This window comes from Flavobacterium aquicola (genome assembly GCF_003385115.1).
In the GTDB taxonomy this organism is placed as follows: Bacteria; Bacteroidota; Bacteroidia; order Flavobacteriales; family Flavobacteriaceae; genus Flavobacterium; species Flavobacterium aquicola.
In genome coordinates this window covers 1-57,671 of sequence record NZ_QUNI01000003.1, presented here as the reverse complement: position 1 = coordinate 57,671, position 57,671 = coordinate 1, and the positions used below count along the sequence as shown (strand labels likewise).

The 57,671-nt window shown below is 35.2% G+C and carries 50 protein-coding genes (1 of these 50 running past the window's edge); 19 read left to right on the top strand and 31 right to left on the bottom strand.

Going from position 1 to position 57,671, the window contains the following annotated elements; all coding sequences use genetic code 11:
* From C8P67_RS05310 to C8P67_RS05295, 4 genes are all read right to left on the bottom strand, one after another.
* Positions 1-4,655, bottom strand: the 5' portion of a protein-coding gene (locus C8P67_RS05310) for an alpha-2-macroglobulin family protein (RefSeq protein WP_115811151.1). The gene continues 1,018 nt to the left of window position 1, outside the view; 4,655 of the gene's 5,673 nt are visible here — the first part of the coding sequence; the start codon lies at positions 4,653-4,655; its stop codon lies beyond the left edge, outside the window.
* Positions 4,656-4,983: 328 nt separating this feature from the next.
* Positions 4,984-5,427 carry a nucleoside deaminase gene (locus tag C8P67_RS05305; RefSeq protein ID WP_115811149.1) on the bottom strand — a complete coding sequence of 148 codons (444 nt, stop codon included), beginning with the start codon at positions 5,425-5,427 and terminating at the stop codon, positions 4,984-4,986.
* Between the two features lie 13 nt (positions 5,428-5,440).
* Positions 5,441-5,641 (bottom strand): hypothetical protein, encoded by a 201-nt coding sequence (locus C8P67_RS05300; protein ID WP_115811147.1) that lies wholly within the window; start codon positions 5,639-5,641, stop codon positions 5,441-5,443.
* Positions 5,642-5,757: 116 nt separating this feature from the next.
* Positions 5,758-6,468: an endonuclease/exonuclease/phosphatase family protein gene (locus C8P67_RS05295; protein ID WP_115811145.1), complete on the bottom strand. Its 711-nt coding sequence runs from the start codon at positions 6,466-6,468 to the stop codon at positions 5,758-5,760.
* A gap of 499 nt (positions 6,469-6,967) precedes the next feature.
* Between C8P67_RS05295 and C8P67_RS05290 the strand changes: the two genes are divergently transcribed.
* Both C8P67_RS05290 and C8P67_RS05285 read left to right on the top strand, forming a co-directional pair.
* A complete protein-coding gene (locus C8P67_RS05290; RefSeq protein ID WP_115811143.1) occupies positions 6,968-8,755 on the top strand; it encodes a 1-deoxy-D-xylulose-5-phosphate synthase in 1,788 nt (595 codons plus the stop codon).
* 33 nt (positions 8,756-8,788) lie between these two features.
* On the top strand, positions 8,789-9,802 hold the full coding sequence (locus C8P67_RS05285; RefSeq protein WP_115811141.1) for a DUF3078 domain-containing protein: 1,014 nt from the start codon (positions 8,789-8,791) through the stop codon (positions 9,800-9,802).
* Positions 9,803-9,868: 66 nt separating this feature from the next.
* On the opposite strand, the gene C8P67_RS05280 is transcribed toward C8P67_RS05285, so the two are convergent.
* The 3 genes from C8P67_RS05280 to C8P67_RS05270 all read right to left on the bottom strand — a co-directional run bounded on the left by C8P67_RS05280 (position 9,869) and on the right by C8P67_RS05270 (position 12,494).
* Entirely contained in the window at positions 9,869-11,206 is a 1,338-nt protein-coding gene (locus C8P67_RS05280; protein WP_115811139.1) for a deoxyguanosinetriphosphate triphosphohydrolase, read from the bottom strand.
* 120 nt (positions 11,207-11,326) lie between these two features.
* On the bottom strand, positions 11,327-11,803 hold the full coding sequence (locus C8P67_RS05275) for an RDD family protein (protein WP_115811137.1): 477 nt from the start codon (positions 11,801-11,803) through the stop codon (positions 11,327-11,329).
* Positions 11,804-12,032: 229 nt separating this feature from the next.
* Positions 12,033-12,494: an Lrp/AsnC family transcriptional regulator gene (locus C8P67_RS05270; protein WP_115811135.1), complete on the bottom strand. Its 462-nt coding sequence runs from the start codon at positions 12,492-12,494 to the stop codon at positions 12,033-12,035.
* A gap of 155 nt (positions 12,495-12,649) precedes the next feature.
* Between C8P67_RS05270 and metE the strand changes: the two genes are divergently transcribed.
* Complete coding sequence (gene metE, locus C8P67_RS05265; protein WP_115811133.1) at positions 12,650-14,974, top strand: 5-methyltetrahydropteroyltriglutamate--homocysteine S-methyltransferase; 2,325 nt, start codon at positions 12,650-12,652, stop codon at positions 14,972-14,974.
* Positions 14,975-15,154: 180 nt separating this feature from the next.
* Here metE and C8P67_RS05260 read toward each other — a convergent pair whose 3' ends face one another.
* Both C8P67_RS05260 and C8P67_RS05255 read right to left on the bottom strand, forming a co-directional pair.
* Entirely contained in the window at positions 15,155-15,904 is a 750-nt protein-coding gene (locus C8P67_RS05260; RefSeq protein WP_115811131.1) for an SDR family oxidoreductase, read from the bottom strand.
* A gap of 70 nt (positions 15,905-15,974) precedes the next feature.
* The gene (locus C8P67_RS05255) at positions 15,975-16,262 is read right to left on the bottom strand and encodes an ArsR/SmtB family transcription factor (RefSeq protein WP_115811129.1); all 288 of its coding nucleotides are present in this window, start codon (positions 16,260-16,262) and stop codon (positions 15,975-15,977) included.
* Positions 16,263-16,383: 121 nt separating this feature from the next.
* Here C8P67_RS05255 and C8P67_RS05250 point away from each other — a divergent pair, with 121 nt between their 5' ends.
* Positions 16,384-18,132 carry an ABC transporter ATP-binding protein gene (locus tag C8P67_RS05250; RefSeq protein ID WP_115811127.1) on the top strand — a complete coding sequence of 583 codons (1,749 nt, stop codon included), beginning with the start codon at positions 16,384-16,386 and terminating at the stop codon, positions 18,130-18,132.
* A 14-nt stretch (positions 18,133-18,146) separates the two neighbouring features.
* Here C8P67_RS05250 and C8P67_RS05245 read toward each other — a convergent pair whose 3' ends face one another.
* The 5 genes from C8P67_RS05245 to C8P67_RS05225 form a co-directional block, all read right to left on the bottom strand.
* Positions 18,147-18,443 (bottom strand): hypothetical protein, encoded by a 297-nt coding sequence (locus tag C8P67_RS05245; RefSeq protein WP_115811125.1) that lies wholly within the window; start codon positions 18,441-18,443, stop codon positions 18,147-18,149.
* A gap of 551 nt (positions 18,444-18,994) precedes the next feature.
* Positions 18,995-19,393: a YybH family protein gene (locus tag C8P67_RS05240; protein WP_115811123.1), complete on the bottom strand. Its 399-nt coding sequence runs from the start codon at positions 19,391-19,393 to the stop codon at positions 18,995-18,997.
* Positions 19,394-19,831: 438 nt separating this feature from the next.
* Entirely contained in the window at positions 19,832-22,252 is a 2,421-nt protein-coding gene (locus C8P67_RS05235) for a ribonucleoside-diphosphate reductase subunit alpha (protein ID WP_115811121.1), read from the bottom strand.
* A gap of 280 nt (positions 22,253-22,532) precedes the next feature.
* Positions 22,533-23,513, bottom strand: coding sequence for a ribonucleotide-diphosphate reductase subunit beta (locus C8P67_RS05230; protein WP_115811119.1), 981 nt, complete (start codon positions 23,511-23,513; stop codon positions 22,533-22,535).
* Between the two features lie 258 nt (positions 23,514-23,771).
* Positions 23,772-24,344 carry a DUF3109 family protein gene (locus C8P67_RS05225; RefSeq protein ID WP_115811117.1) on the bottom strand — a complete coding sequence of 191 codons (573 nt, stop codon included), beginning with the start codon at positions 24,342-24,344 and terminating at the stop codon, positions 23,772-23,774.
* Positions 24,345-24,578: 234 nt separating this feature from the next.
* On the opposite strand from C8P67_RS05225, the gene C8P67_RS05220 reads away from it, so the two are divergent.
* The 3 genes from C8P67_RS05220 (at position 24,579) to C8P67_RS05210 (ending at position 26,090) form a co-directional block, all read left to right on the top strand.
* Positions 24,579-25,157: a MarC family protein gene (locus tag C8P67_RS05220; RefSeq protein ID WP_115811115.1), complete on the top strand. Its 579-nt coding sequence runs from the start codon at positions 24,579-24,581 to the stop codon at positions 25,155-25,157.
* 121 nt (positions 25,158-25,278) lie between these two features.
* Complete coding sequence (locus C8P67_RS05215) at positions 25,279-25,482, top strand: hypothetical protein (protein WP_115811113.1); 204 nt, start codon at positions 25,279-25,281, stop codon at positions 25,480-25,482.
* Positions 25,483-25,484: 2 nt separating this feature from the next.
* Positions 25,485-26,090, top strand: a complete 606-nt coding sequence (locus C8P67_RS05210) for an FAD-dependent oxidoreductase (RefSeq protein WP_115811111.1) — start codon at positions 25,485-25,487, stop codon at positions 26,088-26,090.
* A 9-nt stretch (positions 26,091-26,099) separates the two neighbouring features.
* Here C8P67_RS05210 and C8P67_RS05205 read toward each other — a convergent pair whose 3' ends face one another.
* From C8P67_RS05205 to C8P67_RS05185, 5 genes are read right to left on the bottom strand one after another with little or no spacing between them, the layout of a single operon-like run.
* Positions 26,100-26,411 (bottom strand): hypothetical protein, encoded by a 312-nt coding sequence (locus C8P67_RS05205; protein ID WP_115811109.1) that lies wholly within the window; start codon positions 26,409-26,411, stop codon positions 26,100-26,102.
* Between the two features lie 14 nt (positions 26,412-26,425).
* Positions 26,426-26,794, bottom strand: coding sequence for a nuclear transport factor 2 family protein (locus C8P67_RS05200; protein WP_115811107.1), 369 nt, complete (start codon positions 26,792-26,794; stop codon positions 26,426-26,428).
* A gap of 20 nt (positions 26,795-26,814) precedes the next feature.
* Positions 26,815-28,392 carry a S41 family peptidase gene (locus C8P67_RS05195; protein ID WP_115811105.1) on the bottom strand — a complete coding sequence of 526 codons (1,578 nt, stop codon included), beginning with the start codon at positions 28,390-28,392 and terminating at the stop codon, positions 26,815-26,817.
* A 4-nt stretch (positions 28,393-28,396) separates the two neighbouring features.
* Positions 28,397-28,828, bottom strand: coding sequence for a deoxycytidylate deaminase (locus C8P67_RS05190; protein WP_115811925.1), 432 nt, complete (start codon positions 28,826-28,828; stop codon positions 28,397-28,399).
* A 10-nt stretch (positions 28,829-28,838) separates the two neighbouring features.
* Positions 28,839-29,429, bottom strand: a complete 591-nt coding sequence (locus C8P67_RS05185; protein ID WP_115811103.1) for a HupE/UreJ family protein — start codon at positions 29,427-29,429, stop codon at positions 28,839-28,841.
* Positions 29,430-29,581: 152 nt separating this feature from the next.
* On the opposite strand from C8P67_RS05185, the gene C8P67_RS05180 reads away from it, so the two are divergent.
* On the top strand, positions 29,582-30,013 hold the full coding sequence (locus tag C8P67_RS05180) for a TerB family tellurite resistance protein (protein ID WP_115811101.1): 432 nt from the start codon (positions 29,582-29,584) through the stop codon (positions 30,011-30,013).
* A 65-nt stretch (positions 30,014-30,078) separates the two neighbouring features.
* On the opposite strand, the gene fbp is transcribed toward C8P67_RS05180, so the two are convergent.
* Positions 30,079-31,098, bottom strand: coding sequence for a class 1 fructose-bisphosphatase (gene fbp, locus C8P67_RS05175; RefSeq protein WP_115811099.1), 1,020 nt, complete (start codon positions 31,096-31,098; stop codon positions 30,079-30,081).
* Between the two features lie 171 nt (positions 31,099-31,269).
* On the opposite strand from fbp, the gene C8P67_RS05170 reads away from it, so the two are divergent.
* From C8P67_RS05170 to C8P67_RS05150, 6 genes are all read left to right on the top strand, one after another.
* Positions 31,270-31,749, top strand: coding sequence for a GNAT family N-acetyltransferase (locus C8P67_RS05170; RefSeq protein ID WP_115811097.1), 480 nt, complete (start codon positions 31,270-31,272; stop codon positions 31,747-31,749).
* Between the two features lie 58 nt (positions 31,750-31,807).
* The gene (locus C8P67_RS05165) at positions 31,808-33,064 is read left to right on the top strand and encodes an aspartate kinase (RefSeq protein WP_115811095.1); all 1,257 of its coding nucleotides are present in this window, start codon (positions 31,808-31,810) and stop codon (positions 33,062-33,064) included.
* Positions 33,065-33,229: 165 nt separating this feature from the next.
* Positions 33,230-36,664: a hypothetical protein gene (locus C8P67_RS05160; RefSeq protein WP_115811093.1), complete on the top strand. Its 3,435-nt coding sequence runs from the start codon at positions 33,230-33,232 to the stop codon at positions 36,662-36,664.
* A 124-nt stretch (positions 36,665-36,788) separates the two neighbouring features.
* On the top strand, positions 36,789-37,355 hold the full coding sequence (locus C8P67_RS05155; RefSeq protein WP_245980376.1) for a hypothetical protein: 567 nt from the start codon (positions 36,789-36,791) through the stop codon (positions 37,353-37,355).
* A 97-nt stretch (positions 37,356-37,452) separates the two neighbouring features.
* A complete protein-coding gene (locus C8P67_RS21940) occupies positions 37,453-37,665 on the top strand; it encodes a hypothetical protein (RefSeq protein ID WP_147298201.1) in 213 nt (70 codons plus the stop codon).
* A gap of 174 nt (positions 37,666-37,839) precedes the next feature.
* Positions 37,840-38,274, top strand: a complete 435-nt coding sequence (locus tag C8P67_RS05150) for a hypothetical protein (RefSeq protein WP_115811091.1) — start codon at positions 37,840-37,842, stop codon at positions 38,272-38,274.
* Between the two features lie 8 nt (positions 38,275-38,282).
* Here C8P67_RS05150 and C8P67_RS22065 read toward each other — a convergent pair whose 3' ends face one another.
* Entirely contained in the window at positions 38,283-38,456 is a 174-nt protein-coding gene (locus C8P67_RS22065) for a hypothetical protein (RefSeq protein WP_170141413.1), read from the bottom strand.
* A gap of 26 nt (positions 38,457-38,482) precedes the next feature.
* Here C8P67_RS22065 and C8P67_RS05145 point away from each other — a divergent pair, with 26 nt between their 5' ends.
* From C8P67_RS05145 to C8P67_RS05130, 3 genes are all read left to right on the top strand, one after another.
* On the top strand, positions 38,483-39,067 hold the full coding sequence (locus C8P67_RS05145) for an RDD family protein (RefSeq protein ID WP_115811089.1): 585 nt from the start codon (positions 38,483-38,485) through the stop codon (positions 39,065-39,067).
* A 147-nt stretch (positions 39,068-39,214) separates the two neighbouring features.
* Entirely contained in the window at positions 39,215-39,919 is a 705-nt protein-coding gene (locus C8P67_RS05140; protein ID WP_170141412.1) for a hypothetical protein, read from the top strand.
* Positions 39,920-40,772: 853 nt separating this feature from the next.
* The gene (locus C8P67_RS05130; RefSeq protein ID WP_115811083.1) at positions 40,773-41,834 is read left to right on the top strand and encodes a glycosyltransferase family protein; all 1,062 of its coding nucleotides are present in this window, start codon (positions 40,773-40,775) and stop codon (positions 41,832-41,834) included.
* A gap of 902 nt (positions 41,835-42,736) precedes the next feature.
* Here the strand turns inward: C8P67_RS05130 and C8P67_RS05125 are convergent.
* From C8P67_RS05125 to C8P67_RS05080, 10 genes are all read right to left on the bottom strand, one after another.
* Entirely contained in the window at positions 42,737-43,393 is a 657-nt protein-coding gene (locus C8P67_RS05125) for a hypothetical protein (RefSeq protein ID WP_147298199.1), read from the bottom strand.
* A 55-nt stretch (positions 43,394-43,448) separates the two neighbouring features.
* Positions 43,449-43,985 (bottom strand): hypothetical protein, encoded by a 537-nt coding sequence (locus tag C8P67_RS05120; protein WP_115811079.1) that lies wholly within the window; start codon positions 43,983-43,985, stop codon positions 43,449-43,451.
* A gap of 358 nt (positions 43,986-44,343) precedes the next feature.
* Positions 44,344-45,024 carry a phosphate signaling complex protein PhoU gene (gene phoU / locus C8P67_RS05115; protein WP_115811077.1) on the bottom strand — a complete coding sequence of 227 codons (681 nt, stop codon included), beginning with the start codon at positions 45,022-45,024 and terminating at the stop codon, positions 44,344-44,346.
* A 153-nt stretch (positions 45,025-45,177) separates the two neighbouring features.
* The gene (pstB, locus tag C8P67_RS05110; RefSeq protein WP_115811075.1) at positions 45,178-45,936 is read right to left on the bottom strand and encodes a phosphate ABC transporter ATP-binding protein PstB; all 759 of its coding nucleotides are present in this window, start codon (positions 45,934-45,936) and stop codon (positions 45,178-45,180) included.
* A gap of 40 nt (positions 45,937-45,976) precedes the next feature.
* Positions 45,977-46,921 carry a phosphate ABC transporter permease PstA gene (pstA, locus tag C8P67_RS05105; protein ID WP_115811073.1) on the bottom strand — a complete coding sequence of 315 codons (945 nt, stop codon included), beginning with the start codon at positions 46,919-46,921 and terminating at the stop codon, positions 45,977-45,979.
* Between the two features lie 2 nt (positions 46,922-46,923).
* Positions 46,924-48,135 (bottom strand): phosphate ABC transporter permease subunit PstC, encoded by a 1,212-nt coding sequence (gene pstC, locus C8P67_RS05100; RefSeq protein ID WP_115811071.1) that lies wholly within the window; start codon positions 48,133-48,135, stop codon positions 46,924-46,926.
* Positions 48,136-48,283: 148 nt separating this feature from the next.
* A complete protein-coding gene (locus tag C8P67_RS05095; RefSeq protein WP_115811069.1) occupies positions 48,284-49,117 on the bottom strand; it encodes a phosphate ABC transporter substrate-binding protein in 834 nt (277 codons plus the stop codon).
* A gap of 246 nt (positions 49,118-49,363) precedes the next feature.
* Positions 49,364-50,680: a porin gene (locus C8P67_RS05090; protein WP_115811067.1), complete on the bottom strand. Its 1,317-nt coding sequence runs from the start codon at positions 50,678-50,680 to the stop codon at positions 49,364-49,366.
* A gap of 201 nt (positions 50,681-50,881) precedes the next feature.
* Complete coding sequence (locus C8P67_RS05085) at positions 50,882-51,967, bottom strand: sensor histidine kinase (RefSeq protein WP_115811065.1); 1,086 nt, start codon at positions 51,965-51,967, stop codon at positions 50,882-50,884.
* A 223-nt stretch (positions 51,968-52,190) separates the two neighbouring features.
* Positions 52,191-52,874, bottom strand: a complete 684-nt coding sequence (locus C8P67_RS05080; protein WP_115811063.1) for a response regulator transcription factor — start codon at positions 52,872-52,874, stop codon at positions 52,191-52,193.
* A gap of 238 nt (positions 52,875-53,112) precedes the next feature.
* On the opposite strand from C8P67_RS05080, the gene C8P67_RS05075 reads away from it, so the two are divergent.
* Together C8P67_RS05075 and C8P67_RS05070 are read left to right on the top strand one after the other, a co-directional pair.
* Complete coding sequence (locus tag C8P67_RS05075; RefSeq protein ID WP_115811061.1) at positions 53,113-55,923, top strand: TonB-dependent receptor; 2,811 nt, start codon at positions 53,113-53,115, stop codon at positions 55,921-55,923.
* 227 nt (positions 55,924-56,150) lie between these two features.
* Positions 56,151-57,563, top strand: a complete 1,413-nt coding sequence (locus C8P67_RS05070; protein ID WP_211319887.1) for a hypothetical protein — start codon at positions 56,151-56,153, stop codon at positions 57,561-57,563.
* The last annotated feature ends 108 nt before the right edge of the window (positions 57,564-57,671 follow it).

The following is a 57,671-nucleotide window of genomic DNA, read 5'->3' as shown; positions in this document are numbered from 1 at the left end:
CTTGGCATAAAACGCCATTGCTTGGCTTCTTTTTGTTGGTACGAAAGCCATTTTGATTTAAAATTAATCGGCAAAAAATACCCTTTTTTCTCCGCTTCAATCATAAAATGTCCGGCATATGAAGTTCCCCAATCATCTGCGACCGTATTCCCCTGCCAATACGCCACTCCGCCATTCGACAATTGAAAACTTCCCAAACGGGTAATTCCTGCGGTTACATTTTTCTGAATCAAATCTTTGCGATAAGCATCCAAATCAACGATGTCATTCAGATACAACTGTGGGAAAACCGACGATGTAGTCTGCTCCACACAACCGTGAGGATACTGAATAAGATACTGCAAACGCCCATTCAAATTGATGGTCGGCATTGATGAAATTTCCAATTTCGCCTTATTACTTCCCGAAACACCGAATGTTTTCCACGAAATAGTTTTCGAACTGTTCGGTTCCAAAATCACATCGGTAAACGTATTAGTCACCGGATTCGGATTGGTCATATCAATTTCCACATCATAAACTGATTTCTCTTTGCCCGAAGTCGCCACAATCTGCACTTTTCCGATTCCTGTAACGGAACCAACAGCCAAATTGAAATAAGCCATTTTCTCGTCAGGCTGAGTAAATACAACATTTTGAACGGCATTGCCAATTACTTTCAGACCGTTATTCGTTTTAATCTGAACCGTAACATTTTTGATATTTTTTTCCATTGCAAAAACAGTAACCGGAATCGTCACCTTTTCTGATGGAGAAATTTTTCTTGGCAACGAAGCCAAAACCATCAACGGACTGCGGACAGGAGTTGCTTTTTCGACACTTCCGTAGGCACTTGTAGTCGCATCGCCAGCCACGATCATCGTTTTTACCGAACCAATGTATTTTGGCAATTTTATCTGATGGGTTTTGGTTTGACCTTTTTCCAGTTTAAAAGGCCCCATAAAAATCACAACTGGTTTAAATCGGTTTGCTTTTTTAGCTTTTCCGCCACCTAAATCCTGATCACCACCAATGCTGAAAACCTGATTCACTTTTCCGCCATACGCACCGATCACATCATCGTAAATATCCCAGGTTTTTACGCCCAAAGCTTCGCGAACATAAAAACTGTCCCATGCATTTGGTGCTTTAAAACGGGTCAAATCCAATAATCCTTCATCTACAATTGCAATCGTATATGTCATTTCCCTGCCGGATTGTTCGCTCACTTTTAGCGCAAATGACTGTTCGGGGCGCAATACATCCGGCATCGTTAATTTTGGCGTAAGTATCGTGTTTTTGTCCACCACTTCAATCGGTACAATTCCGTACATACGAATCGGCAAATCGTTCTTGGTTGAAGCGTGCGGTTGCAACAGCGTAATATTGAAATATACATTCGGCGCCATCGAAGCGGTAATTGGAATCGTTACTTTTGTTTCACCTTTTTTGGTTTCTGCCCAAAGAGTTTGTACTACTTTCGAACCATTTTCGATAGAAATAAAAGCACGTCCCCCTTCACTTGATGGAAACGAAATTTGAGCATTTTCGCCTACAGCATACTTTTCTTTATCAGTAGAAAAAACCAACATATTGGCCGTTGAAGCATCAGTATTTTTAGTTTTTCCAGACCACATTGGCCAATCGATATTTACCGTTAAAGCCGTTGCGTGCCCACCAACTTCATCCGAAACCCGAATCAAATAACGTCCCCATTCTTCATCCGTCAATGCAAACCGCACTGCTCCTTTTCCATTCGCATCGGTATTTATTCTAAAAGTTTTATAGGAAGTCGTGGCATTATCCGAATTATAATTGGATAAATTATCACTCGACGCATCCCACCACCAGCGCCATTCTACTTTATAGATTTTTACTTCCAGATTTTTAACCGACTTTGGGCGTCCGTTTTCATCTACCGTAACGATATCAAATTGGTTCACTTTACGGGTTTCCAGCATTCCATATTTACTGAGTTCAGGTGACTTAATCCCAACATAAGTGCTGAACGGAGAATAAGTTGTCGCAATAACATCGGTGCTGAAATCACCGCCTTCCTCATACACTTTTGTGATGAACAAAGCCTTAAGCATTCCAGGCGCCACTCCTTGTATATTTGGATCTATTGCGGTATTTGCTTTTCCGTTGGCATCCAATTTTCCTGAGAAAACAGTAATTTCCTCGGTACTGAATTGTCGCACCAAATCATCAAATGTATACTTTTCATAGTTTTTGAAAGTCGTTGTTTGTGGCGAAAATTTAGCCTGTATTTCGACATTCAAATTTTTGGCGACAGCCCCGTGAAGCCAAGTCACCTTGAGGTTGCTTGTGTTTGGATACGAAGACGAAAGCACCGCTCTTTTGAACGTATTTTTAATTTTCAAACGATTCGGTTTGATCGTTTCGATTTTGATATTTTTGTAAAATTTGGCACCTCCGACACTAACCATGGCTTCCCAACTTCCCGTAGGCGCATCCGCTTCTGTGGGAACGGTAAAAGCATAATGATTCCACTCATTGATTTTTTGAACCGTCTGATAGGTAACTTTCCCGTTAGGATCGCTCAATCTGAATTTTATCGGATGTCCCAACGGCAATTTATTCGAGGCATCGTTCAAAATAAAAGACAAATACAAATTATCGCCAGGTCGCCAAACCCCTCGTTCCCCATAAATAAAACCTTTGAGACCTTTTTGCAAAGTCTCACCCGAAACATTAAAATTACTCACCGACAATGAATTTCCATCGTCCAATCGCACGTAAGTGGATTGCATTCCATAAGTCACAATCGCAAAATAGGCAAAAGTATCCAACTGAAAGCTCGCAATTCCCTCACTACTTGTCGCCAAAGTTGCTAATTTTTGTTGCTGAAAACTGTACAAATCCACTCTGGCATTCGCAATCGGTTCGGTCGTAATAATGTTGCTTACCGCGAATAGATAGGATTTATTTTCTCCTCTTTTGGCAATTACCCCAACATCCGAAGCCAAAATATTAGTTCCGATCTTGGCATTGTAATAATAGGAATCCGTACAGGGATCCTGGCTTTCCCTCCAGTCATAATCGTCGTAATAATATTCGTCGTAGGCATTTTGACTGTAATTCACATCCTTTTCATCGACTTCTTCCTCTTCATTTTCACCGTCATCAGCTTCCGAATTTTGACATTTATATAACGAATACGCTTTTTTATAAGCGAACTCCACTCTGTAAATCGCTCCAGGTTCCGGCGTTATGATTTTGGATAAATCCAAAGCAAAAGTGTTCCATTTACTTAGATTTACTAAATTCCCCTCGTTAAGATTGAGCGTTGTTTTGGCAACAGGCTGACCTACTCTTTTTAGATTTCTTGTGCCATTCAATTCATTATCCTGTAAAAATTGAAGAATATTATTTTTATAAATTTTAAACACTTTTACATCGACAGCTCGAAGATTTACGGCTTCAAAATTGAGTTTTAAATTACTCGAACTTGGCAGAATCGTTCCGTTTTTGATGAAACGAACACTAGGTTTTATTTCGTCAAATGAAATTTTATCGGAGTAATTCTCATTCAGTTTTTTACCGTATTCACTTTCAATTCCCTGAAAGACTTCCAACAATAATTCTCCGGTGAGTTTTTGCGAAAAGACAGCAACTGGCTCAGGTTCTACAACCTCAACCACCTCCTCTTCTTCAGGTTCTGCAACCGAAGCTGAATCAACCACAACCGCTGCACTATCAACAACCACAGTAGTTTCAATAACTTCAGGTACAACTTCAACTGGTTTTTCAACCGCTTTTTCATTATTAAAATAAACTTTCAAGACATTTCCCTGTGTCGAAAACTTCAAATTATTAGTATTTTGAATCGCCACCAAACCTTTAAAATCCTGCCCTTTCTCCAAAGGTTCCGAAAAATTAATCGACAACATTTGATTATTTCCCTCCTGCAATTCGGTTTTGATAACTTTGAACTCATTCAGAGCCGTAATCGGAAAATCAATCGTCCCTTTTTGGTCCATATCATAATCGCTTCCGTCGTATTTTATCTCGAGATTACTTGCAGAATCCACTCTCTGAATACTGTCAATTCTGAATTTAAACTCTTTCCCAACAGCATTCGATTTTTCGAAAATAATTTTCAAATCATTGCCGTTATACTCGGCTTCCACCAACTTTTTGGCGGTTTCAAAATCCATATTGTCGGCAGTTTTCAGCACACAATTCAGATATTGGTATTCCTTGCTGTACGACTGAACGTCGAGCGTATTTACAATAAAGTCCTGCTTGATGGTTTTTACCGTGAAATTGAAATTGGAAAGTTCCTTGTTCTTTTCGGCTACCTTTGAATTCAGTTTATCCAAATGCAGAGTCACCTGATATTCAGTGCCCGATTCCAGCTTTTTTTCGGGAATAAAAGCAATGGTATTGTTCGAAAGTGCCACTACTTTTCCGTGGACATTAGGAGAAATATCGATCAAATCATCATCCAAAACCTGATTGACTTTCCAATTGTTATCGAAAGCCAAAACCACACGAATATCTGATTGCGCCGAGACGATTCCCCCCGTAAAACTGACTATATACTCTTTAAATAATGAAAAATCGGAATTAAAATCGGAGGCAGATTTTCGGCCACACGCCTGAAACAAAAAAAACACACAAATCACGTAAATTAATCCTTTTGTTTTCACTTTTATTTAGAGTTAATGGGTTACGAACTAAGACAATGACAAAGATTCACAGTTAAAAATCATAACTGCAAAACCGATACAATATTGTAGTAAATGTATATAATTTTAAGAAGAAAATTCTTTGGAGGGGAATTATTTTTTGGAGGTGTTTTTTTAAGATAATTTTACTGCATCATGCATAATATAAACATACTAAACCTTGGTTTTTCTCGCAAAGAAGCGAAGACGCAAAGTCATAATGGGATTTCTTTGCGTCTTCGCGTCTTTGCGAGAATTATACTTAGAAAAAGCTTAGCAAGAAAATCTATAATCTCGTTTTGCTAAAAGTTTACTTTCTTCTCTCAGCAAAAAAACGTTTCATCAATTCCGAAGCTTCATCGGCCATAACTCCGCTAACGACAACGGTTTTGGGATGTAGTTTAGTTCCCATTTTCACATAACCACGGTGTTCATCAGTAGCGCCATAAACAACTTTGGTAATTTGACTCCAATACAAAGCGCCAGCACACATTTGGCAGGGTTCCACCGTAACGTAAAGCGTGCAGTCTTTCAGGTATTTCCCCCCAAGATAATTCGCCGACGCAGTAATAGCCTGCATTTCGGCGTGGGCAGTAACATCATTGAGCAATTCGGTTAAATTATGACTTCGGGCAATCACGATATTATTGACCACCACAACGGCACCCACAGGAATTTCGCCTTTCTCAAAAGCCATTTCGGCTTCCTGCAAAGCTTTCTTCATAAAGTATTCGTCGGTGAAAATGTTTATCATGTATTTTAAAAAACTATAATTTGAAATTTTTAGGATGTAAAATCTTTTTTCTGGCTTGTTCAGTTGTATAGCCAACTTCTCCAGCATCTGAAAGCTTCATAATATCATTCAAATGATTTTTATATTCCTTAACTGTTAATGGTTTTCCTTCTGTCGAATAGATATAAATATCATTATTATGTACAATATTTCTAAGTTGTACTTCTACATTCATACTGTGCTGATTTTACTCCAAAGTTATAAATATTCTTCGGTGAAAATGTGTTCTATAATTTTTTTGTGATTCAGTCAAGAGTTATTAGTTTTTTACACAATTGCCATTTTTTGAAATCATATTTCAAATGTCACAGTTAAAGGTTTATGGTCACTATGTTTAGTCCAATTCTCGTATTTTCCAATTTCCACACTTTTCATTTTGTCGATAAGATTTTTTGATGCAAAACAAAAGTCAATATGATATGGCCTTTCTAATTTTCTATGCATAAATAAAGTCGGAGTTGTTTCTTTTCCTTGCTCTTGATTGTGGAAAGTATGGTAAGTACTAAAAATATTTTTATTTTTTAAAATGCCAACAAGATTCGTATGATTATAAATTCTGTTTGGCTTATCCCAAATTGAATTACTGTTAAAATCACCAGCGAGAATAACATTTTCATTATCTAATAAATCACTATAAAAATGGATAGCATTCCAAACTTGCTCTGTATAGCAGTCATGCTTTTCTGGCTTCTGCGCCCAAATTGCAAAAATTATTACTTTGAATTTGTTGTTGCTTACTAATAAGGGTAACACATATTTAAACTCAGCATTATGAATACTTAAAAGTTCAATTTTAAAATCTGAATAAGAGAATATTCCAAGTCCCTTATTATGATTTTGTCCAAACCACAATTGATTTGTCGGTTGAGCAATTGTATTTTTAAAAATCAATTTATCAGGGTGTTCACATTCTGGAACAATCAAAATATCAGGCTGTTCTTTTAAGATAAATTCCGCTTTTTTACGAAAAGCCATATTACAATTCCAAGTAATTAATTTCATTTTCGGAGATTATTATTTAATCCTTTTCAATAGCTTTAAATTACTGTCTGCATTTGTATGCATTCGACTTTAGAAAAATCGGAAATTTCGATTTTTTAATACTCTATTTTAAACCAATTGATTGAATGTAAATATATAAAAAACGAAAGAAAATGGAGAATACCCAAAACATACAAAAACATACATTTCATGACTATTCGCCTCAAATAATGCCCTTTTTTGAGGCGATTAGCAAAATTATTTGCCTCATTTTTTTTCAGCTACAAATTCACTAATACTTATTTTTATATAATCGAAAACAACAAGGTTATTTAACCACGGATGTAACGGATAAAACAGATTCTCGCGGATTTTTTTACTTGGCTTATAGATTAAATCTGTGTAAAATCCGTTTTATCCGTTACATCCGTGGTTAATTTTTTTAAAAGTGAAGATCTTTGGCTAAAACTTTAAAAAACAGATTTAAATTTAAAACCGTAAATTCGCTTTTTATACCATAATGAAAAGCAACTTACTCGAACAGATCCATAATCCAATAGACTTACGCCAGCTTGATGAGGCGCAACTTCCACAATTGGCTCAGGAATTACGGGATTTCATCATTAATATTGTTGCCACAAAGGAAGGTCATCTTGGTGCTAGTCTAGGTGTGGTCGAACTCACGATTGCTTTGCACTATGTCTTCAACACACCCGAAGATTTATTGGTTTGGGATGTAGGCCACCAAGCCTACGGACATAAAATTTTAACCGAAAGAAGAACCATTTTCCACACGAATCGCCAACTAAATGGCATTTCCGGTTTTCCGCGAAGAAGTGAAAGCATTTATGACACTTTTGGCGTAGGTCATTCTTCTACTTCCATTTCGGCTGTTTTGGGAATGGCGATTGCTTCGAATTTGAAAGGCGATTTCGAAAAACAGCATATAGCGGTTATCGGAGATGCTTCGATTGCCTCCGGAATGGCTTTTGAAGGGCTGAATCACGCCGGAGTTACTGATGCTAATTTGTTAGTCATCCTTAATGATAACGCCATTGGAATAGACCCAAGCGTTGGCGCGCTTAAAAAATATCTCACTTCAGTAAAAGAGGGAAAAAACCCGAAACAGAACAATATGATTCGGTCACTGAATTTCAATTATTCGGGACCAATTGACGGTAATGATATTTTTGCGGTAATTAAAGAATTGAAACGCCTAAAAAAAATAAAAGGCCCAAAATTTCTACATTTAATTACTACCAAAGGCAAAGGACTTCAGCAGGCCGAAGAAAATCAGGTAAAATATCATGCTCCAGGAAAATTTGACGCCACAACAGGCGAAATTATCCCAAAATCAGAAGAGCATTTACCTCCAAAATATCAGGATGTTTTCGGCTTGACCATTTTGGATTTAGCCAAAAAGAACGAAAAAATTGTTGGAATCACTCCTGCTATGCCTTCGGGAAGTTCGTTAAAATTTATGATGGACGCTTTTCCAAAACGTGCATTTGATGTCGGAATTGCCGAACAGCATGCTGTAACACTTTCTGCAGGAATGGCAGCTCAGGGAATGATTGTGTATTGCAATATTTATTCGACTTTCTTACAACGCGCCTACGATCAGGTGATACATGATGTGGCTTTACAGAACTTGCCTGTTATTTTTTGCCTTGACAGAGCTGGTTTGGTTGGTGAAGACGGAGCTACCCATCATGGTGTTTTCGACTTGGCTTATCTGCGTTGTATTCCCAACATGATTATTCATGCTCCTTTAAACGAAATTGAACTGCAAAACATTTTATATACTGCACAATTAGGATTGGAACATCCTATTGCCATTCGTTATCCAAGAGGAAGAGGTGTTATCAATGACTGGAAGAATTTGCATTTCGGAAAATACGAAGCCATTGAAATCGGTAAAGCAAAATGCTTAAAAAATGGTTCAAAAACAGCCATATTATCTTCAGGCGCAATTGGCAACAACGTTACTTTGGCTCTAGCCAAAATAAAGCAACCGGAAAATTTTGCTCATTATGATTTTGCCTTTATCAAACCATTGGATGAAAACGAACTGCATACAATTTTTGATCAATTCGAAAGTATCATAACCATTGAAGATGGAACCATAAAAGGCGGCTTTGGAAGTGCGGTTTTGGAATTTGCTGCTACTTATCACTATAGTTCTAAAATACAGCTGTTAGGAATTCCAGACCAATTCATTGAACAAGGATCTATTGATGAGCTGCAACAAAATTGCGGAATTTCCGTTGATAATCTGGAAATGATTTTCTCAAGTTATTCAAATTGATTATTTTGCGCTCTTAAATACCATAACTCTATTATGACTTTCGTAACCAAATATTTTGCAATCCTATTCTTCTTATTTTCTCTTTGCTGTTTCTCGCAAGTTAGGATAATCACAAGTATTGCTGACACTATTACTACCCAAAAAATTAACGATTCACAAACAAACGTTATTATAACTGTTAAGCCAGATACAATTTCCAACTGGAAACACAAAAATGTTGTAGGAGTTGATATTTCAGAAATTGCATTTGTAAATTGGAGCGCTGGGGGAACAAGCGCAATTACAGGGCTTGTTAGAGGTGATTTAAAATATGACTACAAAGACGATTATCAAGTTTGGTCAAATGAACTTTTTTTTAGATACGGCATGAACAAACAAGAAGGTATTGAACTTCGAAAAACGGATGACGCTTTCAAAGTCAACTCTACTTATGGCCTTCGAACCAGTCCCAACTCAAATTGGTATCATTCTGCTAAATTTAACTTTAATACACAATTCACTAACGGATACAACTATCCTGACACGGAGAATCCAATTTCCCGCCCGTTTGCTCCTGCGTACACCTTTCTGGGGATCGGATCAGAATATATTTATAAACCAGTAAATTTCAACCTGTATTTATCTCCATTAACCTTAAAAAGCACTTTAGTTTTAGATCAAAAATTAGCTAATACCGGAGCATATGGTGTTAAAAAAGCAGTGTACGATGCCGATGGAAATTTAATTACTGAAGGTAAAAAAGCAAAAACAGAACTTGGTATTTTAATGACTTCGTATCTTGAAAAAGAAATATTCAACAATATCATTTTAAAAAACCGTTTAACCTTATATACGGATTACCTGCATAATTTTGGCAATATTGATGTCGACTGGCAATGTTTCTCCTATTTAACAGTAAATCAATATGTGAAGGCAAATGTTGGCTTCAATTTAGTTTATGATGAAGATATTGATGTCATCAAAGAAGAAAATGGAGTCAAAATCAACGAAGGTCCTAAAGTACAATTAAAACAAGTCCTTGGAATTGGAGTTGAATATGCATTTTAAAATATAAAAGAAAAGAGAGTCAGTATTTGACTCTCTTTTCTTTTATATTAGAACTTTACAAGAAATCTAATAAGCATTAATTGTTCGGTAAAATAACAAAGCATTTCCATCGGTCAGCATTGAAACGAAATGGCAGATGTGAAGCAGTCTTTCATATAGATTTTCTTTTTCCAAATGATGTTTTTCAGGCAGCATTTTCAAAATAAGATTGTCATAATTTGACGTTTTTCCTTCGTATTTATTATTGAAAGCGGTTACGAATTTATCCAACAGCGTTTGAATAATCTGGTACCCAACAATCTCTTTTTCTACCACTTCGCGGCTTTGATAAATATTCTTTACACTGATCTTGATAATGTCATCCATCTGGGCTTTGTATTTACTTTTATCTGTCAAAGCAAAAGGAAATTCTCCTTTCATGATAGCTTCTTCATTTTCGATAAAAACTTTTACGGCATCATTAATTAAACTCCCGATTGCCAAAGCGCGCAGATAACTGATTCGGTCTTCTTTGGTTTCTAATGTTTTGTACTTTAAAGTATCGATACTGTCTTTTACCAATTTGATTAAATATTCTAAAGCAAAATCCTCAGAAACTAAACCTAAATTAATACCGTCTTCAAAATCAATTATTGTATAGCAAATATCGTCGGCAGCTTCAACAAGATAAGCAAGCGGATGTCTTTCAAAACCGATATCATCTCCTGTTTTATTGGCAATCATTCCCATTTCGGAAGCGACTTCTTGAAAGAATGACTTATCGGTTTGAAAAAAACCATATTTTTTATCAGCTATATTTTTTGTTGGTTTTTTTGGCAAGCTTTCTTTTGGGTATTTCATAAAAGCGCCAAGAGTTGCATACGAAAGTCTGATGCCGCCATCAACGCCGGGACGCGAACTGTTTAAAACAGAAAATCCATTGGCATTACCTTCAAAATCTATTAAATCCTGCCATTCCTTGGCAGACAATTGTTCTTTATATTTTAATCCTTTTCCAATCGAAAAATATTCACCAATGGCTTTTTCTCCCGAATGTCCAAAAGGCGGATTTCCTATATCGTGTGCCAAAGAGGCGGCCGCAACAATAGCCCCAAAATCATTCATCTGGTAACCGTGAACTTCTTGTAAGTATGGATATTTTTCGATGATTTTTTTCCCAACCAATCTTCCTAATGAACGCCCAACTACCGAAACTTCCAGACTGTGTGTCAATCGAGTATGCACAAAATCGGTTTTTGAGAGTGGAATCACTTGTGTTTTGTCCTGTAAACTTCTAAAAGCGGAGGAGAATATGATTCGGTCATAATCGACTTCAAAGCCCAAACGGGTTTCGTCCTGCTCGATTCTAAGTCTTTTACCTGTATCTCCTTGTCTTTTTAGTGATAATAATTGCTCCCAGTTCATTGTGATTTTTGATTTTAGATTGCTTCGCCAGTTCGCTATCGCTCGTGTAACGATTTTTGATTTGCTATGCCCATTCGCTTTCGCTCGGGTCAGATTTAAAAAACCAAAAATACATTTATTTTAAGATTTTTCTAAAGATAAGAGTGCTAGATGTTCATTCTTTTGCTGTTCCAGTTTAGATTTTATGACAACAAAAGTTCCAGAATTTTCATCGTGTAAACCTAAAGCACGTCCTCTTAAAAAAGTTAATGCTTCAAAAGGTAATATACGCAGTATCGTTCTGGTCAAGATTGTGATTGTGCTGGGTTTTGATCCATTTTCCATTACAACTATCGTTTTGGTTAAAAATTTTGCTAACGAACGAGAAAGAAAAACTTCTGTAACTCCATAATAAACAAAACTAATAATACTCCAAAACAAATATCTTTCAATCATGTCAAAAGAATTTATTTTGTTTGAAATCACAGAAGAATTCAAAGAACTGACCACTAATCTTAAAATAATTAACTTTATTAAACTGTCAATGATCCAATTTAAAACTCGTTTTTGTTTTGATGCCAGTAAAAATTTTTGAATTCTAAACTCTTCGTTTTGCATTAATTTCAGATTTTAAACAATCCAAAAATACATTTTATTTTGTTCCCGCAACTGAAGTCAATAGCTATTGTTAAAACGATGATGTTTTACTATCGCTGTTGCCCGCGTGAGGGATAGGAATAAGCTACCGAAGTAGCATGGATAGCCCGACCGCATTGAGCGAAGGGGCTGTATACGCGTCACCATAAGTAAGCCCCTTTGCTCAATGTGGTCACGCCCAAATAATTAATCAAATCGCCAATGCCGTACTGTGTTTGATTTCTCCCATTACAAAAACGCTTTGGGTATTCCCAATATTCTCGATAGTGGAAAGTTTGTTCATTACAAAATCCTGATAGCTGGACATGTCTTCGACAAGGATTTTCAGCATAAAGTCGTAATCGCCGGCAATGTTGTAGCATTCGATGATTTCGGGAAGTGCGACGATGTCTTTTACAAAATTGCTTCCTACGTTTTTGGCGTGTTCCTTGAGCCGGACATTGCAAAAAACGGTCATTCCGAGATTTAGTTTTTTCTTGTCCAATAATGCGACATATTTCATGATGTAACCATCGCGTTCGAGCCTTTTGATGCGTTCATAAACGGGCGTTACGGTGAGAAATAATTTACCGGCCAGCTCTTTTATATTGATATTGGAGTTCTCCTGCAGGTGTTTTAGGATTTGTAAATCGATACTGTCAATATTATCCATAGTTATTTTTACGGTTAAAGTTCGAATTTATAGTTGCATTTAAAAATAATTACTGAAAAATTACACTAATAGATTTCATTTCACTAAAATATATAGCTAATTTAAGTTTAATTTTCTAATACAATAACTTTGTTCAGTAATAAATACTGATAAAAATGAAAACAAATAATTTAGGTTATCCAAGAATCGGGAGCAACAGAGAACTGAAAAAAGCGAATGAATTGTACTGGGCTGGGAAAATTACTGCCGAAGAACTATTAGCAACAGGTTCTGCAATTAGAACGCAAAACTGGAAATTACAAGCCGAAAATGGCATTGATTTAATTCCGTCCAATGATTTTTCACTTTATGACCAAGTACTGGATTTGACACTTAGTCTTGGCGCAATCCCTGAGCGTTACCAAGAATTTTCCAGAACAAATAATTCACTTGATTTGTATTTTGCGATGGCTCGTGGAGCGCAAAAAAACGGACAAGATGTGGTGGCAATGGAAATGACCAAATGGTTTGATACCAATTACCATTATATTGTTCCTGAATTTACCAAAAACCAAAAATTCGAATTGTTTTCGACCAAAGTTATAGCCGAATTTATAGAAGCAAAAAATCTTGGAATTAGAACAAAACCTGTTCTGATTGGACCAGTTTCTTACTTATTGCTTGGAAAAGAAAAAGGCGACGATTTTCATAGAATTGACCTGATTTACAATTTACTTCCAGTGTATTTTGAAATTTTAAGCAAATTAGAAGCTGAAGGAGCAAGTTATATTCAACTGGACGAACCATTCCTAGCGTTAAACCTGACCGATAAAGAACGTGATGCGATTACTTATGTTTACAATGAAATCAACAAAAACTTTCCAAATCTAAAGGTTGTTTTGGCAAATTATTTTGATTGTTTTGGAGAAAATTTGGAAACAGCTTTGGCTTTGCCTGTGGATACTTTTCACTTGGATTTAGTGCGTTGTCCATTACAGCTGGATGACATTTTAGAATCGGGAAAACTGGCTGACAATGTAAATCTTTCTCTTGGAGTTGTTGATGGAAGAAATATCTGGAAAAATGATTTCAAAAAATCATTAGTTTTAATCGAAAAAGCGATTACAGCTTTGGGCGAAAACCGAATTTTGATTGCTTCTTCCTGCTCTTTGATTCACTCACCATGTGATTTGGATTTGGAAACGAATGACGAAACTTTAACTCCCGAAATCAAGCAATGGCTGGCTTTTGCCAAACAAAAAATTCAGGAGATAAGCTTATTAAAACAATTTGCAACAAATGAAACTGACCGTACTAATTCATTGAAATTTGCAGAAAATACTTTGGCAAATGAAAATCGTAAATCATCTGCATTAATTCACAATGAAGGAGTTAAAAATCGTGTAGCAAGCATTGAAAAAGGAGATGATCAAAGACAAAATACTTTTGCAGTAAGAAGAAAAAGTCAGGCTGAGGCTTTAAAACTTCCTTTGTTTCCAACGACAACTATCGGTTCTTTTCCGCAGACTGCCGAAGTAAGAAGCTGGAGAGCCAAATTCAAAAAAGGGGAATTAACACAACAGCAATACGATGATTTGCTTCAAAAAGAAACAGAAGAAACTATTCGTTTTCAGGAAGAATCAGGAATCGATGTTTTGGTTCACGGAGAATTTGAACGTAATGATATGGTGGAATATTTTGGTGAACAACTGGACGGATTTACGTTTACCAAAAATGGCTGGGTGCAGAGTTACGGAAGCCGTTGTGTAAAACCTCCAGTTATTTACGGTGATGTTTCGCGTCCAACTCCAATGACTGTAAAATGGGCAGAATTTGCACAATCGCTTACGCCAAAATGGGTAAAAGGAATGCTTACTGGTCCTGTAACTATTCTGCAATGGTCATTTGTACGTAACGATCAGCCACGTTCCGAGACCTGCACGCAGATTGCTTTGGCGATTCGTGATGAAGTGGTGGATTTGGAAAAAGCAGGAATCAAAATCATCCAAATTGACGAACCAGCGATTCGTGAGGGACTGCCTTTGCGTAAAGAAGATTGGGCAAACTATTTGGATTGGGCGATAAAAGCATTCCGAATTTCAGCCAGCGGTGTTGCTGATGACACACAGATTCACACGCACATGTGTTATAGCGAATTCAACGACATTATTCAAAACATTGCCGATATGGATGCTGATGTAATTACGATCGAATGCTCTCGTTCGCAAATGGAATTACTAGATGCTTTTGCTGATTTTAAATATCCTAACGAAATTGGCCCCGGAGTGTATGACATTCACTCACCTCGTGTTCCTTCAAATGAAGAAATGGTTCATCTGTTGAAAAAAGCATCTTCGGTTATTCCTGCGGATCAATTATGGGTAAATCCTGATTGTGGTTTAAAAACACGCCATTGGGACGAAACCAAAAAAGCTTTGATCGAAATGGTGAATGCAGCTAAGAAAATGCGTGTGGCTGTAGAAAACACTGCTCTTGTTTAAATATTTTTTTTATAAAAAAAGCCCTAGCCGATTTATTTCAGCTAGGGCTTCTTCTTTCTTTTAATTATGACTATCCGTAATTAATGCAAACAGATAGAATCAGCCACAGATTAAAAAGATTTACACAGATTTTTTTTAAAAAAGGTAATAAAATCTGTGTGATCTGTGGCGAAAAAATAATTATAGTGTCGCTGCTCCTCCATCCAACAACAACTCGCCCCCTATCATAAACTTAGAATCATCCGAAGCCAAATAAAGAAATCCTTCGGCCATTTCCTCTGATGTTCCTACACGTTTGGCAGGTATTGTAGAAGCAAAATAAGCTTTGGTCTGATTAGCCTCTTCTTCTGAAGCGCCTTCTCTTTGAAATATCGGTGTATCGATAGGCCCAGGCGAAAGTACATTCACACGAATATTTCTATCCAATAATTCAGCAGATAAAGTTCGTGCCAATGAACGAACCGCTGCTTTCGATGCAGAATAAGCTGCTGTTGTAGCAAATCCTTTGTGAGCCACAGTAGATGCCGTGATGATAATTGATGCACCATCATTTAAATGCGGTAGAGACTTCTGAATCGTGAAGAAAACCCCTTTGAAGTTAATATCACTGGTCTGGTCAAACATTTCTTCGGTATAATCTGCTAATGGCGCTGCTATAAATACGCCTGCATTAACTACCAATACATCAATTTTCCCAAAAGTATCTTTTACAGTTCCGTAAGTGGTGTCAATATTATTAATATCCGAAACATCGCTTACCAAACCAATTGAAGCATTCCCAATTTCGAAAACTGCTTCGTCAATTGTTTTTTTATTACGGCCTGTTATCGCCACTTTTGCCCCTTGTTCTGCAAATAATTTTGCTGTTGCCAAACCTATTCCGCTGTTACCGCCTGTGATTACGGCTACTTTTTTGTCTAATTTTTTCATTTTATTTATAGTTTGATTATTTTAAGTATTTAAATATCTAAATATTTCGATGTTTTTGATTAAAAAAAAGCTAAAGCACTAAACTGTTGATATAATCCGCATACGCAGTACAAACTTCTTTGTTTACAACAAATTTCAGGTTGCGCCCTTCTTTGTCAGCAATTAATAAATCGGCATCTATAAGCTGTTTTATATGATGCGACATTGTAGACTGTGCCAGATTAAACTCAGCCGAAACATCACAGCACTGCGTACAGGTCGCGTTGTTGCTCACAATCTTCATAATCTTCAAACGATAGGGATCGCCCAAAGCTTTTGAGATTTTTTCGATTTGTTTTATGTTTAATTCAGTAATCATGAAGCAAAGATAAAAATATATTTTTAATACATCGAAATATTTCGATATTTAATTTAAATTTGCATCGGCTTACATTCAGATAATCAAATATTATTTGAATTATTTCTTCAAAACATCCTCTATGAAAACATTATATACCTATCTCAAAACTCATAAAACACTTTTATACATAGCGCTGTTTTTGGCGACAATAAATCAATGTTTTTCGTTATATGATTCCATAATTATTGGTAAACTGCTTAACGAATGCGGTGTTGGTGTTGCCAATTTCAATCACAATCAGCTCAGTTTTACGAAAGCAGTTATCGGCTGGCTGGCTTTATCTTTGGGAGCTGCGATGGTTTCCAGAATTGCCAAAAATTTTCAGGATTATTTCACCAATATTATCATTCAGCGAACAGGTGCGCAAATGTACACAGACGGAATTCAAAAAGCACTGCAATTGCCTTTTCAGGATTTTGAAGACCAACGCAGCGGTGAAACTTTAGGCAAACTTCAAAAAGTAAAAATTGACTGCGAAAAGTTTATCACGCTGGCAATTTCTCTAATATTTCAATCGATAGTTGGGATAGTATTTGTTGTGGTTTATGCGATAAGTATTCATTGGCTTTTGGGTCCGATATTCTTAGTAACAGTTCCAGTAATTGCATTTATCAGCTCCTTTTTAGGCAAAAGAATCAAACTAGTTTCAAGAGAAATTTTAGGAGAAACGACTGCTTTGGCGGGAGCCACAACCGAATCCCTTCGAAATATTGAACTCGTAAAAAGTTTGGGATTAACCGAACAGGAAGTCAACCGACTGAACGCTACAACGATTAAAATCCTTGGATTGGAACTCAAAAAAGTTCGTTTCATCCGCTCGTTGAGTTTCATTCAGGGAACAACGGTTCATTTTATGAGAACCAGTTTGGTTTTTGCCCTTTATATGTTCATCTTTCACGACATCATCAAACCAGGAGATTTGATTACTTTGATGTTCTTTTCGTTCTTTTTATTCAATCCATTGCAAGAACTTGGAAATGTGATAGCAACCTATAACGAAACAAAAGCTTCGATGGATAATTTTGCCGATTTAATGAATTCCAAAAGTGAGGAAACGCCTTTAAATCCTAAAACTATTGGCGCTATCAATCACCTGCGTTTTGAGAATATTTCATTCAAACATCAAACAGCAAGTTCCTATGCTGTGAAAAACATTTCTTTTGATGCCAAAGCCGGAGAAACCATTGCTTTTGTAGGACCTTCGGGAAGCGGAAAAACAACTTTGGTAAAAATGTTAGTTGGGCTATACAATCCCGCCGAAGGTGCTATTTTTTATAATGAAAAAAATGCCAAAGACATTGATCTTACCGAATTAAGACAACAACTGGGATTTGTGACTCAGGATGCACAATTGTTTTCGGGAACCATAAAAGACAATTTACTATTTGTAAAACCAAACGCCACCGACGAAGAAATCAACGATGTCTTGCAAAAATCGGCTTGTCAGAATTTATTAAAACGCGCCGAAAATGGTATTTACACCACCATTGGCGAAGGCGGGATCAAAGTATCGGGTGGTGAAAAACAGCGTTTGTCTATTGCTAGAGCTTTGCTTAGAAATCCGCATTTACTGCTTTTTGACGAAGCGACATCAGCATTGGACTCCATTACCGAAGAAGAAATCACCAAAACCATCCGCAGTATTTCGTCAAAACAAGATCAAATAACCGTCTTGATTGCGCACCGTTTATCGACCATTATGCATGCTGATAAAATATTTGTCCTGGAACAGGGACAAATCATCGAGCAGGGAAAACATCAGGATTTATTAGATGAAAAAGGCTTGTATTATGCGATGTGGAGACAGCAGATTGGAGAGAGAAAGTAAGTATAGATTAACAACTAAATCCAATTATCAATTAATTCCAAGTAATAATAATATTTCTGATCATTTCCGTCACCATCATCCAGAAATTTTAATTGGATTTCTTCTAAAATTCTGATGATTTCATTAACTTCATTATCATTGAGATCAATAGCAAAGTAACTTGTGGTAAGATCTTTTTTCTTATTATGTCTTTCCGATTTCGGAATTTCATTGTGCTGAAGATTATCCAATAGCTTGTCAATTAGTTTAACTTTCCCTACTTCAGAAAGAGCCTTAATAGTATTAGTAAGGGTTACATAATTAATTGTCATTCTTTACTATTTTAGGATTCAGTTTATAAAGTAATAACTACAACTACTATTAAATATTGTAACTATTAACATTTACAATTATCGTTTTAGGTTCTCGAATATTGACCTAACAATTAACTGACAGATACAATTACCTCTTATTTTGTCAAAATCAGGTGTTAATCACCAATAGTATTGGTTCGAAACACCTACACTATTGGTCTTAAGTACCTGCGTTACTATGGTTAAAAACCAATAGTATTGGTGTAAACTACCTGTTATATTGGCTTTAATCACCAACACTACTAGTATTTTGTACCTATATTATTGGTGCTTAACACCAGTAATGCAGGTATTAAGCACCTGTTTTATTATGGTTAAGCACCTGTTTTTGGTAAATTATCGCGTATTTTGGCTGGATTGCTAAATGTATTTGGAGCAAAAAAAATGCCTCTTTGAATTTGAAGAGGCATTTTAATGGGTATTGCTGTAAACTTTTTTTTAGGACGAGACAAAGTAATACCTTAAACTGTTCTTGAATATTGTAAACATTAGCATACGTAATAATGGATTTAGTTTTCGAATACTTGTCCTGCAAATGGATTATCTACAAGCCATAACCAAATTCCGTTTTCATTTTTTTTCATTAAGCAGGCAGTTGCACCATTCATTTCAAGAAGATTTCCGTCGGCAGTAAATGCTTTTAAAGTAAATGCATCTACCCAAACAGCTAGGTCACCTACAATTGTTACTTTTTGTTTACTTCCTTTTATGTCTGGTTTCCAATTACAAAGGTGTTCCATTGATTTCTCAATATTGTCCAATCCTTTTATTTCTTGCCCATCACGTTCTATAAAGGTGGCATCTTTATCAAAACAACTTAATGCTCCAGCTAAGTCACCGGTAAGAATGCAATGTCTAAAATATTTTACTGCTTCTGATGGGTTTGTTCTGTCGAAAATTTTCGTCATGGATTTATTTTATAATTATTAATAAGCATAATGGGAGGTTTGACTTGCCGTAGGTAATTGGGTAAATATAAATGGAAGAACATTCTTTGTGGGCACAAGCGGGACGCTTGCACTAGCCAGAGGCAAAAAAATGCCTTTTTTGAATTTGAAGAGGCATATAGTAATGATTTTTAATGGTATTGCTGCAAACTTTTTCTTAGGATGAGCAAAATTTCAATGTGATTGCTTCATTCCGCACAATGACAAATAGCTAATTATGAAAGCTAATGCCCTAGCCCTGATAGCAGTGGAAATCCTTTTTATTTTTCCTTTAAAAATAAAAAGATTGGAACGGATAGCAGGAAATAGCTCCTAAATAAAAAAGCCATTCTCCTCAAATATAAAGGAGAACAGCTGTTTCTAATTATATGAAATGGCTTCGTTCTTTGTCGTTATGACTTATGACCCACACATTTCGCAATCCTCTGGACCAGCATTTTTAGCCAGTTCAATCATTGCTCTGTATTCTTCTGCACTCATTGGAGCATCTACCTCAACCGCTTCAAGAACTCTTGCCTGCGGTTTAGAATCTGGAACAACTTCCTGCTTTTTATCATTGTTCAATGTGAATTTAATCGCATCAACAGCCGCTTTGGTTCTTAAATAATACATTCCGGTTTTCAAACCAGACTGCCAAGCGTAAAAGTGCATTGACGTTAATTTAGAATAATTTGCATCCTGCATGAACAAGTTCAACGATTGTGACTGATCCACGAAATATCCTCTTTGACGAGACATGTCGATGATATCTTTCATAGACATTTCCCAAACTGTTTTGTACAATTCTTTCAAGTCCTGCGGAATGATATCAATGTTTTGTACCGATCCGTTGTGACGCATGATTTCTTGTTTCAGGTTCTCATTCCACAATCCAAGTCTTACTAAATCGTGCAATAAATGTTTGTTTACTACGATAAATTCACCAGACAATACGCGTCTTGTGTAGATGTTTGAAGTATATGGTTCGAATGCTTCGTTGTTACCCAAGATTTGAGAAGTCGAAGCTGTTGGCATAGGCGCAACTAATAATGAGTTACGGACACCATTTTTAACAACTTCTTTTCTAAGCGAAGCCCAATCCCAACGTCCTGATAATTCTTCGTCTTTCAATCCCCAAAGATTATGCTGGAATTCTCCGTTTGACATTGGAGATCCTTTGAAAGTTGAATATGGCCCTTCTTCTACTGCCATTTCCATAGAAGCAGTACAAGCTGCGAAGTAAAGGGTTTCAAATATTTCCTGATTTAATTCTTTGGCTTCATCACTTGTAAAAGGCATACGCAGCATGATAAAAGCATCTGCCAATCCCTGCACTCCAAGACCAATTGGTCTGTGACGCATATTGGAATTTTCAGCTTCTTTTACAGGATAATAGTTTCTGTCGATTACTCTGTTCAAGTTGCGGGTAACGCGTTTCGTTACATCGTATAACAATTGGTGATTAAATTTTCCGTTTTCAATGAACATTGGCAATGAAATAGAAGCAAGATTACAAACCGCCACCTCATCACTTGAAGTATATTCCAAAATCTCTGTACATAAATTCGAAGAACGAATCGTACCTAGATTTTTTTGATTTGATTTTCTGTTAGCTGCATCTTTGTAGAGCATGTATGGCGTTCCAGTCTCGATTTGTGATTCAAGGATTTTTTCCCATAATTCACGCGCTTTGATGGTTTTTCTTCCTTTTCCTCTAAATTCGTAATCCGTATATAAAGCTTCGAATTCTTCGCCGTACACGTCATACAAACCAGGACATTCGTTAGGACACATCAAAGTCCAAGTAGAATCTTCCTGAACGCGTTTCATGAATAAATCAGAAGTCCACATGGCGAAGAATAAATCTCTTGCGCGCATTTCTTCTTTACCTGTATTCTTTTTTAAGTCTAAGAAATCAAAAATATCAGCATGCCAAGTTTCTATATAAATGGCAAAACTTCCTTTTCTTTTTCCTCCTCCTTGATCTACGTAACGGGCAGTATCGTTGAAAACTCTCAACATTGGAACAATTCCGTTTGAAGTACCGTTTGTACCGCGGATATAAGAACCAGTCGCACGAACGTTGTGAATAGAAAGTCCTACTCCTCCTGCAGACTGAGAGATTTTTGCTGTTTGTTTTAAAGTATCATAAATACCGTCAATACTGTCATCCTGCATTGCCAAAAGGAAGCAAGAAGACATTTGAGGTTTTGGCGTTCCAGCGTTGAATAATGTTGGTGTTGCATGAGTAAAATACTTCTTAGACATCAAGTCATAAGTCTCCAAAACCGATTTTAAATCGTCAAGGTGGATTCCTACTGCAACACGCATTAACATATGCTGCGGACGCTCTACTATTTTTCCGTTTATTTTTAATAAATACGAACGTTCCAATGTTTTGAAACCAAAATAATCGTAGTTAAAATCTCTTGTGTAAATAATATGAGAATCCAAAAATGCTGCATTATCCATAATCACTTTATGAACTTCTTCTGCTAACAATGGTGATTCCTGATTGGTTCTTGGATTGATATAATGAAACATTTCATTCATCGTTTCCGAGAATGATTTTTTGGTATTAGAATGTAAATTTGATATTGCAATACGAGCAGCCAATTGTGCGTAATCTGGATGTGCAATTGTCATAGAAGCAGCAGTTTCTGCAGCAAGATTATCAAGTTCAGATGTAGAAACCCCATCATACAATCCCTCAATAACACGCATGGCAACTTTAACCGGATCTACCAATTCGTTCAATCCATAACATAACTTTTTAATTCTCTCTGTAATTTTGTCAAACATTACAGGCTCTTTGTGGCCGTCTCTTTTTACTACAAACATACTTTATCAAATTTTTAATTAATGAATTGTGACTTACGAACAGTAGGAATTCATAATTCATTTTTTACTCGGTGTCAATCCATAACTTACTTCGATACTTCGTTTCATCGCATAAAAATGAAATGAAACAAAACGCCGTTGTAGTCCCGAAAATAATCGGGCTGAATTAACTTAGTTTTTAGATTTGGGATCTTAAAAAACTACTTAATTATAATTATTCTTTTATTATTTTTTAAAACTGCATCAAATACTATAACGTATTTTATATCAAAATTGTATTTTAAAAATCAGCATCGAAGCTTATTTTTTGGGAATCACCGCCTTCGGCAACTTTCACCCCTGCTTTTTGATATTCGGCAACTTTTTTCTCAAAGAAATTGGTTTTTCCCTGAAGTGAAATCATATCCATGAAATCAAATGGATTGGCAACATTGTATTCTCTGTCACAACCCAATTCTACCAACAGTCTGTCGGCAACAAATTCTAAATATTGAGTCATTAAACCTGCATTCATTCCGATTAAACTTACCGGAAGCGATTCGGTGATAAATTCTCTTTCTATATCCAAAGCATTAACAATAATGCTTCTAATTCTTTCTTTTGGCACTTTATTTACCAAATGATGATTGTGCAAGTGTACCGCAAAATCACAGTGAACACCTTCGTCACGGGAAATCAGCTCATTTGAAAATGTCAAACCTGGCATTAATCCGCGTTTCTTTAACCAATAAATAGAACAAAATGCTCCTGAAAAGAAAATTCCTTCTACAGCCGCAAAAGCAATCAGCCTTTCGGCAAAAGAATCAGACTCAATCCACTTTAATGCCCAATCCGCTTTTTTTCTGATAGCAGGAAAAACATCCAAAGCATTAAACAATTCCGATTTTTCGTTTTCATCTTTTACATAAGTATCAATCAAAAGAGAATAGGTTTCGCTGTGAATATTTTCCATCATGATCTGGAAACCATAGAAAAATTTAGCTTCGGCATACTGCACTTCATTCACAAAATTCTCAGCCAGATTTTCATTTACAATTCCATCTGAAGCGGCAAAAAATGCCAAGATGTGTTTTATAAAATAACGTTCATCATCATTCAGCTTATTATTCCAGTCATTTAAATCCTGAGACAAATCGATTTCTTCTGCTGTCCAAAAACTAGCTTCCATCATTTTGTACCTTTCCCAAATATCATGATGCTTAATTGGAAAAATCACGAAACGATTTTTATTTTCTTGTAAAATTGGTTCTATTTTAGACATGAGATATGTTGTTTATTTTTGATTTTTTTATTGAAAATTTATGCGAAAATCGAATTACAAAGATTGTGAAATAATGCGGTTATTAAAAGTCAAACTTATTCACAATAGCTCCTAGTTTTTAACAAAAAATAAAAATGGGAATATTTTTCATACAAATTATATTTATTTGATTTCCAATAATTTACATCTAATAAAACGATGTAAACTCCCATAAAATAACGATTTTTAAAAAAACAAGAAGAAATTCCAGAGTTGGTTCTACAGACCTTTTTTCAAGTCTTCGGCCACCTTTTCAAGCTCCATATACCAGTCATTTCCAAAGCGGCGTATAAGCGCTTCTTTGACAAATTTATATACTGGAACCTCTAGTTCTTTACCCAATGAACAGGCATCATCACAAATATCCCATTTGTCATAATTAACAGCTGCAAATTCGGTAAAATCTTTTACCCGTATTGGGTATAAATGACACGAAACAGGTTTCTTCCAGTCGACTATTCCTTGATTGTAAGCTTGCTCAATTCCGCAAAGCGCAGTTTTGCCGTCAAAAATGACATAAGCACAATCTTTATTATCAATCAGCGGTGTTTCCAGATCACCATCCGTTCCGTTCAGCCAAGTTCCTTGGGCTTCAATGGCCTCAATTCCTTCTTTCCTTAAAAAAGGTTTTACTTTAGGATATATTTGTTCCAGTATCTTTGTTTCTTCCAAACTCAGAGGTGCTCCTGCATCGCCATCGACGCAGCAAGCCCCTTTGCAGGCTGATAAATTACAGACAAATTCTTTTTCGAGTATATCCTCGGAGACGATGGTTTTTCCTAGCTGAAACATTTTGCAAAGGTAACCAAAGATTCAATAAATAAAAGCCACATTTTAAACTTACATTTCCAAACGAAACAAATTAACACATTGCAGCAATTTTACTTACATAAACGATTATTACGAATCTGTCTAGAAAACAAAAAAGTGATGATTTAGCAACAAAACACTTAAAATAAAAAAACATATGTATTTTTGAATAACGAAATTATATTAGCCCTAATCATTCATTAAAAAGCAAACATTATGATGGAATTCAATATCAAAGAAATAATAACAGTGGGAATGGTTCTTTTTGCTGTAATTGACATAGTAGGTTCTATTCCAATTATTATAGGGCTGCGAGCCAAACATGGCCATATCGAATCCGAAAAAGCAGCACTTGTAGCTGGACTGATAATGATTCTCTTCTTATTTATAGGAGAAGAATTTTTGAGCTTAATAGGAATCGATGTTCATTCTTTTGCAGTAGCGGGATCTTTTGTACTTTTCTTTCTGGCATTAGAAATGATTTTGGGAATACGCATATACCGAGACGAAGAAGCAAGTTCGGCATCCATAGTTCCATTAGCTTTTCCGCTCATTGCCGGTGCCGGAACTATGACTACTTTATTATCCCTGCGCTCTCAATTTCACACACTCAACATCGTAATAGCTATTATACTCAACATTATACTGGTTTATATCGTTTTAAAATCTTCCAGAAAAATCGAAAAAATGCTAGGCAAAAATGGTCTTGGCGTTATTCGTAAGACCTTTGGCGTAGTACTTTTGGCAATTGCTGTTAAATTATTTGCAGCTAATGTTAAAGGTTTGTTTCTCTAAAAAAAAAATTTATACATTTACCCCCTAATATTTTTCATGGTAATTATTATATCATGTTCAACCGTATTTAAAAACGAATTATTGATTAAAAAATTACTCAAGAAAAACAAAAATTTAACTTATGAAAATTTTCACTAACATCTTAGTGCTCTTGGCCGTTTCACTTCTTGTTTTTAATATTACCTTAATCGATTTTCAGAATCCATTCAAAGGAGATAGTGTAATAGCACTTGTTGGTGTAGTCGCTTCATTTTGCGCAGTATTAATTCTTCTGATTTTTAGAATGTCTAAAAAAATAGTTGAAAAAATGAACGACAACGCATAACTGTGTTTGATGTATTAATTATAGGCGGAGGCGTTTCAGGAGTATCATGTGCAATGGTATTGGGCTCAGCCAAAAACAAAGCTTTTGTTACCGATAAAAAAATTGGGGTTTTTACCCACCAGAAGACTTCTGCACTACAGGAAGCGCTTTTCAACAATGCTTATGGAATTGCTGCAGGTAAATTAGGATCGGAATTATTAACCGAAAGTGTTGATCATTTATCAAATACTTACCCGCATATTGTCCAAATTCCTGAAGAAAAAATATTAAAAATTGAAGGAACATATCCAGAATTTACTGTTGTCACCAATAAAAGCTCGTATCAGACCCGTAATGTTGTAATAGGCATTGGCTCTGCCAATACTTTTGCCATAGAAGGTTTAATGCAGTTTGTGGAACCGCACAAAAAAGCACTTCCGGAAAAACAAAGAATTCAGCTTAAAAATACTGACCACAAAGTCACCGAAGGCGTTTATGTTATTGGAACTCTTGCCGGCTGGAGAAGTCAATTAGCGATTGCTGCAGGAAGCGGTGCCGCTGTTGCTACCGATTTACTTACGCTTTGGAATAATGGAATTCAGACGCATTCGCATGATAGTATTCGATAGAAACTAATTTTATTTAACCGAAACAATCTCTTTTACTTTTATATGGTTTTCGGTTTCGGTTTTCCAGATTTCTCCTTTTAATGAAACTTCATCACCTTCTTTAAGCTGTTTGTAATTTTGAGGCCCGCCAACATTTACAATGCTGATTAAAGCCAAATAAACTTCGTTTTTATCTGTATTAATTTTGGCCGTATAACCGTCTTTTCCAAACTCTACTGTAACAACTTTTCCTGAAACTGTGTTTTTGTCTTTCATACAAGCGCAGGAAACTACAAAAGTCAAAATCATCAATACTGCCAAAAATCTATTTATATTTTTCATATCTATTTTAATCTTTATTTTAAAAACGCTACACAGCTTCCGGCAATTACTTTTAAACCGTCATCAAACTGTTTCCAAACCCTAATATATCTATAATTTCCATCTAATGGTGAGTTATCATAGGTTCCTTTTAGCAAAATACTAACACAGACAACAGCCGAATCGCCTATAATATTAATAACCTGATTCGAAGCTTCGAGAAAATCTATTTTCATTTTGCCAGCACGGTAACCCGCAAGATCAGCATCTTTGGTAATAGTCTGTCCATTTGGTAAATTAAAAAGCAAATTATCATGCAATACTCTTTCCAGAACTGAAATATCAATATTTTTAATAGCTGACAAAAGCTCGTTCTCAGCATTTACAATTTCACTTTTTTCCATTTAAAACAACTATTTAGCATTTACTGTTTTGAATTCAGTACTGTCTTTATCATGGCATCTTCTTTCAGAACCATTTTATAATAAAAGATGTCACCATACAATTGTCGGGCAAATTCAGCATTTACATATCTTTTTACCAAAGATTTGTAATTACGCAAATCAATCTCTAATCCGTTTTGAGCAAGATATTTTTGAAAAGCACCAAAATATAAATCCGTAGAATTGATTTTAACCTGAAACTCTTCGAAAGTCAGTTTTGCAAAAGCATTTCTGTTTTTATCCAATTGCTCAAAAACAAAGTGACCGACAATTCCGGACTGCAATAAATAAGAAACATTTTCAGTTCCGTGTTCTGCTTCCAATGGTACAAAAACATCCGGTACAATACCGCCTCCGCCGTAAACAATCTTTCCTTTTTTAGTTTTAAACTTTAAAGAATCAACAACTTTAATACTATCTTTTTTATACAATTCTCCGTGTAAAAAACGAGATTCTGATTCTTTAAAATACTCTTCATTTCCTTTGACATACGGTTTTTGGATTGACCTTCCTGTTGGCGTATAATATCTGGCAATTGTAAGCCGAACTGCCGAGCCATCATTAAAATCCATTTCTCGCTGTACCAATCCTTTTCCGAAAGAACGCCGACCTACAATAGTGCCACGGTCATTATCCTGTATGGCTCCCGCCAAAATCTCACTAGCCGAAGCACTGTTTTCATTAATTAAAACGAACACATTACCTGTTTCAAAACTGCCTTTTTCAGTAGCATACATTTTTTCAGTTGCTTCTTTTGCGCTTTTGGTAAAAACAATCAGCGCTTTATCTTTCAAAAACTCATCGGCAATAGCAATTGCTTCCTCCATATATCCTCCGCCATTATCACGAACGTCAATTACAATAGATTTTACGCCTTGCTTTTTCAAACTAGCGAGAGCTTTTATGAATTCAGCATAAGTAGTTTCGGCAAAACGATTGATTTTGATGTAACCGGTAGTGGCATTTAACCGCATGGCAACATCAACACTTTTCAGTGGAATCACATCACGTTTGATAGTGATTTTCATTTTTTTATGTTCCGATTTGCGATAAACGGTCAATTGTATCTGAGAACCAACTTCCCCTTTTAGAGTAGCAAACAAACTGTCATTAGGCAGTTTTCGTCCAAATAATTTGGTTTTATCTGCAAAAAGAATGCGGTCGCCTGCTAAAATACCTGCTCTGGCAGAAGGCCCGTTTTTTACTGGCGCAATAACAGCAACTGAATCTTTAAACATATAAAAATTAATTCCAATACCCACAAAATCTCCTTTCATGGTTTCGGCAATTTCAGCTTGCTGCTGTGGCGGAATATAAACGGAATGTGGATCTAATTTTGCCAGAATATTATCGACAGTAAGACTCACTATCGAATCGGTATTGACATCATCAACATATTCATTATCGATGAAATCAATCAGTTTGTTAAGTTTTTCTTTGGTGTTTTTTTTAGAACTAAAAGATTTGGATGATGGAGATCCAGATAAACTGCCAATAAAAATCCCGAGGGCAAAAATCCCTCCAACCAGTATGGGCAAATACTTGTTATCAAATTTCATTTTATTAATCTTCTAAAACAGGAATATGTTCTACTTCAATACCTGCTTTTATTAAAAATTGTATTCCGGAATCATCTCGATAACCGTTATGATACACCACTCTTTTTATGCCTGACTGATGAATCAGCTTACTGCATTCTTTGCAAGGTGAAAGCGTGATATATAAAGTGGCTCCTTCGCAGGATTGTGTGGATCTTGCTACTTTCAAGATTGCATTGGCTTCGGCATGAAGGACATCCCAGCGGGTTAATCCGTCTTCATCCTCACAGCAATTTTCAAATCCTGATGGCGTTCCATTGTACCCGTCAGAAATAATCATTCGGTCTTTTACTATAATCGCCCCAACCTGCTTTCTTTTGCAGTAAGACAATAAACCCCATTCTGTTGCAATTCTAAGATACGCTTTATCGTATTTATTCAATTTAACTTTCTCCATAAAATCTTTATCATTTCCAGATTTCGCTTTCCACAATCATTGGTAAAACTACGCCAATTATAAATGCCGACATTACTAAAGCCCAATCTCTTTTTGAAAAACGGAAGACAGTTTGTACGATATATGACAAAATCAAGACCACAATCACAACCGTAATCTGCGCAGCTTCTATTCCTAATGCAAATTCGCACATTGGCAGTAATTTTGAAGCAGCACTTCCTCCCAATAATGTTTTAAAATAATTTGAAAAGCCCAATCCATGGATAATTCCAAAGAACAAAGTTATGATAAAAACCAAATTAACGCTCCCGTTTTTACTGGTTTTCCCTGCGGTAAATAAATTATAAAAAGCTGTTATCAAAATCGTAATGGGAATCAGCAGTTCTACCACATTTACTTTGACAGCAATGATGCCAAAAACCGAAAGAAACAATGCCGCGGTATGCCCTAAAGTGAATATAGTTACTAAAAGCAGAATTCTTTTCCAGTCATTAAAAGAAAACGGAACGGATAAAGCAATTAAAAACAAAACATGGTCATAAGCATGTACATCCAATACATGTTTTAAACCTATCTGAAAGTAAATTAAAAATTCTGACATTGATAAAATGAATTAAAATGATAAGGGGACGTAAACTTACGATTAATTTTGAAAATGAAATATTAGAAATCAATCATATTAAAAACGAACAAAAAGTAAAATTAGTACTAAAAAAATAACTAACTTTATATCAAACCTTAAACATTAAAACTATGCCTTTTTCAGACTTATTCAACAGCGAAAATATTCAAAAGAACAGAGGTCATTTTTCAGCTATTGTCCGCGTAGCTCATGCTGACGGCAATATTACGGAGAAAGAGCAGAATTTTTTGGATAAATTAGCAGTAGCACTTCAAATCTCTAAAGAAGAATATGAAGAGATTCTAGAAAACCCTTCAAAATACCCAATCAATGCCCCGTATTTATATATTGAACGGCTCGAAGCACTCTATAAATTAGCCAGAATCGTACACCGTGATCATCAATTGGGCGATCTGCAGGAACACTTGCTAGTCAAGTTTGCATTAGCCTTAGGTTTTACTCCCGGCAATGTAAATTATATAGTAGACAAAGCCTTAAAATTAGTAGACTTGGCAGTGGATGAAGAAACCTTTCTATACGAAATGAAAAACATGTATAAATAAAAACAGCTCCCGAAAATGGGAGCTGTTTTTTTGGTTTATTCTTTGGTTGGTTTTTGGTTTATTGTTTAATATTTGCTCAATTTTGCTTTATGCATAAAATCCTCAGCTTTTTCGACCATGTTTAAGCTTCCGCAAAAGAAAGGAACTCTTTGATGCAGTTCTGATGGCTGAATTTCCATGATACGGTCAAAACCATCCGAAGCTTTTCCGCCCGCCTGTTCCACAATAAAAGCCATCGGATTACATTCGTACAGTAAACGCAGCTTTCCTTTTGGAGCTTTAGTACTAGTTGGATATATATAAATTCCTCCTTTAATCATATTTCTGTGAATATCTGAAACTAGGCTTCCTATATATCTTGAAGTATAAGGACGGTCCTCTTCCTCCAGCTGGCAGTATTTAATATAATCTTTTACTCCTTGCGGAAAATGAACATAATTCCCTTCGTTAATCGAGTAAATATTTCCGTCTTCTGAAAATTTCATGTTGGGATGCGAAAGGTAAAAAGTTCCAATCGCTGGATTTAATGTAAATCCATTTACACCGTAACCTGTTGTATAAACCAGCATCGTCGATGTTCCATAAATCACATAACCCGCTGCTACCTGATTAACACCCGGCTGCAGAAAATCCTCTAATGTTACCGGAGTTCCAATAGGCGTGATTCTTCTGTATACTGAAAAAATAGTTCCTACAGATACGTTTACATCAATGTTTGACGAACCATCCAAAGGATCCATCAAAAGCACATATTTATTGTTATGGCTATTGTCACTCCCCTGCACAGTGATAAAATCATCGTTCTCTTCTGATGCAATGCCACAGACAATTTCACGGTTGATTAAAGTCTGAATGAAAACTTCATTGGCGTAAACATCCAGTTTCTGCTGGTCTTCACCCTGAATATTCTGTTCACCGGCAGCTCCAACAATATCTACTAATCCGGCTTTATTTACTTTATAATTGACCACTTTTGCCGCCAGCCGAATTGAGTTAATAATCCGTGATAATTCACCCGATGAATACTGAAAAGCTTTTTGATTTTCAATGATAAATTCTCCTAATGTCTTGTTTTGTTCTTTCATTTACGAAATCGATGTAGTTAATTTGAAGTCACAAATATCGTTTTTTTTGTGATAATGAAAAGAATAATACTTAGATAGTTTATCAGTATTGTATATTTGCTACATATTCTACAAAAACTTGTTCTTAAATGACTGTTTTTTAATAGAATTATAGTATAATAATACGAAATCATGAAAATACGTAAAGGTCAAAAAGAAGACATGAAAGGTGTCCTGGCACTAATTCAAGAATTGGCAGTATTCGAAAAAGAACCAGATGCTGTTTTAATTACCGCTGAAGATCTCGTTCGTGATGGATTTGGAGACAAACCTTTATTTGAAGTTTTTGTTGCCGAAGCAGAAAAAGAAATCGTTGGTATTGCCTTATACTATAACCGATATTCTACATGGAAAGGAAAAACAATCCATCTTGAAGATCTGGTTGTAAAGGAAAGCATGCGAGGAACAGGACTTGGCTATGCTTTATATTCTGAAGTTATCAAACAGGGACAAAAAGATAAAGTCCGAAGAATTGAATGGAACGTATTGGACTGGAACACTCCAGCAATTGATTTTTATGAAAAATCAGGAGCTAAAATATTAGACGAATGGCGTGTAGCACAAATGGACGAAGAAGCTATTAACTATTTTGTAGAAAATAAATTAAAATAAAAATGTTATTAATTTCGGACTAAACAACTGAAATTGGAAATTTAAAATCTGAATAAAAATGAGGGTATTCAAATTTGGCGGTGCATCAGTAAAAGATGCAGCCGGTATTAAAAACGTTTATGACGTTTTACAGCAGGTAGGTTACGAAGATGTATTGGTGATTGTTTCGGCAATGGGGAAAACGACTAATGCACTCGAAGATGTTATCAAAAATTATTTTGACAAATCACCGGAATTAAATTCATCGGTACAGGAAGTTAAAAAGTATCACAACCAAATTCTTTTGGATTTATTTGAAGATGAAAAAAATGAAGTTTTTACAGCTGTAAATACTCAATTTGCAGACTTAGAATATTTCTTGGCTCACAATAAATCACCAAATTATAACTTTGTTTACGATCAGATCGTAAGTTTCGGAGAGCTAATATCAACAACGATTTTGAGTCATTTTATGTCTTTCAAAGGAATTCAGACACAATGGCTGGATGTTAGAAACTTTGTAAAAACAGATTCTACTTACCGTGATGCTGAAGTAGACTGGGAATTGACACAGAAAAATATCGCGAATAACGTTAAACGCAAAATCCTAAATATTACTCAAGGATTCTTAGGATCTGACGAAAATAATTTCACAACTACATTAGGCCGTGAAGGATCGGATTACAGCGCTGCGATTTTTGCTTACTGCCTAAATGCCGAGAGCGTAACCATCTGGAAAGATGTTCCTGGAGTAATGAACGCTGACCCAAGATATTTTGAAAACGCAAGCCTTCTGAACCAGATTTCGTATCGTGAAGCCATCGAACTGGCGTTTTACGGAGCATCGGTAATTCACCCAAAAACATTACAGCCATTACAGAAAAAAGAAATTCCGTTATACGTAAAATCATTTATCAATCCTTTGCTGAAAGGAACTGCTGTTTCCAAAGGAGTTGATCTTGAGCCTTATCTGCCTTGTTTTATTGTAAAAAGACAACAATTACTAATTTCGCTGTCATCAATAGATTTCTCTTTCATTATGGAAGAAAACATCAGCGAAATCTTTGGTTTGTTCCACCAATTTAAACTGAAAGTAAACCTGATTCAGAATTCTGCAATTAGTTTTTCTGTTTGTGTGGAGGATAAATTTGGCAACTTTAATGACTGTAACGCAATCCTTTCGAAAAAATTCAAAGTAGATTTTACTGAAGATGTTACGTTATACACCATCAGACATTTTAATGAAAACGCTGCTCAAACCGTTGAAGAAAACAAAACTGTTTTACTGAAGCAAGTCAGCAGAGAAACAATGCAGATTGTGACTAAAGAGAATTAATTCTCTGTTATAAAATATTAGTTAATTTAAAAAATGGAAGCTGAGAAATTGGCTTCCATTTTTTTATAAAAACTTGTCTGCAATACTACATTTTGCACTGCTGACTAATTAACACATTATAAAAATAATAAACACTAATTTTGGCACTTTGGAGTTATACTGTTTATGCTAAAAAAGGTAATATTTTGGATTGTCGTTTTTTATTTTTCCGGGCTTCATGCTCAGGAAATAGATTCGGCTTACAGTACCAAAAAAATAGCTTTTACCACAGATACAATTCATCTGGAATCCTTTAGCATCAATCCCAGCTATTTTAAAATTTACGATTATAAAAACCAGGTCGTTGACAGCACTTCTTATGAGGTAAACTTCCCAAAAGGCATTCTTTTATTCAAAAATCAAAATATTGCCACTGCCGATTCTCTGACCGTTCATTATCGAAAACTACCCGATATTCTGACTAGGGAATATACCATTTACGACAGAAGTAAGATGATTGATAACGATGCCACTAATCAAAATCTCTATCGAATTGAAGATCCAGCGACACCAAAGAATATACCTTTTGACGGGCTTGTTGCAGATGGCAGTCTTTCCAGAGGTGTTACTGTAGGCAACAATCAGGATGCAGTTGTCAATTCGAAACTGGATTTCAGAATCACAGGGCAACTATCCGATAAACTCAGTATTCGCGCCTCCATTCAGGATACCAACATTCCGGTTCAGGAAGGAAGCTATTCGCAGAGGCTGAATCAGTATGACAATATTTTCATGGAACTTTTTACCGACAGCTGGAACGTTCGCGCCGGCGATGTTTTTATTGGCAACAATTATACACGCTTCCTTACTTTCACCAAAAAAATACAGGGATTATTAGCAACCGTCAACTTTGGAAACGAAGACAAAAAGACAACTGTTTTTGCCTCAGGCGGGCTTGTAACAGGAAATTATGCCAGCAGTAATTTCAAAGGACAGGAAGGCAATCAGGGACCTTATAAACTGGTCGGGAAAAACGGAGAATTATATGTATTGGTCATCATTGGTTCTGAACGGGTGTATGTCAATGGCATTTTAGTAAAAAGAGGTCAGGACAACGATTATATCATTGATTACAATTCGGGTGAAATTGTATTTACACCGCAATTTCCTATTACGTCCGAAATGCGGATTGTGGTCGAATATCAATATTCCGAAAATAATTACTCCCGATTTATCACTTATGACGGAGGAACTTTTACAGACAAAAAATGGAATTTTGGAGCGGCAGTATATTCTGAGAATGATTTAAAAAATCAGCCCGTCCAGCAGAATCTTACGCAGGAACAAGCTTTGATTTTGAAAGATGCAGGCGATAATACGAGTTTAATGACTGCACCATCGGCAGTTGCTGCTGATTATGATGAGAAAAAAATACAGTACAAAAAAACAATTCTTGGAAGCAGTACTATTTATGAATATTCGGCAGATCCAAATGACGAACTATACAATGTTACTTTTACTTTAATCGGTCAAGCCAAAGGGAATTATATTTTAACCAACCCAACAAGTGTTGACAGAATATTCGAATATGCGGCGCCTGTTAACGGAATTCCGCAGGGAAGCTACGAACCCATTATTCAACTGATGGCTCCAGTAAAATCTCAGGTTGCCACGTTCTTCGGGAAATACAATCCTTCCGAAAAAACAGCTGTAGCTTTTGAACTCGCCGTCAGTAACAACGACCAAAATCTATTTTCATCCATAGACGATGCCAATAATCAGGGAATATCTGCCGAAATCAATGCAAAGCAAAGGCTGTATTCCAAAAAATGGAACATCGATGCGCTTGCTAATTTCCAGACCCTGCAGGCCAATTTTAAACCTGTAGAACGCATCAACAGCATTGAGTTTTACCGTGACTGGAATGTTAACACTGTTGCTATTGGTAATCAAAGTTTACTGGGCACTGGAATCAATTTTAATTTAGCACCAGCAAAAAAAGATTCTGCAACAGTCGCAAATATCACATATACCTTCGAAAGACTAGCACTTTCCAACACCTATTCGGGAGTAAAAAATAACCTCAGCGCTAATTTTGAATTCAAAAAATGGAGCATAAAAAACGATGGAAGTTATTTAAAAAGTGATGACATAGAAAGTAATTCCACCTTTTTGAGAAATCTTTCGCAGCTTCGTTATCATCACAAAAAGAACTGGATCGGCGGTACGCTTCACATAGAGGACAATCAGGAAAAAAACAAAGCCACACAGCAGTTTTCATTGCTCAGCCAGCGCTTTACGGAATACGGAATTTACGCCGGCCACGGCGACAGCACCAAAGTATATGTTCAATTGGGATATGCCCGAAGATTAAATGACAGCGTGCAGAACGGATTACTGCAAAGGGTAAACACTTCAAATACTTATAATTTTCAATCCAAATTACTGCAGACAGAGACTCGTGATATTTCGATATTTGTTAATTACAGGCAATTAAACTATAACGACCCTGCTTTAAAAAACACCCCTTCTCTTAACGCCCGAATTGTTTACAGCGACCAGTATTTTGACAAACTGGTTCAAAGCAATACCCGTTATGAGACCAACTCCGGAACCATGCCTTTTCAGGATTATACCTATGTCGAAGTTCCCGCAGGCCAGGGAAAATACACATGGAATGATTACAACGGCGACGGAATCAAGGATTTAGAAGAATTTGAAATTGCTCCTTTTTCGGATTTAGCTACTTATACCCGAATTTTTCTGCCGAATCAGATTTACATTAAAACCAATCAGAACAGGTTCTCTCAGTCGTTTATAATCAATCCTATTATTTGGCAAAACGAAACTGACTACAAGAAAATTTTGTCTCATTTTTATGTACAGACTTCATATGTTATGGATCGAAAAGTTAAAAATGACGGAGAGCATCTGGAACTCAATCCATTTCAATCTTCAGATGAGGCTATGCTTGGACTCATAAAAACATTCACTAACAGCCTGTTTTACAACCGAGGAAAGAGAAACCATTCGGTTATCTATACTTTTACCCAGAGTGAAACCCAAAATCTACTGTCCATTGGAACTATTAAGAACAATAATAATTTTCATCAGCTCGAATACCAACATTTACTGCATAAAAGCTGGCTCTTTGATTTAATTGGAAAAACCATTCAAAACGAAACAGAATCCCAGACTTTTGCCGAAAAAAATTATGATATCGAAGGTTATCAGTGCATGCCCAAGATTAGCTATCTGTTCTCGCAAAAAGTGAATTTAGATCTGTTTTATGAATACATAAGTAAGGAAAACCAAATCGGCAGTCTGGATGTTTTACAGCAAAACCGATTCGGTACTGCTTTCAGTTACGTAGGCAGTTCTAAATTTAACATCAACAGTGAAATCTCCTTGTATAAAAATGACTTTACCGGCAATGAGTATTCTTCGGCAGGATATCAGATGCTGGAAGGACTGCAAAAAGGACAAAACCTTACTTGGAGAACCTTATGTCAAGTGAACCTGACGAAGTTTCTAGACCTGAATCTAATTTATCAAGGCCGAAAAAGCGAAACCAGCGATGCTGTTCACACAGGAAGTGTTGAGTTAAGAGCTTATTTTTAAAATATAAAATTTGTGAATCTGAGGTGAAAATAATTCCTGTGTTTACTCTTTTATTTTCAACAATTTAGCATAGAATTTTAAAAAATAGTAGTAAATTTAAATCTAATTTAAAATCTAAATAGCTATGAAATTGCAAATTCACGAAAACAAAAAAAACAGACTGATGAGCTTGAGTAAAAAATTATTGTTATTAAGTTTATTCTTTATTGCTTCGAATGTTTTTTATGGACAAACCGCTAAAACCAAAGAGCAGACAACTGTCGAAAAAACAACAAAATCTACTAAAAAAAAGGCAGACAAAACAGCTAAAGATTCCAAAGCAACAGCCGATAAGACCGTAAAAGAAACCAAAAAAACTACTGCCAAAGCAACTAAAGATTCTAAAGCTGCAGCGGATAAAACGGTAAAAGAAACTAAAAAAACTACCGCCAAAGTAACTAAAGATTCTAAAGCTACAGCAGATAAAACGGTAAAAGAAACCCAAAAAGCAACCACAAAAGTCACTAAAGATGCAAAAGCTACTGTAAAAGAGACCAAAACGGTTACTAAATCTACAGCCAAAACAACTCCAACCGTAAAAACAGCCGATAAAGTTACAGGCACATACAACGGCAAAAAAGTATACACCGGCCCGCAGGGAGGTAAATACTATATCAATTCTAACGGAAACAAAACGTATATCAAACAATAAATTTGTTTTCAAACGACTGTGAAGGCCTGCCAATATTGGCAGGCTTTTTTTTTACATTTCATAGCAGTTATAAAGTCTCCCAGATTCACTCAGTAGTATGAGAAACGCAATCCGAAGCAGGCAGTTAATCATCCGAAGATCGTGGGAGCCAATCCGAAGACCTTTTGATGGACTCCGAAGATCTTTTGACGCAGTCCGAAGACCTCTTGACGGACTCCGAAGCTCGTGTGATGGAGTCCGAAGCTTCTTTGACGGCACTTTTTTTTCTTCGGACACCCTATTTTACTGGGCTGAGTATAAAAACAGCTAAAATGAACAAAAATTACGTTTTGTAGGTTTGTGACTATTATTTTCTATATTTGAAGGAAGTATAAAACGAGACTAACTTTTGTCAAATTACCCGATTTTGGGTGTATATAGGAAGGTTTGTAGCATATATATGCAAGTTACCAGCAATTAACCAAAAAACTAACGGATTACCCATATGATAAGATTTTTTAATTCAATTCTAATCCTTTTACTTCTATCCTCTTGTCAAAATAAAATTGAGACGAATACAACTTTAAGTAACGAAGATTTACAAAGAATAAAGAATATTAAATTATTAGAAAAAGATGAAAAAATCATTCAATTTTACTCTGAATTTAAAAATAAGATAGCCGGTAATTTTTATACTAATAAACGAATTGCATCTTATTGGCTTGATGAAAGAGATACCTTAAAAAATAAAGTAGAATTTGCATACTTCAAAGACATTATAAAACTTGAACCTTTTTATAAAGTTGGATTAACTTATTGCCCGTACATTCTTGTAACAAAATCTAATAATGAAACATTCAAAGTTTGTGTAGATGGAACAGAAAAAGAAAAACAATCTTTTTATGTTGAGGCTGTAAAAATGTGGAAAAAAAACAAATAATTGCTAAATTAACTGCTGGTAACATCCACTACAACGGATTTAGGCAATTGGCTTAATGGAAAAATGGTTTTGTATTTGAATGATTTGGCAAATCCGAAGAATGGGTTTAATTTAGTCCCAAACCAGCTGTTGTACCAGAACGTTGTACGCAATACTACAAGAACCGAAGTCAAAAATATCATATAACCAACAACTGAATTTAATAAATATGGAGAATAATTTTGATAAAGTTATGTCTGAAAAGACAAACGAAGAATTAATTAAAATAGTAACAATTGAAAATTCAAAATATCAAAAATTAGCGCTTGATAGTGCCGAAAAAGAAATTGAGTCACGAAATATTGATATTACTGAATTTAATAAAATAAAAGATTCTGTAAATATCGAAAAACAAAAAAAAGACCAATTAGATCTAAACACGGTAAAATCAAGTACGAGATTTGTTCATTTTATCGTTGACACGTTCATATTTTTTATCTTTTATGTCATAGTTGGTTCAATCTTTCAAGCGATTTTTCAATTCGATGTGAACAAAAACTTTTTATTTACTTGGCTTTTAATGGTAATAACATTCGTTTTTTATTATTCTTTTGTAGAATATCATTTTCAAAAAACATTTGGTAAATACATCACAAAAACTAAAGTTGTCACCATAAATGGAGAAAAACCGAGTTTAAACGACATTATTGTAAGATCATTTTGCAGACTAATTCCATTTGATAGAATGTCATTTTTATTTATAAAAAATGGTTTTCATGATGGTTTATCGAATACACGTGTTGTGAAAGAATAAATACTGTCTACAACTGCTATCACAACAGATTTAGGCAATAGACTTAATGGAAAAGTGGTCTTGTATTTGGATGATTTGGCAAATCCGAAGAATGGTCTTAATTTAATCCCAAACCCGCTGCAGTACCAGAACGTTGGCAGATATATTATGAAAAAACTAAACAAAACGATATTAATCTTATTAATAATTTTCTTTGCAAGTTGCGAAAAGAAAATCCCTGAAATAGAATTTGAGAAAAATGTAATGACAGAAATTTTTCCAAGTTTAATTGATTCCACTTGCATTGATATTAGATTAATGACAAATTTTCCGCCAAAATATGGAGAATCAATATACGATAAAACAGGGCACTACATTGGAGTTGATTCTACAAAAGCAACTAAAGAAGAGAAATTAAAATTATTAGAATGGAAAAAAAGAACTTTAGAAATAAAGAACGATACTTCCAAAATTATCATTGCTTTTGACCCGATAATAAAAAATAGCCGAGAAGATTTAAAGAATGATTTTGAAAAACATTTTCCAAATACTAAACTTTTTATCCCAAAAACGGAAAATAAAACTGAATATGTTTTAGATTTTAAAAGCATCAAACTGAATAATAAATTTGAAATTAAAAATGTATCTGAATTTCCAAAAGAAAGAAAAGTATTTTGGGAAACTAAATACAACTTTTTATTTTCAGGAGTTGTTTATTTTTCAAGAATACAATTCGACAAACAAAAAACATTTGGAATTCTCGATGCTGGATTTTATTGTGGAAGACTTTGCGGACAAGGATTCAGAATCTTTATTAAGAAAAAAAATAACAAATGGGTAATTGACAAAACAGAAGGAACTTGGATTTCGTAAAAAATTACGCCTACCAACAGCTACCGCAACGAATTTAGGCAATAGCCTTAATGGAAAAGTGGTCTTGTATTTGGATGATTTGGCAAATCCGAAGAATGGGGTTAATTTAGTACCTAAGCCGCTGTATTACCAGAACGTTAGCCGTAATAATAAAAAAATGAGGAGTATTCGAAAACCACTATTCTATTTTGAAAAATTAAAATTTTGGGACGTAATTATATTTGCTTCGTATATTCTTCTCACAATCGAATTATGTTTCTTTCTGAGACTTGCGAAAGTGAAACGCAAAATTCGTGTCTTACATTTTATGCTTTAGGAACTCAATTCTTTCTTTATGCATTAGGGTATAAATCTTTAAGAAATTTAAGAGTTTATTTTTTATGGTTAATTATTAGTGTTTCACATCTCTGTCTTTATTTTTTGTTAAAAGAAAATTCTTCAATAATATTCTTTCACAGTAATAGAGTTACAGGACTTCGGAATACAATTATTTTAATAATTTTATTTCAACTTTTGCGGTATATAAGTTTAAGAACTCAAAACCAAGAATTGGTATGTATATCTAAAAACAAAACTGATATTTTTGACAAAAGAAAAACAACAAACGTTGATACTATACTATATATTATTTATATCGCTGTAACATTATCATTATTATCAATTAGTGGGTAGTGTAATTTAATACTATTACATGAACTTCTTACAATGAAGCTTTTAAAATCTGTTATGTGTATTACTCCAAAAATAAAACGCTGCCTTATCGTTTAAAATAATCTTTTAGTAATACATTGCAAACATTAAAAAGCAACACACCAAGTATCTTAGCCTTACAACTAAACCCTAAGACTTGCACATGAATTTGAACTCCGAAAATAAAACCATTTTAGTAGCGCCCTTAAACTGGGGACTAGGCCATGCTACCCGCTGTATCCCAATAATCAAAGCATTGCAGGAAAATAACTTTACACCCATAATTGCTTCCGATGGGATAGCTCTTGAGTTGCTTCGCAAAGAGTTTCCATACCTAAAAACCCTCGAATTACCTTCGTACCAAATCGAATATGCCAAAAACGGCAAAAACTTTAAATGGAAACTAATAAAAAGCTTACCCCGAATGCTCGAAGCCATCAGCGAAGAGAAAAAAATTGTAAAAAAATGGATTAAAAAACACCAAATCGGCGGAATCATATCAGACAACCGACTCGGAGTATACAGCAAAAAAATCCCGTCTGTCTTTATCACGCACCAGCTGAATGTCCTGACCGGAAACACCACTTGGCTAACCAGCAAAATACACCAGCACATCATAAAAAAATATACCGCCTGCTGGATTCCCGACGTCAATTCCGAATTAAATCTTACCGGAAAACTGGGGCATTTAAAGGACAATTCACTAACGCTAAACTATCTGGGACCATTGAGCCGAATGCACAAAATGGCATTACCCATCCAGTATGACCTAATGATTATTTTATCCGGCCCCGAACCTCAGCGCGGATTATTGGAAGCCCACCTTACCGAAGAAGTAAAACGTTACGAAGGAAAAGTCGTTTTCATAAAAGGAATAATCGAAGCCGAGCAAAAGAAAGAACAGATAGGAAATGTAACCTACTATAATTTCATGAAAACCCGACAGCTGGAACACACCTTCAACGAAAGCGAAAAAGTCCTCTGCCGATCCGGCTACACCACAATCATGGATTTGGTAAAACTGAACAAAAAAGCTTTCTTCATCCCCACTCCTGGTCAATACGAGCAAGTTTATCTCGCCGAAAAACTACAGGAAGAAGGTCTTGTTCCCTTTACCTGCCAAGAGCGCTTTAAAATCGAAGATATTTCAAAAATTGATCATTATCAAGGACTGCCAAAACTAGAAAGCACCGTCAATTGGGAAGAACTGTTCAAAGTCTTTTAAAGAACTGCAATTAAAATTTTTAGGAGCAGAAAGATTAGGCATTTTCAGGAAGCATTGGTCCCGCTTTCCGTTACAATCTTGTGGGCTGAACCCCAGCCCACAAGGATTTCCACTTCAATCGGGGCTAAAGAAAGAGATTTTGATTTTTTGCAGAGATACTAATATTTCACACAATAGCACCCAATATTATCATGCTGACGAAGGAAGCATCTCCGCATAGTATTCCGCAACGTTTGTGACTACCTTTGTCGAGTAACTTGTGGGGATGCTTCCTTCGTCAGCATGACAAGTTTGTGGAATGTTGGAATGTCAAAAAACGTCATTGCGAGGAACGAAACAAACGCATTTCAAATTATTTCACACAACAGCACCCAATATTGTCATGCTGACGAAGGAAGCATCTCCGCATAGTATTCGGCAACGTTTGCGATTATCTTTGTCGAGTAACTTGTGGCGATGCTTCCTTCGTCAGCATGACAAGTTTGCGGAATGTTAGGACGTTAAAACGTCATTACGAGGAACGAAACAAACGCATTTCAAATATTTCACACAACAACACCCAATATTGTCATGCTGACGTAGGAAGCATCTCCGCTTGATATTCCACAACGTTTGCGATTATCTTTGTCGAGTAACTTGTGGGAATGCTTCCTACGTCAGCATGACAAGTTTGCGGAATGTTGAGACGTAAAAAAGTTATTGCGAGGAATGAAGCAAATGCATTTCAAATATTTCACACAACACCACCCAATATTTGTCATGCTGATGAAGGAAGCATCTCCGCATGGTATTTCGCAACGTTTGCGATTATCTTTGTCGAGCAACTTGTGGGGATGCTTCCTTCGTCAGCATGACAAGTTTACGGAATATTGGGATGTCAAAAAATGTTAGATGCTGACGCTTTAGTATATCCAATTTAATTTTATTTCTTGACTTTCATTACAATCTTTAATTTTTGAAATTATTGATTTGCGATGTGCGTGACCAATCATGAAAATTGCTTTTTTATATTCATATCTTTTACTGAAATCATAGATATTTTGAAGCATAACATTTTCACGCTTTTCATTTACATCATTCCAGCAGTTAAATATTTCCTTAAAATTTTCATCATTTAATTCTTGAACTTCGTTTTGAATAGCACCATAGATTCCATCATTGATTCTCATACAATCATCACTATTTATAAAACTGAACCCATATGAGTAAGTATAATTTCTTTTTTGATCAATGAGGTTTCTAAAATCAAACCCATTTCTATTAAGACTTCCTTCAACCTTACTAATTAGTTTTTTATAATTTTGAAAAAAAGTTTCGCTTGGAATATCCTCAAAATCCACTGGAACATGCCTAAATTGAGCACTTTTCAAGTACATAATAATTGCGCTAGTCTCTAAATTGCTCTGCCTTTTTGCTATATAAAATTTTTCATAAAATGAAGGTGGAAGTTCTTCAAATATTACTTCTGGCTCAATCTGTTTAAAAAGTTTTAGCAATTCAGATGAACTACACATACCGTTTTCTGCATGAGTGGTACAAATTAGATGAATTGAGTGCATAAATTTTGATTTTAAACAAGAGGTTTTCGCGCTTGTAGCGTGTGTTAGCGGTAATTTATTTTTTTTTAACAGATTTGTCTTTTTCCGAATTAGAATTCTGTTTCATCATCAAAACTATATTATCTACCTTTTTGTCAATATTTTTAATTGATTCGTTATTACTTTTCAAAGTAAAATATGCAATTATTCCTGTTGTTAATGATGCAATAATTGCAGTGATAATTGGCATTAAAAAACTATTTTTCTGTAATCGTGCAATTTGCTTATCGTGAAGAGTTATAGCTTGATCAATTAGTTTTTGTGTTTGGTCAATTGACAGTGGTTCACGCTTATCATTTAAATCTGGTTTTACTAATGACCTAAATAACAAAACGACACTATCTCCGGCTACATTGAATTTGAAAAATTCTGGATGTTCTGTTGCAATTTCAAACCAGTCTTTTGCCGATTTAGGTTTGCCATTTAATGTTTTAGTCAATCCATCATTCTTTCTAAATGAATAATTATCGTCGATACCAAGAACAGAAATTAATCTTATAACATCTGAAAGTCTGTTTTGTTTCAAATATTCATATTTAGAAAATAAAGTCATTTTATATTTTTTATAATGTTAAACATAAGTGGTTACGGGTGTGTTAAATTACCGATAACTTGTATATATGTCTGATAAAAATCAGACATATAATTCCAATTTAGATAGCTTAGTCTGAAAGCTATATCTTTCTATCATTCCCAAATATAAGAAATAACAGTCACAAACCTACAAAATATAAATTTCCCTTTTATCATTCAGTACTTCGCGTCTCTGCGCCTTGGCGAGCTCAATTTTGCACCAAGACTCAAAAACACAAAGCCCACAGAATCCAAAACTCCGAAAAAACCAATAAAAAAAGTCGGAGCCACCACAGTAGCTCCGCCTTTTTAAAACCCTTTAAATTCCAAAAGAAAAATTATTCTCTAGGCAGTATATCATCTATTTTATCATGCTTGATAATTTTGGCATTGACCATAAAATAAACATACTCCGCGATGTTAGTACAATGCTCTGAAATGCGTTCCAAATGTTTTAAAACAATTATCAGATTCGTTCCAGAAACAACCGCCTTGGAATTCGTTTTCATTTCATTGATAATTTCATGAATGGTACCTTCCGATTTGTTTTTGATTTCTTTGCTCAAAACAAATATCTCTCCAATCGTGCTTTCCTGACGCGTTAAAAAATAATTGTTTGTTTTTGCAGTAATCAATTCCACCTGTTTGGTTATATCGCCAACAGAAAACTTCACAATCAAATCGTGCTTTTCTTTTATGTTTTTTGCCTTTTTTACAATGCTTAAAGATAAATCACCAATACGCTCAATCTCATTGCTAATCTGCATTGCCGACATAATAAAACGCAGATCCGAAGCTACTGGCTGTTGCAGTGCAAAGATACTCTGACAGATTTCGTCAATCTTGACATCCAGTTTATCGATTTTGCTTTCCGTTTTCTTTATGATTTTCTCTTCAGCCACACCCGGCTCCTGCAGAAGTATCTTGACAGACTCACTGACTTGGCTTTCTGCCAGCTGTCCGATTTTTTCAATAATGCCTTTTAATTTTTCTAATTCTATTTCGAAATGTGATGTCATCTTTTTTTATTTAAAAGTTTAAAAAATTTAAAATTGTTTAAATGTTTAAAAGTTTAAAAGTTTAATAATTCAAGGGAAATTATACTAAATAACGAATAAACATCACTCCCCGAGAACTAAACAATCAAACCATATTAAACTAATTTTAAACAATTATCCAAATCTTCCTGTAATATAATCTTCGGTTTGTTTTTGAACAGGATTTGTAAATATCGAATTTGTTTTCCCCATTTCTATCAGATTCCCCATATAAAAGAAAGCGGTCTGGTCGCTCGTTCTGGCGGCCTGCTGCATATTATGAGTAACAATTATGATGGTGTACTGCTCTTTTAACTGATGTATCAGTTCCTCAATTTTCGAAGTAGAAATAGGGTCTAATGCACTGGCTGGCTCATCCATCAAAATAATGTCTGGGCTTACCGCCAATGTTCTCCCTATACACAAACGTTGTTGCTGACCGCCCGAAAGCCCAAGTGCAGAGTCGTCCAATCTATCTTTCAGCTCGTCCCAGATAGCAGCCTGACGCAAAGAGGTTTCTACAATTTCATCCAACTGCGTTTTATCTTTTATACCGTTGATTCTTGGACCGTAAGCAATATTTTCATAAATAGATTTTGGAAAAGGATTGGACTTTTGAAAAACCATTCCAATCTTTTTGCGGATATTAACAACATCAACATTTTTATTGTAAATATCAATTCCTTCCACAAGCATTTCGCCTTTAATAGAAACATTCGGAATCAAATCATTCATTCTGTTGATACATCTCAAAAAAGTAGATTTCCCACAGCCCGAAGGTCCAATCAAGGCAGTCACTTTATTGGCAGGAATTTCCATTGTGATTTCGTTAAGTGCTTTTTTTTCACCGTAATACAGTGATAAATCATTAACTTTTATTTTTATGTCTTTCATATTTTATATCTAAAAGGATAATTTTTTTATGAGCAAATTATTATTTCGCTTTTCTTCTGATTCTTGCTCTGATAATTACTGCAACAACATTTAGTGATAATGTCAAAATTAACAGCACCAAAGTAGTAGCAAACTGTATCGGCATTGTTTTCTCCACATCCGAAGACTGGGTCGACATAATATAAATATGGTATCCCAAATTCATAAATTGATCGCTCAAAGAGCCTGGCAATGTAGCCAAATAGTATGCTGCTCCCGTAAACAGAATTGGTGCAACTTCGCCCGCTCCCCTGCTTACCGCAAGAATAGTTCCCGTCATAATTCCGGATACCGATTCGGGCAGAATCACTTTGCGGATTGTCTGCCATTTAGTTGCACCAAGTGCAAGACTTGCTTCTCTCATTTCTCTCGGAATCGTTTTTAGAGCTTCTTCGACAGAAACGATAATAACCGGCAGCGTTAATAAAGACATCGTTAAACTTGCCCAAAGAATATTAGGCTGTCCCCAGCGAAGCTGTCCGTCATTGAGAACGGTATCAGCACCTGCACCGATAAACTGTATGAAAAATCCAAGTCCAAAAAGACCAAATATAATAGAAGGCACAACAGCCAAAGTGCGTACTGAAAATCGAACCGCTGCCGCAAATTTAGAATTTTCACCGGCATATTCTGTCAAGTAAAGTGCTGTAATAGTACCGAAAGGAACTGCTGCAATAGACATTACTATAACCAAAATAAAAGTTCCGATTAAGGCTGGAAAAATTCCTCCTTCGGTCATTCCGTTGGTTGGAAAAGAAGAAATAAATTCCCAGGAAAATTTGGTACGGCCTTGATATACTATAATTCCCAATATAATAAAAAGGATAGCAATAATAAGGATTACAGCCAATTGGGTTATCCCAATGAAAAATTTCCCTTTTGTTTCTGAAACATTTTTTTTACTGGAAAAAAATTGATTTTCTGTTTGATTTACAACTGTATCCATAACTATTTACCTTGGAATTTTTTCAATAATTTACCTTTCACATAAAACTCCGCTACTGCATTTAATGCAAATGAGAAGATAAAAAGCAATGAGCCAATAAAAAACAATACACTGTAATGCGTTTCTCCAAAAACCGTTTCGGCCATTTCAGAACCGATGGTTGCTGCAAACGTACGCACGCTTTCAAAAGGATTCGCAGAAACTAAAGCTGCATTTCCTGTGGCCATCAGCGCAATCATGGTTTCCCCAAAAACCCTTCCTACTCCGAGCAGCAACGCTGCAAAAATACCAGGCGTTGCTGCCGGTAAAACCACAAAAAATGCAGTCTGCCATTTACTGGCTCCCAAAGCTAAACTAGCTTCTGTATAAGTTTTCGGAACAGCTGCCAGCGCATCTTCCGAAATAGTATAAATAATTGGAATTGCTGCCAAAGCCATGGCTATTCCGCCAATAAAAGCATTCAGTCTGGAATCATATCCAAAAACGTCCTGAAAGAAACTTGCCAATACCATCAAAGCAAAAAAACCAATAACAACTGATGGGAAAGCAGCCAGCATTTCGATAATAGGCTTAATGATTTCCTTAACTCTTTTGGAAGCGAAACAGGAAGTGTATAAAGCTGCCAAAACAGCCAATGGACCAGCAATAAGCATGGCGATAATAGTGACTTTCAAAGTTCCTATCAACAATCCTAACAATCCAAATCTAGGATTATCAGATACCGGCACCCATTCTGTAGTGAAGAAAGTACTCCAAGTCTTGTCTGCTCCTTCTTGATTTTGTGAAACTACTTCTGTTGTTTCCTCGGATGGGGAAACAGATAAATCTTCTTTTGGAGTATCACCGTACGATTCAGGTTTCAGCTCTTCATTGGAAACAGATTCTGTACCATAGGTTTCTGGTTTTAATTCAGCTTCTGGCTCGGTACCGTAGGATTCGGGCTTCAATTCTTCGGAAGCAGTTCCATAAGTTTCTGGCTTATTAGCAGTTATCACTGAAGCCTCGGTTTTTTCTTTGGAACCAGACTCAGAATTGAATAATGGCAATGACTCTTTAAAAACAAAAATGAAGATTAAAAAGATAAATGCTATAGATAAAAACGCTACAGATGAAATAATTTTTTCGGCAAGAAACTCAGAAATCCTGAACTGCTTCTTTAAGCTTTCTTCTGTAAAAGTGGTTGTTTTTGGAGATAATTGGGATGGAGAATTCATTTTATTTATTTAGGAATTCGTATAAAAAAATGTCTGCTTAGAGAAATTTACCGACTGTTTTTTAATATGTTGCAGTTGTATTTGTTTCATTTTTGCAAACATAAATATCCCCCGTTTCAATATAAAATGAGGGATATTTTACGTAGTATTACTTTAAAGGATAATATCCAACTTCGGCAATCAGACCCTGACCTTGAGAACTCAAAATCCAGTCGATAAAAGCTTTAGTTTCTCCTGTTGGTTTTGCTTTAAGGTACATATATAGGTACCTAGTAATTGGATAACTGTTATTTTTGATTGATGCAACTGATGGCAAAATACCTTTGCTTTTAGCATCTTTCTTCACGGCACAATCTTTCACACCTTCTGCATAAGCAGAACCTCCGTAACCAATACTGTATTTGTCTTTTTTAACCGCATTAACGATCGCTGCAGTACCTGGCAGAGTTTGGCATCTTGGCGAAAAATCAGTTTTAACTACGTGATCTTTAAAAAATTCGAAAGTTCCTGAGCTGCTTTCTCTTCCATACAATTGTATTTTGGCATCGGCACCGCCTACTTCTTTCCAATTCGTTATTTTACCGGAAAAAATATCTCCTATCTGTTTCAAAGTCAATTCGGAAACCGTATTTCCTTTATTAAGAAAAACTGATAAACCGTCTTTGGCACAAGGAATTTCAACTCCCATTGAATTGTATTTTGATTTCAATTTCTCAATTTCAGATGATTTGATCGGACGGCTGGAATTAGCAATATCTGTTGATCCGTTAATTAAAGCTGCCAATCCTACTCCAGAACCTCCGCCTGTTACCTGAATAGAAGTCCCCGGTTTTTTCTTCATATATACTTCGGCCCATTTTTGAGACAAAATAACCATAGTATCAGAACCTTTTATCGTTACTTTATTTATAGTAGTAAATGAAAATCCAATAATCATTACTGCCATTAATAGAATTGCTGTTTTAAATTTAGCTGTATTCATTTTTAAGTGTCTTTTTAATTTTGAACAAAAGTAAAACCGCAACGTTAAGCCTATGTTAAGTAAGCATTATTCAATCTTTACTATTTGGGTGTTTTTACACAAATTTTACAATAAAACAAAAAAAAGATAACCAACCTCGTTTTTCAAAAAACTGATTATAAACAATATAAACCAAAAAAAAGGCAGTTTCAATTTTATGAAACCACCTTTTCTATAAATAATTTTCCTTTATTTTAGGCTATAATTCTAAAAATTAATCTGTGCCTGTAACCGCAGTAAATTTCCCTGCTGTCTGTTATCGTGCAGTGCGCTGTCTTCAAATGTTCTGTCTGCGACAACCCATTCTGCGGTCAATTCGAATGCTTTTAATGGCTGCCATTCCAAGCCAAATTCATAATCTCTAACTACATAACTTCTGGCATCTTTTTCAAACTTTTTTCCTCCGTCATAATATTGAAACTTTGCAAAAGGATATAAAAATTGGTGTTTTGCTAAATTCAAATCCCATTTATAATTTAAGGTTACATAACCTCCGTTCAAATTAGTAACTTCCACAGCATTAGTAAGTTTGTCGTAGCGAGGTCCTTTTCCGATATTATATTCTGTCTGAATCCCGAATGGTTTTGGATACAATACAAACGTAGCTCCAACTCTTTGATCAGTCACATACTGTTTGTTGAAATTTGTTATTACGCCCGAAGATATTTCGTTAGTGAAAGCCCATTTTCCTGTATAAGCCTGCAAACCTGGTTCTATGATCTGGTTTCCAATAACAAATGGATAAGTAATTCTGGCTACAACATGCAGATCTCTATTGGCTTCGGTTTTGTTTACATTTGATCCGTTAAAAGCTCCGAATGCAAATACTCCATAATCTCCTGAACCCTTGTATCCGTCTTTTACAAGCATCGCAAAACGTTCTCTAATTTCGGCTGGAGCCCAATAAAAAATCACACCTAAATCTCTTTCGTTTGGTATTCCACTGTTTAAGGCATCATTACGATCTAAAGTCAAACGATTCTGGCTGGACTGCAGATTTTCGAAACCAAATGGCATTTTACTTTGTCCAATTCTAACTCTGTATTCCCTTTTTTTATCAAAAGAAACATCAGCGTAAGCATCTCTAAGCTGCGCAAAATTAAGAATACCTGAAGATGGCGAACTGGCAAAATCCGGCTGAATATAAATAAAAACATTTGGATGAACCTGCCCTGAAAAAACAAGTCGGGCACGTCTTATAAAGAATCCGTTATTGGATTTAGCATCTGGTTCTGTTGAAGTGGTTCCCCAAGATTTATCACATTGCTCACAAGAAACTTTATCATTAGTAGAGAATAATCCGTTGTATCTTACCTGAACATAACCGCGAAGAGAAATCTTCTTGTACCAGGCATCTTTTTCCTCTTTTTCTTTTTCGGCCTGTTTTACCTTATTGGCAGAATTTATGGAATCTAAAACACGGATTACTTCTCTTTGGATTTCAGCATTCCTCTTATCTTTATCCTGCGCATTTATTGAAAATGAAACAATTAATAAACTTGCAAATAAAATTTTTTTCATCATGACTTATGATTTATTATTTTTTTTGCAAAGGTGAAGCTGTTATGTTAAGCTAATGTTAACACAATGTTATTTAGACAACAATTTAATGTTAATCGTCTTTTTCTGAAGTAAAAATTTTATCTTTTTCTTTTAAAATTTAATTTATTTATCTTAAAATCAATGAGTTAGTACTCTTTAAATTATAATTACCAAATGTTTAATTTATTTCTTTTTTAGACCGAATTGGTCTGTAATATATGTTTTTTCAAGTGTAAAAGAGAATTCAGAACCTATTCCGAATTCACTTTCGACATATATTTTCTCTTTATGAGCCTCAATAATATGTTTTACTATCGAAAGTCCTAGTCCTGAACCTCCTTCGGTTCGCGCACCGCTTTTATCTACTCTATAAAAACGCTCAAAAACACGTGATAAATTATGAGCTTCGATCCCCTCTCCATTATCCGAAATTCGCACCAAAACTTTTTTATTGGTTAAGTTGACAATTGAAATTTCGGTTAAACCGCCTTCTTTTCCATATTTAATGGAGTTTACAATCAAATTCTCAACTACCTGCTGAATCTTGTCTTTATCTCCATTTACAAAAATGGGCTGTATGTTATCATTCTCAAATGCTAAAGTGACATTCTTTTTATCAGCTTTCATCTCTAGCAGATCAAAAACATTCTTAATCAGTTTAACAATATCAAATTTTGTAAATTCAAGATTTAAATCACCTGATTCTAATTTGGTAATCATATCCAGATCTTCAACAATATAAATTAACCGCTCGACTCCTTTTTCGGCACGTTTCAGGTATTTTTTTCTAATGGTTTTATCTTCCATTGCGCCGTCAATAAGTGTTGACAGATATCCCTGAACAGTGAATAACGGTGTCTTAAGCTCATGAGAAACATTCCCTAAAAATTCTCTGCGGTATTCCTCACGTATCTGCAGCATTTCGATTTCCAGCTTTTTATCTGTAGCAAACTTCTTTACCTCTCTGGTCAAAGTTTCCATATCAGTATTAATTGGCTTGTTGATAAATGTACTGGATTCTAACAAAGAAACATCATCGTAGATTTTTTTTACTCTTCTATATATAAAGCGCTCTACGCGATACTGCAAAACGAAAAACGAAAATAAGTAAACACAAAATAGTGTAATAAATCCCAGCAGCATCATACTGCTAAAAGACGATTTAAAAAATATTCTGCTAAGGATCATCGAAAATCCCGATACAAATAAACTGATATACAATGCTGATTTTATAGCAAACTTGTAACTTTTTTTGAAACTGATTTTCATTATTGATTTAGGCGCGCGCATTATTGTTATTGAAAAAACTTTTACAGCTGTTCTGCGATTTAAAACTAAAGCACAAAATTTCTAAGATTCTAAGTTAGAGAAAAAAGCTTTACCGCCCTTTCTAAACGCCAATAAAATACTTCCCAATAATACGAGAAGTTTCTTTATTTTTCAAAAACGTTTTTATTCTCAGTTTCTTAGACACTTAGTTTCTATAAAAAAATTAAGCTTCAAACTTATAACCTACCCCTTTTATGGTTTTGAATAGATCATCACCAATTTTTTCACGAAGTTTTCTAATATGCACATCAATAGTTCTGCCTCCAACAACAACATCATTACCCCAAACTTTGTCAAGAATCTCTTCTCTTTTAAATACTTTTCCAGGCTTAGATGCTAATAAGTAGAATAATTCAAACTCTTTTCTTGGCAATGCAATTTCCAGATTATCCTTTACAATTTTATATTCTTCGCGATTAATTTCGATTCCGCCTACATTAAGTGTTTCGCTGCTTTGATCCTGCTCTTTTAATCTTCGCAACAAAGCCTTCACTTTACTAACCAGTAATTTTGGTTTTATTGGTTTAGTAATATAGTCATCAGCGCCAGCATCAAATCCTGCCACTTGAGAGTAATCTTCATTTCGTGCAGTAAGGAAAGTTATGATAACATTATTTAACTCAGGAATTTTTCTGATATTCTCGCATGCTTCCATACCATCCATTTCCGGCATCATAACATCCATTATAATAAGGCTGGGAATTTCTTTTCTGGCTTTTTCAATAGCATCTTTACCATTAACTGCGGTAACTATTTGATAACCTTCCTGTGCTAAGTTATAGCCTACAATCTCCAAGATATCCGGTTCATCATCAACCAGAAGAATCTTTGTGTTTCTTTTCTTCATATATAGTAGCAAAAAATTAAGCTTTTTTTATCATATAACCTCTAAATAGTTAACAATAACTTTTTATTGCAGTGTAAAAGTAACAATAAACTATTATTAACAGTATTAAAAAGACTGACTTAACCTTAATTTAATATGGTAACAATTTCATAATAATTATGACATTGATTCATAACGAATGGTTAACACAAAGACTAGATTCCTGCCATTTCTTTGCCAAAAATTAAATACTACTAAAATGAAATTAAAATTTCTATTGTTTACACTTTTTATTTGTGTTATCGGTTTTTCGCAAAATAACGGAACCATAACAGGTGTTTTATTAGACAAAGATTCCAACAATCAGCCGTTACCTTTTGCAAATGTTGTGATAAAAGGAACAAAAATTGGTGCTAATACTGATATTGATGGAAAATATACAATTGCAATCGCTCCTGGAAGTTATACTATTCAATTTAGCTTCGTGGGTTACGAATCAACAGAAACTCAGGTAACCGTTAAACAGAATGAAACTGTTGAAGCAAACAGTTCATTAGGATCAGGAAGCTACAAATTAAAAGATGTAGTCGTTAAATCCAATGGAGGCGGAAGAGAAAAAGAAACTGCATTATTATTAGAACAAAAACAAGCAGTCGTTATCAAACAAAGTATTGGAGCGCAGGAAATGTCACGTAAAGGAGTCAGCGATGTAGAAGAAGGACTAACAAAAATTACTGGAATTACTAAGGTTGGTTCCCGCGGATTATTTGTACGCGGATTGGAAGACCGTTATAATAATCTATTGATTAATGAATTAGCGGCACCAACGAATAATCCATTTTCAAAAATTGTGCCTTTGGATTTGTTTCCAACGAATATTGTTGGAACAATTGATGTTTACAAAACATTTAATCCAAATATCTATGGAGATTTTGCCGGAGGAACTTTTAATATACAAACATCAAAAGTAAACAAGAGTGTTACCAAATTAAATCTTGGTTTTGGTTACACTACCGGAAACAGCCTTAAAGAATTCTTACTTTCTCAAGATGCCGAAACACCGCAGGGATTTTGGGGTTTTAACGGAAGTGAAAGAGAACTGCCAAGCTTTTTAGGCGAAAAGGCGACACGAAAAAAGTTCACAACTAACCAAGCTTTACAATCAGTAAGCAATGACAAAGGTTTTAGTGTAATTGAACAAAAAAGTCCTTTGAATACAAGTATCAATCTTTTGCATGCTGAAAAATTCAACTTGAAAAACAACAATGCTTTCTCTTATTTACTTTCTTTAAACTATGATAATAACTTTGCAGTAAGAGAAGGTGTGGACAGAACAATCGATTTACAAACTTCGGGTTCAAAGTATGTAAACAATTTCATCACTACTGATTATCGTTTTAAAACAACAAACTCAGCATTGATTGGATTAAATTTCAATACAGACAGACTTAAATTATCTTTTAATACAATGTACATCCGTACTACATTAAACTCTATAAAAGATCAATTCGGTCAATCTGGAGGAACTGCAATTCAAAACACGCTTATCCGTACGAATCAGTTAGACAAAAGTGATTACTTAAATGGACAATTGTTAGGTGAATATTCAATAACTGAAGACAAAAATCAAACCATTAAAGCTGGAGCTTCATACGCAGTTACAAAATATGAGCAGCCGGATAGAAAATTCTTTACAGGTATTAAAGAAAGTGAAGATTTGATAAGCACTTCATATGGCGGAAATAATTTTTTACGTCAGTATTTAACGGTAGATGGTGATTCATTTTATTCTGCTTTAGCAGAGTATAATTTAAAATTCGGAAACGACAAACAAAACAAATTAACAATTGGTTATAATGGTAACGCATCATCGATGGAATCTTCATACCGTTTTGTTGCCAGTGCCAGTGAAAGCGGTGGTATTTCTTCAAGCATAAATGATATTGATCCACAGATAATTAATGACATTTTAGCTCACAAAGTAACTTTTAACGAAAGTTCTAATGCTACTTACAAAGTTAAACTTGACGAAATGGCTAATGCAGGTTATGCAAATCTGTTTTGGAAATTTGGAGAAAAATTGGAAGCAAATGCAGGAATTAGATTTGAAAACACAACTAAAGAGACTCATTACAGAACATTGGGAACTTTTGATGCTGATTTTAAAGTATTAAAATACGACAACACTTATTTCTTACCATCGTTAAACTTAAAATATCTATTGACGGAAACTGCTAATATTCGTTTTGCAGCCAGTAAAACATACAGCCGTCCAGTTATAATGGAAGCTTTTCCTATATCATACATAAATGCTGATGGAACTTCAACGCAGGGAAATTCTATTTTGAAAAACAGCGACAATTATAATGCTGATTTAAAATATGAACTGTTCCCTACTGCAAAAGAAGTCTTTGCTATCGGACTATTTGGAAAACACATTATCAATCCAATCGAAAAAACATTTGTCTCTAACGCTACAACAGGAACCATTACTACTTTCCTAAATTCTGAAAGTGCAAATTTATTTGGTCTTGAAGCTGAATTCATTCTTGGTTTAGAAAGAATTGACGAAAGCTTAGGTAATTTTTCATGGGGATTTAATGCTACTTTGATGTCGTCAAAAGTTTCTGTAAGTCCTACTTCTGAATCGATAGATGAGGACGGAGTTATTACCGACAAACCTACTATTGAAACTCACCAGTCAAGATCATTACAAGGAGCTTCCGATTGGATAGTTAATTCGGATCTAAAATATGAATTCAGTTTTAGCAACGATTGGACCAACACTATCTCTTTAGTTTATGGTGTATTTGGCAAAAGAATATTTGCTGTAGGAACAAATGGTCAGGACCATACTTACGAACTGCCGGTACAGCAATTGGATTTTGTATGGGGAAGCAAAATTTCTGAACATTTTGATGTAAAATTCACAGCTGACAACTTATTAAATCCATTACGAAAATTAGAATTCGGAAATGATGGAACTATAAAAGTAGACGAACAGTCTCTATTAGCAAGCAGCTATAAAAAAGGAATTGGATTCTCATTAAAACTAGGATATACTTTTTAGAACCTAATTAGATTACAACAAAGTAAAAGCTCCGAAATTCGGAGCTTTTTTTATTCGAATACACGATATATTATTGAAAATCAAATCCAAAAGGAAAGCACAAAGTTCGTAACATTATCTTCACATTAACATCGTCTTATAATAACTTTAATGTAATGTTCTGATAACTCCCTAAGAGAATTTTGCCAATACATTTGTTAAAAATAAAAAACAAAATATTACAAACTATGAAAACAAAATTTTTAGCTTTAGCAATGTCTTTAGGCTTATTATTCGCATCATGTAGTAGTGATGATGATACAATAACAGTTCCAGAAACAGCACCGTTAACTGGTACCGAAAGTATTATCATAGGCGGAACAACTACTTTTTCAAGTACTACTCCAGGCGGAACTTTTTCAAGTGCCACTCCAGCAGTAGCAACTATTGATGCTAAATCTGGTGTAATAACAGGAGTTTCTGTTGGATCATCTGTTATCACATATAACGTACCAGGATCTGAAATCGTAACAAGAACGGTAACTGTAACTGCAATACCAGTTGCGACAGGAGATATAAAAGGACCAATTACTGCAAGTATAACTTATCCTTATGGAAATTATAAATTAATCGGGATTGTAAAAATCAACAATGGTGTTACAGTAACTTTCGAAGCAGGATCCACAATCACAAGCGACAAAGAAAACGGAGATAATGCTTTAGTTGTTTTGAAAGGCGGGAAATTGATCACAAAAGGAACAGCTGACAAACCAGTTGTATTTACAGAAAAATCAAAAGTTCCAGGATCTTGGGGAGGAATTATTATGTATGGTGATGCTCCAGTAAATGTAGCTGGCGGAAAATCAACTTCTACTTCAGAAGATGGAAACAAAATTACTTACGGCGGAACAACTGCAAATGACAACAGTGGTTCATTAGTGTACACAAGAGTTGAATATGCAGGTGCAAAATTAGCTGATGGAGATAAAGAAAACAACGGTTTCACTTTCTACTCTGTAGGTTCAGGAACAACTTTAGATCACTTAGTATCTTATAAAGGTGCTGATGATGGATACGAATTCTTCGGAGGAACTGTAAGTATGACAAACGCTATTTCTTATGGTAACTATGATGATGCTTTTGACTGGCAAGATGGATGGCAAGGTTCTACTAATACAAACTGGTATGCTTACCAAACAGGTAAAGGTAACTACGGTATGGAAATCGAAGCTTCTTCAAATGATAATGCTTACGGACCAACAGTAAAAAACATTACTCTAAAAAGAGAAGCTGGAAATGAACCTGAAACAGGTGACAATCAAGTTGATGCTTTCCAATTCAAAAAAGAAGGAAATGGGACATACAGCAATATCATCATTGATGGTTACGGAAACTTCACAAATAAAGGTGGTACAACTTTCAAAGGTAGTGCAGTAAGTATTCTTGATGGTGTTACAAATGATCACCAAGTAAAAACAGGAAAAATTAAACTTACAGATGTAAAAATCACTAACACTACAAATATTTTACCAATTGGTGCTACTGATTTAATTGTAGTTGCTTTCCCAGAAGGAAACTTCACTCAAAGCGCTACAGCTACAGGGGCTTCACTAACAGCAGGTGCTTGGTGTACAGTAGATGGAGTTAATTTATTAAAATAAAACTCTTTAGTTAACTAAACCACTCTGCACTGAAAGTGCAGAGGTTTGTTTTACGAGGGACTGAAAGTCCCTCATTTTTTCATTCGAGAATGAAATTTGAATTATCAT

What these genes read in the sequence shown, in the direction of transcription:
- C8P67_RS05305 (WP_115811149.1), bottom strand. Translation starts at nt 5,427, where the DNA reads ATGATAAACATTTTCACCGACGAATACTTTATGAAGAAAGCTTTGCAG.
- C8P67_RS05300 (WP_115811147.1), bottom strand. Translation starts at nt 5,641, where the DNA reads ATGAATGTAGAAGTACAACTTAGAAATATTGTACATAATAATGATATT.
- C8P67_RS05295 (WP_115811145.1), bottom strand. Translation starts at nt 6,468, where the DNA reads ATGAAATTAATTACTTGGAATTGTAATATGGCTTTTCGTAAAAAAGCG.
- C8P67_RS05290 (WP_115811143.1), top strand. Translation starts at nt 6,968, where the DNA reads ATGAAAAGCAACTTACTCGAACAGATCCATAATCCAATAGACTTACGC.
- C8P67_RS05285 (WP_115811141.1), top strand. Translation starts at nt 8,789, where the DNA reads ATGACTTTCGTAACCAAATATTTTGCAATCCTATTCTTCTTATTTTCT.
- C8P67_RS05280 (WP_115811139.1), bottom strand. Translation starts at nt 11,206, where the DNA reads ATGAACTGGGAGCAATTATTATCACTAAAAAGACAAGGAGATACAGGT.
- C8P67_RS05275 (WP_115811137.1), bottom strand. Translation starts at nt 11,803, where the DNA reads ATGCAAAACGAAGAGTTTAGAATTCAAAAATTTTTACTGGCATCAAAA.
- C8P67_RS05270 (WP_115811135.1), bottom strand. Translation starts at nt 12,494, where the DNA reads ATGGATAATATTGACAGTATCGATTTACAAATCCTAAAACACCTGCAG.
- metE (WP_115811133.1), top strand. Translation starts at nt 12,650, where the DNA reads ATGAAAACAAATAATTTAGGTTATCCAAGAATCGGGAGCAACAGAGAA.
- C8P67_RS05260 (WP_115811131.1), bottom strand. Translation starts at nt 15,904, where the DNA reads ATGAAAAAATTAGACAAAAAAGTAGCCGTAATCACAGGCGGTAACAGC.
- C8P67_RS05255 (WP_115811129.1), bottom strand. Translation starts at nt 16,262, where the DNA reads ATGATTACTGAATTAAACATAAAACAAATCGAAAAAATCTCAAAAGCT.
- C8P67_RS05250 (WP_115811127.1), top strand. Translation starts at nt 16,384, where the DNA reads ATGAAAACATTATATACCTATCTCAAAACTCATAAAACACTTTTATAC.
- C8P67_RS05245 (WP_115811125.1), bottom strand. Translation starts at nt 18,443, where the DNA reads ATGACAATTAATTATGTAACCCTTACTAATACTATTAAGGCTCTTTCT.
- C8P67_RS05240 (WP_115811123.1), bottom strand. Translation starts at nt 19,393, where the DNA reads ATGACGAAAATTTTCGACAGAACAAACCCATCAGAAGCAGTAAAATAT.
- C8P67_RS05235 (WP_115811121.1), bottom strand. Translation starts at nt 22,252, where the DNA reads ATGTTTGTAGTAAAAAGAGACGGCCACAAAGAGCCTGTAATGTTTGAC.
- C8P67_RS05230 (WP_115811119.1), bottom strand. Translation starts at nt 23,513, where the DNA reads ATGTCTAAAATAGAACCAATTTTACAAGAAAATAAAAATCGTTTCGTG.
- C8P67_RS05225 (WP_115811117.1), bottom strand. Translation starts at nt 24,344, where the DNA reads ATGTTTCAGCTAGGAAAAACCATCGTCTCCGAGGATATACTCGAAAAA.
- C8P67_RS05220 (WP_115811115.1), top strand. Translation starts at nt 24,579, where the DNA reads ATGATGGAATTCAATATCAAAGAAATAATAACAGTGGGAATGGTTCTT.
- C8P67_RS05215 (WP_115811113.1), top strand. Translation starts at nt 25,279, where the DNA reads ATGAAAATTTTCACTAACATCTTAGTGCTCTTGGCCGTTTCACTTCTT.
- C8P67_RS05205 (WP_115811109.1), bottom strand. Translation starts at nt 26,411, where the DNA reads ATGAAAAATATAAATAGATTTTTGGCAGTATTGATGATTTTGACTTTT.
- C8P67_RS05200 (WP_115811107.1), bottom strand. Translation starts at nt 26,794, where the DNA reads ATGGAAAAAAGTGAAATTGTAAATGCTGAGAACGAGCTTTTGTCAGCT.
- C8P67_RS05195 (WP_115811105.1), bottom strand. Translation starts at nt 28,392, where the DNA reads ATGAAATTTGATAACAAGTATTTGCCCATACTGGTTGGAGGGATTTTT.
- C8P67_RS05190 (WP_115811925.1), bottom strand. Translation starts at nt 28,828, where the DNA reads ATGGAGAAAGTTAAATTGAATAAATACGATAAAGCGTATCTTAGAATT.
- C8P67_RS05185 (WP_115811103.1), bottom strand. Translation starts at nt 29,429, where the DNA reads ATGTCAGAATTTTTAATTTACTTTCAGATAGGTTTAAAACATGTATTG.
- C8P67_RS05180 (WP_115811101.1), top strand. Translation starts at nt 29,582, where the DNA reads ATGCCTTTTTCAGACTTATTCAACAGCGAAAATATTCAAAAGAACAGA.
- fbp (WP_115811099.1), bottom strand. Translation starts at nt 31,098, where the DNA reads ATGAAAGAACAAAACAAGACATTAGGAGAATTTATCATTGAAAATCAA.
- C8P67_RS05170 (WP_115811097.1), top strand. Translation starts at nt 31,270, where the DNA reads ATGAAAATACGTAAAGGTCAAAAAGAAGACATGAAAGGTGTCCTGGCA.
- C8P67_RS05165 (WP_115811095.1), top strand. Translation starts at nt 31,808, where the DNA reads ATGAGGGTATTCAAATTTGGCGGTGCATCAGTAAAAGATGCAGCCGGT.
- C8P67_RS05160 (WP_115811093.1), top strand. Translation starts at nt 33,230, where the DNA reads ATGCTAAAAAAGGTAATATTTTGGATTGTCGTTTTTTATTTTTCCGGG.
- C8P67_RS05155 (WP_245980376.1), top strand. Translation starts at nt 36,789, where the DNA reads ATGAAATTGCAAATTCACGAAAACAAAAAAAACAGACTGATGAGCTTG.
- C8P67_RS21940 (WP_147298201.1), top strand. Translation starts at nt 37,453, where the DNA reads ATGAGAAACGCAATCCGAAGCAGGCAGTTAATCATCCGAAGATCGTGG.
- C8P67_RS05150 (WP_115811091.1), top strand. Translation starts at nt 37,840, where the DNA reads ATGATAAGATTTTTTAATTCAATTCTAATCCTTTTACTTCTATCCTCT.
- C8P67_RS22065 (WP_170141413.1), bottom strand. Translation starts at nt 38,456, where the DNA reads ATGATATTTTTGACTTCGGTTCTTGTAGTATTGCGTACAACGTTCTGG.
- C8P67_RS05145 (WP_115811089.1), top strand. Translation starts at nt 38,483, where the DNA reads ATGGAGAATAATTTTGATAAAGTTATGTCTGAAAAGACAAACGAAGAA.
- C8P67_RS05140 (WP_170141412.1), top strand. Translation starts at nt 39,215, where the DNA reads ATGAAAAAACTAAACAAAACGATATTAATCTTATTAATAATTTTCTTT.
- C8P67_RS05130 (WP_115811083.1), top strand. Translation starts at nt 40,773, where the DNA reads ATGAATTTGAACTCCGAAAATAAAACCATTTTAGTAGCGCCCTTAAAC.
- C8P67_RS05125 (WP_147298199.1), bottom strand. Translation starts at nt 43,393, where the DNA reads ATGCACTCAATTCATCTAATTTGTACCACTCATGCAGAAAACGGTATG.
- C8P67_RS05120 (WP_115811079.1), bottom strand. Translation starts at nt 43,985, where the DNA reads ATGACTTTATTTTCTAAATATGAATATTTGAAACAAAACAGACTTTCA.
- phoU (WP_115811077.1), bottom strand. Translation starts at nt 45,024, where the DNA reads ATGACATCACATTTCGAAATAGAATTAGAAAAATTAAAAGGCATTATT.
- pstB (WP_115811075.1), bottom strand. Translation starts at nt 45,936, where the DNA reads ATGAAAGACATAAAAATAAAAGTTAATGATTTATCACTGTATTACGGT.
- pstA (WP_115811073.1), bottom strand. Translation starts at nt 46,921, where the DNA reads ATGGATACAGTTGTAAATCAAACAGAAAATCAATTTTTTTCCAGTAAA.
- pstC (WP_115811071.1), bottom strand. Translation starts at nt 48,135, where the DNA reads ATGAATTCTCCATCCCAATTATCTCCAAAAACAACCACTTTTACAGAA.
- C8P67_RS05095 (WP_115811069.1), bottom strand. Translation starts at nt 49,117, where the DNA reads ATGAATACAGCTAAATTTAAAACAGCAATTCTATTAATGGCAGTAATG.
- C8P67_RS05090 (WP_115811067.1), bottom strand. Translation starts at nt 50,680, where the DNA reads ATGATGAAAAAAATTTTATTTGCAAGTTTATTAATTGTTTCATTTTCA.
- C8P67_RS05085 (WP_115811065.1), bottom strand. Translation starts at nt 51,967, where the DNA reads ATGAAAATCAGTTTCAAAAAAAGTTACAAGTTTGCTATAAAATCAGCA.
- C8P67_RS05080 (WP_115811063.1), bottom strand. Translation starts at nt 52,874, where the DNA reads ATGAAGAAAAGAAACACAAAGATTCTTCTGGTTGATGATGAACCGGAT.
- C8P67_RS05075 (WP_115811061.1), top strand. Translation starts at nt 53,113, where the DNA reads ATGAAATTAAAATTTCTATTGTTTACACTTTTTATTTGTGTTATCGGT.
- C8P67_RS05070 (WP_211319887.1), top strand. Translation starts at nt 56,151, where the DNA reads ATGAAAACAAAATTTTTAGCTTTAGCAATGTCTTTAGGCTTATTATTC.